We start from the raw sequence: 57,671 nt of genomic DNA, 5'->3' as shown, positions 1-57,671 counted from the left end.
CCCCCTGATGACTTCGACCAATTTCATCACCGGCACCGGGTTCATGAAATGCATGCCGATCACTTTTTCCGGCCGCTTGGTCTGGGCACCGATCCGGCCGATCGGGATAGACGAGGTATTGGTCGCCAGGATCACGTGGTCTGGACATACTGTATCGAGTTCGCGAAAGAGGCCGAATTTGAGCTCCTCCATCTCGACTGCCGCCTCGACCACAAAATCGACGCCGGCCAGGTCGGTCAAGCGGGTGGTAGTGCTGATCCGGCCGCGGATCGCCCGGCAGGTTTCCTGGTCCAGTTTACCCTTGTCGACGCTGCGCTGCAGATTCTTCTCGATGGACTGCACCCCCCTGGCCGTGCAGTCGTCGTTGATATCGCTCATTACCACGTCGAGCCCGCTTGCCGCAGCGACCTGAGCGATGCCACTGCCCATCTGGCCGGCACCGACGACGCCGAATGATCTGATTTCCATGAGCCCTCCTCGGCCGGCCGCGATCGACCGGACCTACGATTGACAATACCGTGATACCGTGTTCGGACAGCCGGGCCCCCATGCTGGCGGCCCGGCTGTCCGAACAACAACCTTCCCGGATCAGCGGTTGACGACCAGGGCGACGGCCTCGCCTCCGCCGAGACACAGCGAGGCAACACCCCGCCTGACGTCGCGCCGAATCATTTCGTGCAACAACGTGGTCAAAACCCGCGCACCGCTTGCCCCGATCGGATGGCCGAGGGCGACACTGCCGCCGTTGACGTTGACTTTCTGCGGATCAAGGGCCAGCACCCGGTTGATCGCGGTCGAGGCACCGCTGAAGGCCTCGTTGATCTCAAACAGGTCGACGTTTTCGATACCGACGCCTTCTTTTTTCAACACCTTCGGAATGGCGTGAATGGGCGCCATCAGGATATATTTCAGCTCAATCCCGTGTGACGCCTGGGCGCCGATCCGGGCCAGGACCTGACAGCCCAACTCCGTTGCCCGGGCTTCGCTCATCACTACCAGCGCCGCGGCGCCGTCGCTGATGATCGAGGCATTGCCGGCCGTGCCGACGCCGTCCTTGGTGAAGGCCGGCCGCATCTTGCTCAAGGTGGCAAAGCTCGTCTCGGTCGGGCACTCGTCAACGGAGAACCAAACCGGCTCCTTGGTTTTGCGCTGTGGTACCGGTACCGGTGCGATTTCATCGGAGAAGCGGCCGTCACCAAGGGCCTGCAGGGCGCGGGCATACGATTGTTCGGCAAAACGATCCTGATCTTCCCGGCTCACGTGCCAACGCTCGCTGATGAACTCGTTGGACATGCCCATGTGAAAATCGTTGACCATATCCCAGAGACCGTCATTGATCATGTGATCTTTCAGGGTCCCATGCCCCATCCGCTGTCCCCAGCGGGCTTTCTCCAGATAGTAGGGGGCCATGCTCATGTTCTCCATGCCACCGGCAACAACCACGTCGGCGTCACCGCATTGGATGGCCTGGGCCGCGAGCATCACCGACTTGAGCGACGACCCGCACACCTTGTTGATCGTCAGCGCCTCCATTTCCTCGGGCAACCCCGCCTTGATAGCCGCTTGTTTCGCCGGGTTCTGGCCATAGCCGCAGGGCAGAACCATTCCCATGATGCACTCGTCCACCACCTGCTGCTCGATGCCGGCACGCGCAATCGCTTCCCTGATAACATGTGCCCCAAGGTCGGTCGCCCCGACGGTGGACAATGTTCCACCGAAACTGCCCAACGGCGTGCGAACGGCACTGACAATTACCGCTGTGTTCATTGACTCACCCGATCTGCTGATATGGTAGTGTTCCGGCTTCCCGCACCGCAGCATGCCTGCCGGTCGCCGCCGGTCAAGCGGCGGCTCTGCCGAGAGGTCGTCCCTGGCTGCAGGAATGTCCCTTTCCGTCTCCGACCAAGCGCTCGGTCGTTAACCGTGATGTTTACCAGCTCTTCCCTTTTTGTCAATCATTTTCACCGCTCTGCAACGGGTGAGAAATAATCCTTGCACCACCGCACCAGATATGCTGTATGGGGGGGGAAACGGCGGTACGCGTACGAATCGTCTCCAGCGCCGAATCGTCCATAACCGGTATGGACAAGACCTTATGACCTCAACCAACACACCAGGGATTCATGAGCAGTCTCGTTCTATCGATTCGCGAGGTAGCCAAAGCCTTTGACGGCCACGATGTCCTCAGCGACTTCTCCCTTGATGTAGCTCATGGCGAGTTTATTACCCTGCTCGGCCCATCCGGTTGCGGGAAAACAACGCTGCTCCGGCTGATCGCCGGTTTCGAAGCGCCCGACCGCGGATCGATTCTGCTCGACGGCATTGATCTTCTGCCCCTGTCTCCGGAAAAGCGGCAGGTCAACACGGTCTTTCAGAGCTACGCGCTGTTTCCGCACATGACGGTATTCGATAATGTCGCCTTTGGCCTGCGCCTGAAAAAAATCAAAGGCCTTCCATTACGGGAGCGGGTCGAGGCGGTCCTCGCCGAAACCAAACTGTCCAGCTTCTCTTCCCGCTTTCCCGGCCAGCTCTCCGGCGGCCAGCAGCAGCGGGTGGCGATCGCCCGGGCAATTATCAACCGCCCGCGGGTCCTGCTGCTCGACGAGCCGCTGTCGGCACTGGACGCCCGGTTGCGACGGGATATGCAGATCGAATTGAAGCGGTTGCAACGCGAGCTGAACATCACCTTTATCCTGGTCACCCACGATCAGGAAGAAGCGCTGTCCATGTCCGACCGGGTCGTCGTCATGCGCGACGGTCGTATTGCCCAGACCGGCACGCCCCGGGAAGTCTACGAAGAGCCGAACAGCCTCTATGTCGCCCGGTTCATCGGTGACATCAACCTGTTGCCGGCCACGGTCGAGCAGCGACTCGACGGAAAATACCTCAGCGTCTCGCTGTTCGGCCACACTACGCCGGCCCGCTCCGGACGCGACCTCGCTCCCGGCAGCGGCGTGCAGATTCTGCTCCGGCCGGAAGACCTGCGGTTGACCGATGACGCCCGGCACGGTATGCCCCAGCTACCGGGCACTATCATCGAACGGAGTTACCGCGGCGCCACCTTGGATACGACCATTCAACTCGATGCCGGTCCTGTGGTCCGGGCCTGTGAGTTCTTCGACGAGGACGACCCCGATTTCGATTACCGTATCGGTGAAAAAGTTTCGGTATCATGGGTCCATGGCTGGGAGGTCGTGTTGCCTGATGAAGAGTAGGACGAGGACTCTGATAATCGCCCTGATCGGCTTCTGGCTTGTTGTTTTCGGGGTACTGCCGATCCTGCTGCTCCTCTTTGCCAGCTTCCTTGGCCAGGACCCGGAGGCCTTTTTCGAGCTGTCTTTCTCCCTGGACGCTTATCGGCAACTCGTCGATCCCGGCTATCTCAGAGTCCTGTTGCGCTCGATCTGGCTGGCCGTATTGACCACCGTCTTCTGCCTGATCATCGGCTATCCCTTCGCCTGGCTGACGGCCCGCCTCAACCGCCGCACGCGGATGCTGGTGCTGATCTTGCTAATGATCCCCTTCTGGACCAATTCATTGGTCCGGACCTATGCTATTCGGATGGTCCTCGGTACTCAGGGGCTGCTCAACACGCTGCTCCTCCACCTCGGCATCATCGACACCCCGATCAGGCTGCTCTATACCGATACCGCCGTTGTACTCGGCCTTTTCTACCTGATGCTGCCGTTCATGATCCTGCCGCTCTATGCCACCATGGAGAAATTCGATTTCCGCCTGGTCGAAGCGGCCCGCGATCTCGGGGCCGGATTCCCTGCCACCTTTCGCAGCATCGTCTGGCCGCTGACCCTGCCCGGCGTACTGGCCGGCTGCATCATGGTCTTCGTGCCGACCATGGGTCTGTTCTACGTTGCCTCCCTGCTCGGCGGCGCGCGCCAGTTACTCGTCGGCAACCTGATCCACCAACAATTCCTCAACGCCCGCAACTGGCCACTCGGTTCAGCGACCAGCGTCGCACTGATCATCATCATGGCGCTGATGCTCTGTGTCTATTGGCTGTTCATGAGAAACCTGGCCCTGCGGAGCCATCAGCCATGAATGCGGTGCGACTGATCTATTTCACGCTTATCTTCGGCTATCTCTACCTGCCGATCATCGTGTTGATCATCAACTCCTTCAATGCCAACCGCTACGGCCTTAGCTGGGATGGCTTCACCCTGCAATGGTTTCCGGCCATGCTGGCCAACGCCGGGCTGATGGAAGCGGCAAAAAACTCATTGGCCGTGGCCTTCTCGGCGGCGACGGCGGCAACGCTGCTCGGGGCACTGGCCGCCATCGGCTTTCGTCTCTACCGCTTTGCCGGCCGGCGCATCCTGCAGGGCACCTTGATGACACTGATGATGGCACCGGACATCATCCTAGCCATCGCCTTGCTGGTCCTGTTTGTGATGCTCGGCGTTTCACTCGGGTTCTGGTCTCTGCTGCTGGCCCACATCACCTTCTGCCTGCCGTTTACGACGATGACCATCGTCGCCCGGCTCCAGGGATTCAATCCGTTTCTGCTCGATGCCGCCCGCGACCTTGGCGCCTCGGAAAGCCAAGTCCTCGGCCGGATCGTGCTGCCATTGCTCAGTCCCGCTTTGATCGCCAGCTGGTTGCTGGCCTTTACGCTGTCTCTCGATGATGTTATTGTCAGTTCGTTCGTCACCGGCCCGTCTTTCGACGTGCTGCCGCTGAAAATCTTTTCGATGGTCAAGGTGGGCGTCAAGCCTGAGGTCAACGCGTTGTCGACCCTGATGGTCGCCTTGTCCCTGGTACTGGTGATTATCAGTCAGCTTTTATTGAAGGAGAAAGAACATGGCGCCTAAACGATTTTTGCAAACAATCTGCCTCTGCACCCTGCTCTGCGCCTTTCCGGCGTCAGCCGCAGAAAAAGTCTATATCTACAACTGGACCGAATATATCCCCGACACGGTCCTCCGGCAGTTCACAGCGGAAACCGGCATCGAAGTCATTTATACCACCTACGACAGCAACGAGACCATGTACGCCAAGCTGAAGCTCGTCGACGACGACGGCTACGACCTGGTGGTACCATCCACCTATTACGTCAACAAGATGGGCCGGGAAGACATGCTGGTGGCGCTCGATCATGAACTGCTCCCGCATCTCGGCGATCTCGACCCGAACCTGATGGATCGGCCCTTCGATCCGGGCAACGTCTATTCCATCCCTTATATGTGGGGATCGACCGGCATCGGGGTCAACAGCAACGAGATCCTGCCGGAAACCATCGATTCCTGGCAGGATCTCTGGAAGCCCGAATTCAAGGGCCGCCTGCTGCTGCAGGACGACATGCGCGAAGTCTTTCACATGGCCCTGAAGATCAAGGGATACTCGAGCAACAGCCGGGATCCCGAACAAATCGAGCAGGCCTACCAACTTCTCCGGGAGCTGATGCCCAATGTCCTGCTCTTCAACAGCGATTCGCCGCGACTTCCCTACCTGGCCGGCGAAGTGAGCATCGGCATGATCTGGAACGGGGAGGCCTGGATGGCCCAACAGGAAAATCCGGCCATCGTCTATATCTACCCACAGGAAGGCGCGGCCTTTTGGGTCGACAGTTTCGTGATTCCGAAGGGGGCGCGCAACATCGAGAACGCCCATGCCTTCATCGATTTCATGCTCCGGCCCGAAATCGCGAAAATCTGCGTCGAGGAAAACGGCTATGCCACACCGGTACTCGGCGCCATCGCGTTGCTCGACGAAGAAGTCCGCAGCAGTCCGGTCATCTTCCCGGCCGCCCGGATCGTCGAAAACGGCGAATTTCAGACCGATGTCGGCGAGGCCCTGCCAATTTACCAGCAGTATTGGGAAAAACTACGGACGGGCCAATAGCCCCGCAGCGGTCGAGCCTGAACAATGGCAGGACATGAGGCCCTGATCGTAATCGCCGGAGCGTTCCTGACGGCTGCCTGCTGCCAATGGCTGGCCTGGCGGGTTAATCTGCCGGCGATCCTGTTTCTGCTGCTGGCCGGCATACTGGCCGGACCGGTACTCGGCGCGCTCGATCCGGACCGGTTGCTTGGCGACCTGCTGCTGCCCTTCGTCTCGCTGAGCGTTGCGATCATCCTCTTTGAAGGCAGTATTACCCTGAAGTTCCATGAGTTGCGGGGCATCCAAGGGGTCGTCCGCAATATGCTGACCTTCGGTCTGGTAATCACCTGGCTGATCACCACCGTCGCGGCCCATTTCATTACCGGTCTCGGTTGGGAGATTGCCTTTCTCTTCGGGGCGCTGACGGTCGTCACCGGACCGACGGTAATCGCCCCCCTGCTGCGGGCGGTCAGGCCCACTCCGGCGGTTGCCGGGGTTTTGCGTTGGGAAGGGATCGTCATCGACCCGATCGGCGTGGCGCTTGCCGTCCTCGTCTTTGAATTCATCGTCGCCGACAGCACCCAGCAGGCCTGGAGCCGAACCGTTCTGGTCTTTGCCCAGATCGTCGGTGTCGGCGCCTTGATCGGGGTGACCGCCGGCTATCTGTTCGGCCTGGTGCTCAGAAACCGCGCCCTGCCCGACTTTTTGCAGAACGTGGCCACCCTGACGATGATCTTCGTCACCTTCGTGCTGGCCGACACCTTGCAACCGGAATCGGGACTGGTCACCGTTACCGTATTCGGCGTCTGGCTGGCCAATATGCCGGGCGTAACCCTCGATGAAATCCTGCGCTTCAAGGAGAACCTCAGCGTCCTGCTGATTTCGCTGCTCTTTCTGCTGCTCACCGCCCGCCTCGACCTGACCGCCCTGATCGGGCTCGGCTGGGGCGGGGGTATCGTCTTTCTGATCGTGCAATGCCTGGCCCGGCCGGTCAATGTCCTGCTCAGCTCACTTGGCTCGCGCCTGCGGCTGCAGGAGCGCCTTTTCCTGGCCTGGGTCGCCCCACGCGGTATCGTCGCCGCGGCCATTTCCTCGCTGTTCGCCCTCAAGCTCGAATCGGCCGGTTTTGCCGATGCCCACCTGCTTGTCCCGCTGACCTTTACCATCATTATCGGCACCGTTCTGCTGCAAAGCGCCACGGCACCACCGCTCGCCCGCTTGCTCGGCATTACCAAGCAGGAACCGCGCGGCTTTTTGATCATCGGCGCCAACCCCGTCGCCCGGACAATCGGGACCGCCCTGGCCCGACAAAACGTCAGGGTGCTGCTCGCCGATACCGACCGGAATCAGATCAAAATCGCTCAGCAGGAAGGCCTGGAAACCTACCAGGGCAACCCATTCCCCGATTATGCCGATCAGCGTCTCAATCTGGCCGGCATCGGCACCATGCTGGCCCTATCGCCGGACGACGACATCAATTATGCGGCTGCCCTCCGCTATCGCCAGGAGCTCGGTCGGAACAACCTGTTCATTATCAGCGGCGACCACAGCGAGACCGACGCCACCGCTCCCCGGTGGACGCCCTCGCATCGGCTCTTCAACCGATTCTGCAGGCCGGTCTCTTACCGAAAACTCCATGAACTGCTGACCAGCGGAGCGGAGATCCGGGGCGAGCCGCTGCCTCAGCAGCAGGCCATAGACGCGCCCGAACAATGCGACACCGAGGCGATCCCCCTTTTCTTTGCCGATCCCGACGAGCGGATCATCGTCTTCGGCAGTCATTTGCGCCGGCCGCCGCCGACCGGTTCAACCTTGTATTCGCTCTATCCCGCTGATATCCGAAACAACGACTGATAAGCAACGAGACTCGGAGCTGCCCTGGCGGCGTGAGAGCGACAACGTGAAAGTGAGCGGGGGACAGGTTAGAAACCTGTCCCGCCGTTGATCGAGCTTTATCTCGCCACCGCTTGAAATTTGTTCCCGAGAAAGCGCTCTTGAATCAAAATAATCTTTGACAAACATCACCGTTTATTATCATATAAGAACCGATCGAGCGCTCGGTAGTGACCGGTCGCGGGGCTGTCCATGTCTATGGCCGCACAACTCATAGAAAACCTATTCGCTGCGGAGGTATTATGGGTATGAAGACGCTGTATCAGGAAGTGATGGACCTGAACCAAATGGAGGACAGCGACCCAAAAGAGGCTGCTGCCAAGGCCTTTTTCGAAAAACTCAACGCGATGGAAATGCCCGAATACTTCAACTGGGCGCAGGAGATCTTCGAAGACTTGCACGTCAAAGAACGGGGTGACAAAACAGCCCTGATCTGGACGGACATTCACAGCAAAGAGATCAGGCAGTTCACCTATCAAGAATTTGGTGCCAATGGCAATCGCTGCCTGAATCGTCTGCGCAGCGCCGGGGTCGATAAAGGCGACAACCTCTATATGATGATACCCATCGCCCCGGAGACCTGGTTTTCCACCTATGCCTGCATCAAGGGCGGCATCGTCAACGTGCCGACGGCAACGACCATGACCCTGCGGGAAATGGAATTTCGCTTCCGCACCTATCCACCGGATTGCATTATCGCCGCAGAAACCTTTACCGAAATGATCGACGAGGCGCTCGATCTGACCGGCTCGAAACCAAAAATCAAGATCGTTCTGGGAAGCAAATCGGGATGGATCAGCTACGAGGAACTGGCCAAGGAGTCACCGGAAGCGATCAGCGCCAAAACAAAATCCAATGACCTGCTCTTTTGCTTTTTCACCTCCGGCACCACCGGCCTACCCAAGCGGGTCGGACATACGTCGGTATCTTATCCGGTCGGTCACCTGTCCACCTCGGTGATGGCCGGTCTCCGGACCGACGATATCCACCACAATCTCGGTGCTCCCGGCTGGGCCAAATGGGCCTGGAGCTCGTTTTTTGCGCCCCTCAATGTCGGCGCCACCGCCACCGCGTTCTCCTTTACCGCCCTTGACGGCATGGCCTACATGGAATGCCTGACCAAGCACAAAATATCGGTTTTCTGCGCTCCGCCGACGGCCTGGCGAGCGTTCATCAACCTCGACACCTCCGGGTTCGACTTCTCACACCTGCGCCAGTCCATCGGCGCCGGCGAACCGCTGAATCCCGAAGTCATCACCCGCTGGCATAAAATGACCGGCACCGAAATCCGGGACTTCTACGGCCAGACCGAATCGACGGCAATGATCGGCAATGCCCCCTGGATGAGCGGCAAAATGCGCAAAGGCTCGTTCGGCCGACCCTCGTTTATGTACGACGTCGCTCTGGTCGACGACGAGGGCAAGGAAATCACCACCCCCGACGAACCGGGTCATATCGTCGTCCGCCTCGACCGCTGGCGGGCTATCGGCCTGTTCACCGAATACATCGGTAACCCGGAAAAAATGGCCGGCGTCTTTATCGACAACTACTATTATACCGGTGACCGGGCCAGCATCGACCAGGACGGCTATTGGTGGTTTGTCGGTCGCAGCGACGACGTCATCAAATCATCGGATTTCCGGGTAGGCCCGTTCGAGGTGGAAAGCGCCCTGATGGAACATCCGGCCGTTGCCGAGACCGCCGTGGTCGGTGTCCCGGACGAGAAGCGGCACCAGTTGGTCAAGGCCTTCGTGATCCTCAAGCAGGGACAGCAGCCGTCCCGGGAACTGGCCCTGGACATATTCCGGCACACCATTGACATCCTCGCCAAATTCAAGATCCCGCGCATCATCGAGTTCGTCACCGAGGTCCCGAAGACGCTGAGCGGCAAAATCAGGCGCGTCGAATTGCGCGAGCGCGAGATCGAGCGGCAGCAGCAAAGCGGGCAGACGCCGGCGCAGGAGCACTATTATTGGGATTTCCCAGAACTGTCTTCCAAGAAAGGATAATACCGGCAGGTGCCGGGCGCCGACTGCATCCTCGCGCCCGGCACCTGCCGCCAGATTTCTCCGGAGCATGAACCATGATTTTTGAATTGAGTGAGGAGCAACGGCTGATTCGCGATACGGTACGGGATTTTGCCACGGCGGAAATCGCCCCGTCGGCCGGCGAACGTGACGAACAGGAGCGGTTTGATCGGTCGTTGATGTTCGACAAACTCGCCGAACTCGGGCTGACCGGCATCATTTTCCCCGAGCAGTACGATGGCGGCGCGGCCGATTACATCAGCTACGCCATTGCCGTCGAGGAACTCTCTCGGGTCTGCGCGTCCACCGGCGTTACCCTGTCGGCCCACATCTCGCTCTGCGCCAACCCGATTTTCCTGTTCGGCACCGAGGAACAGAAACAACGCTTTCTCGCTCCGCTGGCCCGAGGCGAGAAACTCGGCGCCTTCGGCCTGACCGAACCGGCTGCAGGCTCCGACGCCGGCAGTACTCGGACCACCGCGGTAAAAACCGACCGCGGCTGGCTGCTCAACGGCACCAAGATCTTTATCACCAACGCCGGCGATGCCGACACCTATGTGGTGCTGGCCCGGACCGATAGGGATGCGAAAAAGCACCACGGCATCAGCGCCTTTGTCGTGGAGAAAGGAACACCGGGGTTCAGCTTCGGCAAAAAGGAAAAGAAGATGGGCATTCGCTCGTCACCGACCATGGAGTTGGTCTTCACCGACTGCCTGGTGCCGGCGGACAACCTGCTCGGCGCCGAGGGAGAAGGATTCCGGGTGGCGATGAAGACCCTTGACGGCGGCCGTATCGGCATCGCCGCCCAGGCCCTCGGCATCGCCCAGGGAGCACTCGACCTGAGCATTGCCTACGCCCGAGAGCGCAGCCAGTTCGGCAATCCGATCGGCTCCTTCCAGGGCGTCCAGTTCCAGCTGGCCGACATGGCCACCCAGACCGAGGCAGCGCGGCTGCTCGTCTACCAGGCCGCCTATCGGGCCAGTGCCGGCCTGTCCTATTCACAGGCCTCGGCGATGGCCAAACTGATGGCCAGTGAAACGGCGATGAAGGTGACCACCCAGGCCGTCCAGATCTTCGGCGGTTATGGCTATACCCGGGATTTCCCGGTGGAGCGAATGATGCGCGATGCCAAGATTACCGAGATCTACGAGGGCACGAGCGAGATCCAGCGACTGGTCATCGGCTCCTCGCTGATTAGGGACTGATGACCGGCCGGTGTTGTGAGCATTGAGAGGCTGAAAAAGGGATCACTACAAGCGTGCTGCTGCAATTTCCCTTTTGTTCCGCCATCAATTTAGCTAGGGTTATCGATAGCGGGACCATAACGAATCGACAGAGTATCCGACACCACCCCTATTGAAGAGACACAACCAATGCTCACCACAGACACCAAAGAAGTCGCCACCCAGATCAAGAACAAAGAACTGGTCAAAGAACGCCGCCGCCAGATCGTCGACGCGGCGGTGCCGCTGTTTATCGAACGCGGCTATCACAAGACCACAACCAGGGCCCTGGCCCAAGCCACCGGCCTTTCCATCGGTTCCATGTACGAATACATCTCGACCAAGGACGATGTCCTCTACCTGGTCTGCAGCGCCATCCATGCCGAGGTGGAAAAGGCCGTCAAAGAGGCGCTCGGCCGGCCCCTTGTCGGCAAGGCCGCTCTGGCCGAGGTTATTCGTGAATATTTTCTGGTCTGCAATCGGATGAGCGATCACATCCTGCTGATGTACCAGGCCACCCACTTCCTGCCACCGAAGTGGCAGGCCAAGGTGCTGGAAGCGGAATTGCGGATCACCGATATTTTTATCAAGGCCATGCGGGAGCTGAAAAACAGAGGAATGCTTCCGGAACTGGACGACGATACCATCAACCTGATGGGCCATAATATCTCCGTGCTCGGTCATACCTGGGCCTTCAGAAGATGGTATTTCGCCAAAAACTTCACCATCGAGCAGTATATTGAGCAGCAGACCGATTTCATCATGAGGTTCCTGGTCGAGACCAAGGGCTGACTATCACCGTTTTCCCCTCCTCTGCTCGTTTCACTCCGGTTCGGGAAAATCGGTCCTTCAGCCCGTTCCATCTCACCGTTTTGAATCTCTCGGCTGCCAAACGCTAAGTCCGGATCAGCCCGCCTCGTGGCGGGCTGCACTCTCCGCCGCCAGAAAGGAAGCTGACATGAACGCACCGATCACCGTTTACAAGCCCCGTCACCACGTCCGGATCATCACCGCCACCTCACTGTTCGACGGTCATGACGCATCGACCAATATCATGCGCCGCATTCTCCAGGATTCCGGAGTCGAAGTCATCCACCTGGCCCACAACCGCTCGGTCCAGGAACTAGTCGACACGGCCATCGACGAAGACGCCCAGGGTATCGCCATGTCCAGCTACCAGGGCGGGCACATGGAATCGTTTACCTACATGATCGATCTGCTCCGGGAAAAAGGCGCTGCGCATATCAAGGTGTTCGGCGGCGGCGGCGGCGTCATCGTCGCCGACGAAATCAAACAGCTCGAGACCTACGGCGTCACCAAGATCTACTCGCCGGAGGACGGCGCCACCATGGGCCTGCAGGGTATGGCCAATCACATGGTCGAGCTGATGGATTTCTCGACACTTGATTTTCACCAGCTCCAGCCCGAACATCTCCACCACGACAACAAACGGCTGCTCGCCGCCTATATCACCGCCCTGCAGCTGGCCAAGACCGAAGACCCCGAGGCCCTGGCCCGCCTCCAAAAACAGATCAAACCGCTCGCCGATCGGCACAACCCGCCGGTCATCGGCATTACCGGCACCGGCGGTGCCGGCAAGTCATCGCTGACCGACGAGATTATCGTCCGCTTCCTCCACGACCTGAAAGATATCCGCATCGGCATCATCTGTTGCGACCCGTCGCGCCGCAAGACCGGCGGGGCACTGCTCGGCGACCGCATCCGGATGAACGCCATCGCCAACTCGGACCGTGTCTACATGCGCAGTCTGGCGACCAGGGACTCGGCCCATGAGGTTTCCGAAGCCCTGCCGGAAGCGATCATGGCCGTCAAGGCCGCCGGGTTCGACCTGGTTATCGCCGAGACCGCCGGCATCGGCCAGGGTGACTCGCGGATCATCGATCTGGCCGACCTGTCCATCTACGTGATGACCAGCGATTACGGGGCGCCGTCGCAGCTGGAAAAAATCGACATGCTCGATTACGCCGATATCATCGTCATCAACAAATTCGAGAAAAAGGGCAGCGACGACGCGATTCGCGACATCCGCAAGCAGGTGCAGCGTAATCGCAAGGCCTTTTCCACCAAGCCCGAGGAGTTCCCGGTATACGGAACAATCGCGTCCAAATTCAACGATGACGGGGTCACCGCTCTGTATCACGGGATCATTGAACAGGTGGCCGACAAGACCGGGCGCCGCTTTACTGTATCTCTGCCGAAACCAGCCGGCAAAGTATCCTCGTCGAAAGTTATCGTCATCCCGCCTGAGCGGATTCGCTACCTGGCGGAAATCGCCGATTGCGTGCGCGCCTACCACCGCCGCACCGGCGAGCAGGCCGAAGCGGTCCGCCGCCTCCACCACCTACGCCACAGCGCTGAACTGCTCGTCGCCGGCGACGACGATGCCACCGCAACGGCGCTCAACGTGCTGCAGCGCAAAATAGATGAACTCACCGGCGACGTCGACAAGCAAACCGAAGAACTGCTCGCCGCCTGGCAGCAGATCAGCGCCGACTATGCCGGCGACGAGCTGGTCTATACGGTCCGTGGCAAAAAAGTGCGGGTGCCGCTGTTCACCACGTCCCTGTGCCACTCGCGCATCCCGAAAATCTCCTTGCCCCGCTTTCAGGATCCGGGCGATATCTACCGCTGGCTGCGCACAGAGCACCTGCCGGGTTATTTTCCTTATACCGGCGGGGTCTTCCCACTCAAGCGGGTCGCCGAAGATCCGACCCGGATGTTCGCCGGCGAGGGCGGGCCGGCCCAGACCAACCGACGTTTCAAGTTATTGTCGGAAAACTACGAGGCCAAGCGACTGTCCACCGCCTTTGATTCGGTCACACTCTACGGCTGGGACCCGGCCGAACGGCCCGACATCTACGGCAAGATCGGCACGGCCGGGGTCAGTATCTGCACCCTGGACGACGTCAAACTGCTCTATGACGGATTCGACCTGTGTAGTCCGACCACGTCGGTGTCGATGACCATCAACGGCCCGGCACCGATCATCCTGGCGATGTTCATGAACACCGCCATCGACCAGCAGATCGAGGCCTTCCGCAGCGCTCAGGGGCGCGAACCCAATGAGTCTGAAAATGAGCGAATCCGTGCCGATGTCCTGGGAAATGTTCGGGGCACGGTACAGGCCGATATCTTGAAAGAGGACCAGGGGCAGAATACCTGCATCTTCTCGATCGAATTCGCGTTGAAGATGATGGGTGATATCCAGGAATTCTTTATCGAAAACAAGGTCAGAAATTTCTACTCGGTATCCGTGTCCGGCTACCATATCGCCGAGGCCGGCGCCAACCCGATCACTCAGCTGGCCCTGACCCTGTCCAACGGCTTCACCTATGTCGAGTATTATCTGGCCCGGGGCATGCACATCGATCAGATCGCCCCGAACCTTTCCTTTTTCTTCTCCAACGGTATGGATCCTGAGTACACGGTCATCGGCCGGGTGGCACGGCGCATCTGGGCGGTGGCCATGCGCGAAAAATATGGAGCGGTCGCCGGTTCACAGCGGCTTAAATACCATATCCAGACCTCGGGACGCTCCCTGCACAGCCAGGAGATCCAGTTCAACGACATCCGCACCACGCTGCAGGCACTCTGCGCCATCTACGACAATTGCAACAGCCTGCACACCAACGCCTTCGACGAAGCGATCACCACCCCGAGTCAGGAGTCGGTGCGCCGGGCACTGGCCATCCAATTGATTATCAATAGGGAGTGGGGCTTGGCCAAGAACGAAAACATGAACCAGGGCAGCTTCATCATTGAGGACCTGACCGACCTGGTCGAGGAGGCCGTACTTGCCGAATTCGACCGGATCACCGAACGGGGCGGCGTGCTCGGGGCCATGGAGACCGGCTACCAGCGTAGCCGGATCCAGGAAGAATCGATGTACTACGAGCGCCTCAAGCATGCCGGCGAGTATCCGATCATCGGCGTCAATACCTTCCGCAATCCCGACGCCGACTTCGACCAGCTCAACGCCACCCTCGAATTGTCCCGCGCCTCCGACGACGACAAAAAGGAACAACTGCGCCGGTTGGCCGCATTTCAGCAGCGCCACCGGGAGGAGACGCCGCAAGCCCTCGATCGCCTCAAACAGGTGGCCCTGAGCGGCGGCAATCTGTTCGCCGAACTGATGCACACCGTCAGGTATTGCAGTCTCGGCCAAATCACCGGTGCCCTCTACGATGTAGGCGGCCAATACCGCCGCAACATGTAAACACATCCCTGCGGCAACGACAGGTACCGGGTAATCTCGCGCGGTACCTGCACGCCTCTAGCCGCGGCCGCAGCACTTCTTGAACTTCAGCCCGCTGCCGCAGGGACAGGGCTCGTTACGGCCCACCTTGGGCCGGTCCCGTACCACCGGCCGGGCCGGCGGTGGCTGCCCGTCGTAGAAATACCATCCCCCCTCATGACGACGGAAACTGGCAATTTCGTGGTGCCGGACCGGGCGGTCCTTTTCGGTATAGGCGGCGATAAATTCCACGGTGCCGGTCTCGTCTTCGGGTCCACCCTGGTGCGTGGCGATGATTGTCAATCCCTGCCATTCGCTGTTACGGGACCATGCTTCGATCTCCTGCTCCGAATAGCCACTACGCTTGTCGGGATAAGTACTCTGGTAAATGAATTGCACCTGTCCCTGGACATAGGCGCTGTAACGCGCCCGCATTAAAGCTTCGGCGGTTTGGGCGGTCTGGCTGCCCGTAATGATGGGTTCACAGCAGTCGCTATAGGTCTGAGCCGACCCGCAGGGGCATTGATCCATCGATACTCTCCAATCGGTTGTTGTTTGTATCAGGGGGTGAGCTCCGGTATGCCGCTCAGGAATCCGTTTGGCGCGACTCCCGGGCCGCCTCCGCCGGGTCAATCCGCCAGGTGACCAGCGGCGAAACGACGTACAGACCCATAAAGGCCAGGCAGACCAGGCCGAACCAGGGTGTTACCACGGTCATCAGGGCGACCAGAGCGAGGCGGGTCAGCCACGGATTGCGGCTCATGTAGCGCCCCATATGCAGATAATGAATAAAATAGCAATTCATCAGCAGCGCCGTAAAAATCATCAAGCCAAACGAGAAATACCCCCATAACGACAGCCAGGGTGAGCTGTCGCCGGCGGCCTGGCTGAACACGATCAGCGGTGCCAGCACGAGCATGGCCCCGGCAGGCGTCGGCAGGCCTTTGAAAAATCCGGGAATCGGCTGTTTGTCGAGGGTAAAATAGACCAGCCGGCCAAGGCCCAGCAAGCTATACAAAATCGCGACCAGGCCGACCGGCAGCGTGGTGAAGCTGTCCGGCGCCAGATCGCGCAGACAGATATAAAAAATCCAGCCGGGCACGATGCAGAAACTCACCGCGTCGGCGAAATCGTCCATCAGCCCGCCCAGATTGACTCTGCGTTCCGCTACCTCTTCCGGGAGCGGCTCGGTAAGCCCCAGGCGCCGGGCAAGGGCGCCGTCGAGCTTGTCAAAAGTGGCGGCTCCGATGATCATCAGGTACGCCTCACGGATACGCCCCTGGTAGGCGAAAAAGACGGCAAGCAACCCCATCAGCGCATTCATCACGGTCAATGCGTTGGGAAAGACGGCAAGGATCCGACGGCGCAACAGCTGGTCGCCCAGGCACAGTTCGTCAAGGCAGAACGTTCCATATTTCCGGCAATAGCCGGCAATGGAGCCGAGATTGATAACGAGAAACAGGATCTCGACAAAGAAGAGCCCCTGCAGGGGAAAATTGGCCAACCAGGAAAATTGAGTATATAACCAGGACGAAGGTCCTTCCGGGACGTAGAAGGCGTAGGCGTAGAGCAGGGCGCTGACCGGCGCGGCAACCATGGTGCGCAACCGGTTGTATTCGCTGAGAGACGGCTCGATCCCCTGGCGGACGGCAAAACCGCGCATGAAGGCGGCGAAATTATCGCGGATCAGGACGACCACGCAGAGCAGTAGCACGAACATCGCGTGCAGCAATTGGCCTTTGCTGTAATCCGGCATCATCACCAGCAGGCGCCACATCATCCCAACCGCAATAACCGGAAAAATGATGGAGTAGACCAGCTTGTCCAGCAAGCGATCCGCCAGGTGGGCCAACGGCGCATCGGGACGGAAGCGGGCGGCGAACCAGCCGTCCACCAAATCGAACGTCATCGATAGCAGCAACAGACTGACTCCGATGGTATAGACCACCGGGTTCTGCTGCCACATGATCGACAGGGCACAGATCATGCCGCCGAAAACCAGTACCGGTCTGCTATAAACGAGAATCGCGGAAAACGTCCTGGGTAGATGCATGGTTCCGGGCGGTGCTGCTGGTTGTTTCGAGTCGCTCATCAGGCGTCAAAAAGCAGGGTGCGTCAGACTGAAACAGCGGTGACCGCCCTGCCGGTGAATCAACGAGTCACCAATCCTAGCCGATTGGGACAAGCAGGACAATAGTTTATAGTCTCCTCCCCATCCGGGCCTTGTCAATATAAAATCAGCTCCCCGGGCTGGCCGGTTCTGCCTGAGGCTGCATCACCATAGGCCCGGCGAGCCGGAGAATCAGCCGAACTCCTGGCGCATCATCCGCTTGTTCAGTTTGCCGACGCTGGTTTTGGGCAGCTCGGCTACGACCAGTATCTTATCCGGCACCGCATAACGGGGAATCAAGCCCTGTTTCGCCGCATCAGCCATAAACTCCTGCAACCCCTTACTGTCGACCGCTTCCTCCTGGCCAGGCTTGAGCGTGACGATCAATAGCGGCCGCTCACCCCATTTATCATCGGGGACACCAATCGCCGCCGCTTCCAGAACGGCCGGATGACGGCTGATGCAGTTCTCGAGATCCAGCGAGGAAATCCACTCGCCGCCGGTCTTGATAACATCTTTGATCCGATCGGTTACCTGAAGATAGCCGGCAGCGTCGATATGCCCGACATCACCGCTGTGCAGCCAACCGTCACGCCAGAGGTCCCGGGTCTTGGCCGGCGACTTGAAGTAGTCCCTGGTCAACCAGGGGGCCCGGAAGACAATCTCGCCGACCGTCTGACCATCGTGCGGCAGCGGTTGGCCATCAAGATCAACCACCTCGAACTCGACCAGGGGAATGGGCAGGCCGGTCTTGACCACCAGGTTGAGCAGCGCGTCGTCATCGAGGCTGCCGAGCATCGAGGTCTTCGGCGTCGACAGACTGATCACCGGACACGTCTCCGACATCCCGTAACCGGTATAAACGACAATACCGAGCTGTTGCGCGGCCGCCGCCAGCCCGGTGGACAGTTTGGCGCCACCGATAATGACCTTCCAGCGCGACAGGTCTACCTGGCGGGCGGCCGGACTGGATACCAGCATCTGCAGGATAGTCGGTACGCAGTGGGAAGCGGTAACCCCTTCCGTGACGATGAGCCTCAGCAGCATCTCCGGTTCATACTTGCCGGGGTAGACCTGCTTGGTAGCGAGCATCGTCGCAACGTAGGGGAGTCCCCAGGCATGAACATGAAACATCGGTGTGAGCGGCATATACACATCATCGGAGCGAAACCGCCCGATGGTCTCGTAGCTGCCCAGGGCCAGAGCGAGTGACAGGGTGTGCAGCACCAGTTGCCGATGACTGAAATGGACCCCTTTCGGGTCCCCGGTGGTTCCGGTGGTATAAAACGTCGTCGCCTTGGTATGCTCGTCGAGATCGGGAAAATTATAATGATCGGCACTGTCCGCGAGCAATTGTTCGTAGTCGCAGCAAATCTCGAGCGAGCTCTCCGCCACCTGCTCGTTTTCGATGATCACAACGATTTTCTCAACCCAGGTGAGTCGCTCGCGGATCTGCGCCAGCAATGGCAGAAAGTCGGAGTTGACGATGATCAGTCGGGCCTCGGCATGATTGATGGTGTATTCAAGCTGGTTGGCGGACAAGCGCCAGTTGACCATCTGCATCACCGCGCCCATCATCGGAATGGCGAAAAAACTCTCAAGGTAGCGATTGCTGTCATAGTCAAACACCGCCACCGTATCACCGGCCTGGATGCCGAGTCGCCCCAGTCCGCCGGCAAGCCGGTGGATCCGCTCATTGAGCTGTTGATAGCTGCACCTGAACCGATCCCGGTAAACGATTTCCTGGTCGGTGGCATAGGTGAGCGCCGTCGTCAGCAGTTTCTTGATAATCAACGGATACTCATAGCACTCTCCAACCTGCAGTGTTTCATGCCCCATACCCTCTCCTCCTCTTCTTGTTCATCTCTTTGACAAACCATACGACGCGTGATGCGAAGCCGAAGCGACGACAACCTTCCGCCCCGACAACGGTCGCACGCACACCCGATTTAATGAGGTAACGATCTCCCTGAGCTTAGCTGAGCGCATGCTCGATGGCAATACATTTTGCGTAAACGTCAACTAAACGGTGTTCACCCTCACTCTAACCGGTAGCCGACTCCTGTCCGGTCTACCGCGATAACGGCGGACGTCTGCGATTAATCACAAGCAGTCCCAGCGAGACGAAGATAATTGCGGCAACCAGATTCACCGTCAACGGCTCGCCAAGAAGCAGCACCCCTAAGGTAACCCCGGAAATCGGCATGACAAAGACAAACGCATGCAAGGCGGTCGCCCCGTACCGTTTGATCAGCGTGTTCCAGGCAACCATGCCGAAAGCGGCAGTGACAAAGGTCTGGTAGAAAAGGGCGGCGGCAATGGTTGTATCGAAATGCTTGATCATAACCGGATCGACGAACACGCCACACATCAAAAACAGCGGCGCCGCCATCAGCATCGGGTAAACGGTGAACTGCAGCGGCTGGAAAGCGGCAATAATCCGTTTGGAGTAAACGGCATTGCTGCCCCAGACAACAACAGCCAGCAACACCAGCAGATCCCCCTGCACAACTTCAGCGGTCAACCCGATGGAATCGATAAAGAGCAGCACCACACCGGTAAATCCCAGAACCAGACCGCCAACCTTGCGCCAGGAGATCCTGTCGTCAACAAGAAAGACGTGGGCCAGCACCATGACCACAAACGGCAGGGCGTTGGTGATCAGCGTGCCGTGCGATGCGGTGGTTCGGTCGATACCGAGATAAAAGAGGGAGAGTTGGACAAAAAAGATCAGCCCGAGCGGTGCCAACTGGAGCCGCTGCTTCCTGTTCAATGACAGCGGTTTGCCGGTCAGTCGAGCCCAGCACCAGATGGTCGCCGCGGCCAGACCGAAACGCAGTCCGGCCGAAGTAAAGACGCCGAGCCCGCCGAGGCTGATCTTGATCGCGACGGCATTGGCACCAAACAGGATACAGAGAAACAGACTGGAAAGAGCTGCCGTGGGCGGCAATCCCTGACCGGACGCAGAACTCGTCGTCTTTTCGATTTCGTTCACTGACGCTCCGCCCGCCATGGCCGTGTCCGACGGAGCGGCTCTTGCGCGGGTTCTACCGCTATTCGACCCGCGGTGCTAAAGATCGATTTCTTCCCCGTAGGCCATGACCCGGGCCTTCTTCCCGAGCGCTTCGACTTTCTGCACAAAGAGCTCCGGGTCCACAGCAATCACCGGGAAGGTGTTATAGTGCATCGGGATCGCCAGCTGTGGATTGATCAATTCCACCGCTTTGACCGCATCGTCAATGCCCATCGTAAAATTATCGCCGATCGGAAGTAACAGCGTGTCGACCGGGTTCATCTCGCCGATCAGCTTCATGTCGTAAAACAGGCCGGTATCACCGGTGTGGTAGAGGGTCTTGCCATCGATGGTCAGCAAGACGCCGGCGGCCAGGCCGCCGTAGGTGTTGTCCGGAGTCATCGAGCCGTGGTGGGCGATGGTGAATTTGAGCCGCCCGAATTCAAACTCGTACGCTCCGCCGATGTGCATGTTGTGGGCACGAAAGCCCTTGTCGCTGCAATAATTGGCCAGCTCATGGACGCAGATGAATAACGGATCGCACCGTTCTGCGATCTTGAAGGCATCGCCGACATGGTCGGCGTGGGCATGGGTCAGCACGATGAAATCGGCAGTTACCTCGTCGGATCCAACCGGCGAGGTCGGATTGTCATCGAGAAACGGATCGATGAGCAGGATCTGACCGGCAGCGGTGGTAATCTGAAATGATGAGTGGGAAAAATAGCGCAGCTTCATATCATCCTCCTCGATCTGTAGCGGCCCGGGAAAGCGACGCCCCGGCAAAGCCGGGGGGGCGACACGCCCGGGTCATGGTTGCTCACGCAGCCTCTGTTCGCAAGGCTAAACCGCTTACCGTATCGAGCTTAGCAGCAATATGGTGGCTTTTCAATTGCTTTGTCCGGTCGTTTCCGGTACAGCGAAAAGCAGGCACCCCGGCCAGGCGCACGATCGCTCAACGGGGATTCACGAGTGTCATCTAACCCCCATGAAGGAACGTCACAACAAGCGATGAAAATCGGCGCCTTGGTAGGATGGGCTGGTTGATCCTCCCTCCGGCTGCTGCGCTGCGGCCTGATCGGCCGGGCTCCGAGGCCGGCAGACAGGCCATCCATGGCCTGGCCGCCGGTGGCGGACGTCCTGCCCGCCACCCTTCGGGCCTGATTCTCCGCCCCGCCGGGCCTACGCGATGCAGCCTCCGGGAGAACCAACCAGCCCGGGAAGTTCAGCCTGTGGAACCGATTTTCGTATAAAAAAACCGTGTACGAATGGACACCTATCCCAACTTTTCACTGTTGCTCCAACACGAACACGACTTTGTCATCGAACAAGCCGACCGTGGAGCGACGACGACTATTGTGGCTCCGCACGGCGGCGCGGTCGAGCCGCACACCTCAGATATCGCCCGACTCATCGCCGGGGATGAATACAACTATTTCCTGTTCAATGGTGCCAAAGGCGCCGATAACGGCGTCCTGCACATTACCAGCCATCACTGGGACCATCCAGCGGGCCTGGCCCTAGTGACGCGCTCGCTCCGGGTGATCACCGTGCATGGCTGCCGGGCCGTTGAAGCGGTGGTAATCGTCGGCGGCCGTGACACCCGGCTGCGCGACCTGATTGTCGAGGAAATGGACCGTTGTGGCCAGCCGGCCGTCATCGCAGCTACCGGTCGCCACAGTGGCCGCCATCAACGCAACGTCTGCAACCGGGGACTGACCGGCAGCGGCGTACAGCTGGAAATCAGCCGCCCACTTCGCGACGATCCGTCCTGCTGGCCGGCACTCGCCGGTGCCGTGCGGACGGCTATTGGCCGCTGCCGAAAACACCGGGGGTGAGGGTTCAGAGAAAGATCTTACCCGGGTTCATCAACCCCTTCGGGTCAAGCAGCTGTTTGATCTGGGCCATCACATCATAACTGTCGCCGTGCTCCAACCGCATGAATCGACGCTTGCCGATGCCGACGCCGTGCTCGCCGGTACAGGTCCCGTCCAGCTCGATGGCCCGTTCGACCACCCGCCGGTTGATGTCCTCCAGTTTGTCCCACTCGACGTCGTCTTCGGGATCGCCGGCTAGTACCACGTGCAGATTGCCGTCGCCGGCGTGGCCGAAGACATAGCCGGCCACACCGTGTTCCCTGACGAGCTGCCGGGCAAAAACCACCATTTCCGGGTAGCTGCCAATCGGCACCGCGGCATCGACGATCAAAGTGCGTGTGCCGGGATGGGCTCGATGGATCGTTTCCCAAGCCTCATGCCGGGCCCGCCAGAGATCGGCCCGCTGCTGCGGGTCGATACCGTAACGAAAGTCAAGGGCGCCGCAATCTTCGCATAGCTCACGGGCCAACGCCACCGTTTCCTGCAGCATCGCCTCGCTGGCGCCGTGGAATTCGCAGAACAGCGACGGCTGTTCCGCCAGGCCGAGCCCCTTTTCCTCGTTCATCAGATGGATGATCTCCTCGGTAAGCAGTTCCAGGGCTGCCGGGTCCATACCCGAGCCGATCATCAGCGCGACGGTCTCAGAGGCCGCTTCCAGCGTGGGGAAGGTTACCGTTACCGCCAGGTGACAGTCGGGAACCCCGGCCAGGCGCACGGTAGCTTCGGTCACCACCCCGAGCGTACCCTCGGAACCGACAAACAGTCGCGTCAGATCGTAGCCCGACGACGACTTGCGCGCCCGGCAGCCGGTCCTGATAATCCTGCCGTCGGGGAGGACCACGGTCAGGCGCTGTACGTAATCCTTGGTTGCCCCGTACTTGACGGTCTGAACCCCGGAGGCGTTGTTGGCGATCATGCCGCCGATGGTCGCGTCTGCCCCCGGGTCCACCGGAAAAAATAATCCCTCGCTGCTCAACCGGGCGTTCAGCTCCTTGCGAAACACCCCCGGCTGCACATCGACCTGCAGATCCTCCGGTCGAACCGTGAGAATCCTGTTCATTCGAGTCATATCCATGACCAGCCCGCCGACGGTCGGCAGTGGGTTGCCCTCCGTACTCGTCCCGGCTCCCCAGGGGGTTACGGCAATTTCCTGGCCGTAGCTCCAGGCCAGGATCTTCGCCACCTCCTCGGTCGACTCCGGCCAGAGGACCGCCGCCGGCAGAACACCGCTGTGCGGGGAAATATCATGCATGTGCAACTCAAGATGGGACCGGCCGGTGGAAAAGCGCTCCGGTCCGAGCCACTGTTCTAATTGCTGTCGTTGCTCACTACTCAGTTCCTCTGTCATCCCATACTCCTCTTGTGTTGTCCTGCCGGTGGTCCTCTCTAGGGAACCTTGAAAAATTGTCATTCCGCCCAATCTCGTTGTTGCTCAATCACATTTTATCCTCGAAATATCATGTATATGCCTGCGGTAAAATTTTCTTGCGCGCCTCGATCTTGAACGAAATTCCGAATTTTTCAAGCTCCCCTTTACCCGGATGATATGGCCGCCGCCGCTGTCCGTCAATAACCGATATTGTGTTCAAACTCCCGAAGACGCTTATGGATCGAACGCAGCTCGGTGATGGTTGTCCAATTGGCGATAAAAATTGAAAATGATTCACGGACCTTGCTGAAGGCATTGGAGACCTGGACCAGCACGCCCAGCGTGATCAGTCCGGTAAACAGACCGGGCCCCATAATCAGATAGGGGACGATGATCATCAGCTGCTCGAAGAAATTGACCCAGATATCAAAATAGCCATAGTGGAGGAAGAGTCGGTGATAGTTGATCTTCAGACCGGTAAAAAGCTCCACCAGCGTCTCCGTCTTGCCGAAATTGACCTTGTCGTCTTCGGCATAGACCAATTCCTTGCGAAAGGCCGCCTCCACCTTCTGGTTGTTGTATTCCAATCCCGGCAGTTTGATCCCGACGAACCAGGAAATAAGCAGGCCACCAAGCGATACCAGCAGGGCCACCCAGACCAGGCTGCCCGGGATTTCCCTGACCAGCGGCAGATCGACCCCGCTGCTCAGGGCCCAGAGGATCGGCAGGAAGGCGATCAGGGTCAGCATAGCCCTCACCACCTGGAGTCCGAGGCTTTCGAAAATACGGGCAAAACGATAGATATCCTCCTGGATCCGCTGACTGGAGCCCTCCACTTCCTGCTCGACGGTCTGCCACTTACTCACATAGGAAAAGGTCATCGCCTCGCGCCAGCGAAAGGCGTAAACCCTGGTCACGTAAGCAGTCGCCGTAGCGATCAGGACATAGGGAAAAGCGATCCAGGCGAACTTGACCATCTCACCCCAGAACTCGGCAACCTGGTGCTCAGTAGCTCGCTGCAGCATATTGTAAAAGCCGCCGTACCATTCGTTGATCCTGACCGTCAGCCGTACCTGGATGTAAAGGGAAACCAGCAATCCCAGACCGCCGCCATAGGCCCACCAGAACCATTTTCTGGTCCTGAAAAAGGAACGAAACATGAATACCTCAACACTCTGTCAGAAATGGGGATTTTCGGCGGCGACCGGTGCCGGTGCTCCCGCCCGAACTGCAGCTCGGTAAGCAGTCAGCACTCCATACCACGTCTCGGCCGGCGCGCCAAGCACCAGCTGACGTGCCGGCGCGCTGGGGCGACCCGTCGCCGGATATCGGATTACCGCCGGGCGGACCGGGCCACAGGCCCCGGGTCAGTGGTGTTCGCCCGGAAATAGGTGCGCAAGGCGTTGATTGATAACCGTAATATCGCAGGCCGTCACGGAAAAGTCAGGAACGCCGGGCAGGGACAGACGAACGGTATTCCGATCAAGTTGATCCTGGTCCAATTCGGCAAGCAGGCACTGATAACGATGGATATCACCGATCGACTCGGGCGGACACCCCCGGTCTCCGGTCAGGGCGACCGGACAGCCACCGGAGATCGGCGGTCTGACCACCTCCTCCAAAGTCAACTCGATTTCCCAGCCCTGACCGCCATCATAGAGATAGGTAAAGATGAACTGCATCCCCTCTTCCAGCTGGTGCAGGGAAGCGGCCGCCTCGTCATAGCCGATTGCTCCGTCCTGCCCGGCGGCAAGAGGGCGCGGTTGGTAAAAGATCTTGCCGACGAGAAACCGATGTGCGTCACTGTCGCACCAGCCCAGACTGATCTGGATGATCCGGTGCAGATCGGCCAGGGTCAGTGTGCCGGGCACCAGAAGCCGTCGCCAGATCAGCGGATCGGAAAAACAGACGGAAAGCAGCAGCCGGTAATCGGGGACCGTCTCACCATCGCTGCCGGTCTGCCGGGGCGCCGTTTTACCTTTCGAAAAATCACCACGTAATACGTGCGCCATGTCTGTCATCCCGAAGTATCATCATTCGTGCCGCCACCCGGTGCGTCCTCTGTTCCGTACGCGCCCGGAGAACATTAGGTGAGCCGGTCTTACACAGAATCGCCCGAGAAGAAGCGAGTAAACGATTCGACGGGTTCGCGCGAGGTGCGATACTGATTGATCGGGGCCGCCGTATCCTCATAGCCGATTGCCAGACCGCCGAGCAACAGCAGGTCTTCACGATAGCCGAGAGTGCGCTTGACAAGCTGCGGGTATTCACCGAGCGCCGCCTGCGGGCAGGTTGCCAGACCTTCCTCGACGGCCATCAGCATTACGGCCATCAGGAACATACCGTAATCCATGTAGGAACCGGTTTCCAGAGACGGCTCGATGAAAAAGAACAGGGCCGCCGGTGCGTCAAAGGCTCGATAGTTGGCAGCCCACTGCTCCTGCCGCCGCTCCTTGTCCTGGCGTGTAATGCCGAGACTGGAATAGAGCTGCAGACCGCATTCGATCCGTCGTGATTTATAGGGTTCCTGCCACTGCAGCGGGTAATACTGGTAATCCATCCGCCGTTCCTCGCCGCGGCGAAACGCTTCCTCGAGCTGCTGCTGGAGCTGCTGTTTGGCCGTGCCGGTCACCACCGCCACCTGCCACGGCTGGATATTGACACCCGACGGGGCGTGTCGCGCCGCGTCGAGAATGCGCCGCAGTTTCTCCGGCTCGATATCCTGTTGCAAAAAAGCCCGGGTTGACTTGCGCCTGGACAACGCCTCGCTAACTCTCATGTCTCCTCCCTGATCTCGTGTTTCCCCTCCGCCACCGTCCGATCTCGAGCTACCCACGGCCGGTTCGGAGACGAGGGGAGCTTGAAGAATTCGAAATGCCAATTTTTCAAGGTTCCCACTAGAAATAGATCTCGCTCTGACCAACCTGGCTCAACTGTTTGCGCAACTGGTTGATCTGGCCGAAGATCTTTTCCAACAGCTCCTTTTCCATCGGCGAGATCTCGTCGATATGCACATGGTTGTCCGGTTCCTCTCCCTCGTCTATCCGCTTCAGCTGATGCCTGAGTCGTAATTGCATCAGATAGTTATATGCCTCCCTGAGTTCCGCATGCCGCTCTTTGCCGAGTACCCCTTTTTCCAGCAAACTGTCCAGGCGATGCAGGGTCGAGGTACTTTCCAGGCCATGGAAAATTGCATAAATCCTGGCAAAAACAATAACCTGGGCCATTACGTGCTTGATATTGAAGGTGTCGGGATGCTCCCCTCCGGACTCGACGGCGAGTTTGCCGAAAAAATCTATCGGCACCTTGAACAGCAAGGTATTCTGGGCCATCTGATAAAGAAAGGCCTTCTGCTTCATTCCTTTTGTAAAAACGTGGGTGCGAAGCTGCTCGGTCAGGGAAGCGGTACCATAAAGACAGCGGAAATCGAAAAAGATGCTCACTTCCATCAACTCTTCCGGGCCGGATTCGCCGATCCATTTGGAAAAATAGTTTTTCCAGACGGCAAGCGGCTGGCACCAGGAGGGGTTCATCGCCATCACGTTGCCGGCACAGAAACGGTAGCCGACCTGATCGAGCCAGGTGCAGACCATCGACCCGAGACGCTGGAAGTACTCATGCACCCCGGGCGACCGAACCTCGGCGACATCGGCGAAAATGATGGCATTGTCCTGGTCGGTAACCAGGGTCTGCTCGCCGCGTCCCTCGCTGCCGACGCTGACAAAGGCAAACTGAACCGGCGGCTCGCCGAGTTCGGCGATGGCCAGATCGAGCAGCCGGGTGAGCACCGTATCGGAGATCGTGGTAACGACCCGGGTGATATTTTCGGCATGGGCACCGCTGTCGATGAGGGCCTTGATGATGCGCGGCAGTCGTCTCAGGCTGACCCCGATGGTACCGACCGAAGCTGCACTGCGGATCTGTTCCAGCACAAAAGCCGACGAGTAGCGATGCACATCGAGCAGCTCCTCGTTGCTGATCACACTGGCTACCGCCCCGCCGGCATCCCTGACCACCAGGTGCTTGATGCCCCGCTCCTGCAGTAGCAGAACGGCTTCGAAAATCAGTGCCGAATCGTCGATGTAAATGAGCGGGGCACTCATCACCTGGTAGACCGGAGCATCGATGGCCACCGTACCGCCCACCACCCGCTCGCGCAGAACGAGATCGGTGACGATACCAATCATCGCCCCGGACTCACTGGTCACCAGGATCGCACTGCGCCCGGCCTCGCTCATCATGGCAGCCGCCGTGCGAATCGGCGTATTGAGGTTGCAGGAAATATAGCCGCTCAGTGAACTGCGCACCGGCTGGTTTAAAAACATCAGGGATGTCTGCAACTCGACGATCAAGTTTTCCCGCTCCTCTTCGCTCTGCTGACGGCGGCTGATGTCCTCCAGCAGGCCGTCACAATAGAGGGGTGTGCCGTCCTCGTCCCTGACCAGGACCATGGAAATCGATATCGTTCGCGATCCGCCCTGCGAATCCTTGAGACTGAGGGATTTCTCTTTGACGAGTCCATCCTGCTGCAGGTTCGCAACGAGTTCCTGTCGTTCCTGCGAATCGGGAAAAAAATCAAGCAGGTTGGCTTCGAGCAACGGTCTACCGCCTTGCTGCTGCAGCAACTCCTTCGTCACATCGTTGGCCTCGAGAAACCTGAAGCCACCGCCGGCACCAGTCCGGAACATGCCAATACGCAGGCGGTCGGCCAGTTGCCGGAACCGTTCTCGGCTTTGCTCCAGCTCTTCCTCGAGCCGCCTGCTGTTGCGGATATCGCGGGCAGTCAATACGACGACTTTCTGAGAACCCAGGTCTTTCCGGGCCAAACTGACGACGGTTGTCAACGGACGGCCGTCTTTGCGTTTGAGCACGATCTCGTGTTGTCCGACCGTCACGTAGCCGTGCAGAGCGTTTTCCCAGATCTCCCGGCTCTGTTCATGCGCGGCGCCTTCTCCGGCAACCAGGGTGGCCACATTCATCTCTTCCAGCTCGGCACCGCTGTAGCCGAGTAATTCTTCCATTCCCTTGTTGGCATAGAGACAAAAACCGTTGTGGAGCATCATGATCGGATCTACGGCGGCCTCGACGAGCGTCTTGTATTTCACCCGGGACAGCCGCAACGACGCTTCGGCACTCCGCCGCCGCCGCTCGATGATCAGGCTGCGTATCACGGTCACCGTCAACAGCAGGGCAATGACCACCATGCCGAAATAAATCATCCGGGTCAATCGCCTGGTGATCTCGTCGGTTTTCTGCTCAACGTCATCAAGGTACACACCGGTGCCGACGACCCAGCCCCACGGCTCGAATTTTCTGACGTAGGATAACTTGGGAACGTCCATCGATTCTTCATACTTCTTGTTCCAGATATAACCGATAAAGCCGCTTTGGGCCGAGGACAGGGCCTCCTTGATTTCCATGAACAATCGCTTGCCGCCGGCATCCTCAAAAGAGCTGAGATCACTACCGATCAACTCTTTTGAGTAGGGATGCATCACCAGTCGGGGGTGCATATCGCTGATCCAGAAATAATCACGGCCCTCCCGGCCGTAGCGCAGGTGTTCGATCTCCTCCACCGCTTTTTCCTGGGCCTCGGAACGGCTCAACAGGCCGGCTTGCTCCTGCTCCTCATAGAGCACCATGACACTCCAGGCAACATTGACCAACTCGCGAATCATTTCTCGTTTGCTATCGAGAAAGGTCTCTTTGAAAACCGGGATAATCACCACATAGATCGAACCGACAGCGATCATGATGACGAGCGCCGTCGGCAGGATAATGCCGAGGACAAACTTCAACCAGGAGCCCGATTGCTCATCGACCAGATGCTGTTGCATTGTTGGTTGCTCCGGTGTTGGTTGACTGGAAATGTTTAAATGAAAATCGAGTTCCCGGATTGGTTGGCTATCCCTCCGGCTGCTGCGCTGCGGCCTGATCGGCCGGGCTCCGCGGCCGGCAGACAGGCCATCCATGGCCTGGCGAGAAGCCTTCGGGCCTGCTTCTCCGCTCCGCCGGGCCTTCGCGATACAGCCTTCGGGACAGCCAACCAGCCCTGCCGGTCGTGGTAATAATTTTCATACTGCGTTGTAACTCCCGGTCATGGGGCTAGATAAACAGCTGTGCGGCCATTGGTCGACCGGCCGCCAATTTTTGCCGGTAACGCTGCAAGCAGGCCAGATCGGAGCCGCAAATCCCATCGGCCACGAGGTCCGGGTGTTCCGTCAGGGCGGCAAACAGCGCGGCGACAACGGCCGGATCGAATTGTCGGCCGGCTCCCTGTTGCAGGTTGACCACGGCATCTGCCAGTTTCATCCGGGCGAAATGGGTGCGGCCGGCCAACATCGTCTCGAAGGCATCGCAAACCGTCAGAATCCGGGCACCCAATGGAATAGCTTGGCCCTGCAAACCATCGGGGTAACCGCTGCCGTCGTAACGCTCATGGTGATGACGGATCAAGGGCACCACGTCGTCAAGAAAGCGCAAGGGACTGACAATCCTGGCCCCGATCACCGGATGCTGGCGAACGATATCCATTTCCCGTCGGGACAGGATACCGAGCCGTTCCAAGATATCATCATTCATGCCGATTTTACCGATATCGTGGAGCAGACCACCATGGTGGATGGCCTCGACCTCGGCTTCCGGCAGACCGAGGTGTTCGGCCGTCATTTTCGCAAACCGGGCCACCCGTACCGAATGACCGTGAGTCGATTCATCTTTCGCTTCGATGGCCAGGGCCAGGACCTCCACGACCTGCCTGAGGTTCTGCAGCATCTTCTCATCATAACTGAGGGCCTTGTGCAGCGCGATGGCGCCCTGCTCACCGAGGGCGGTGATGATTTCCCGGTCCCGTTCGCTCATTTCGCGAAAGGCATAGAAATAGACGGCCAGAATACCGGCGTGATTGCCGATGATAGCAAACGGCATGCCGATGATCGAGCCGACGCTTTTCTTACCGATGGTGTCGACCTCCGGAATCCGACGATCGGTCCGGGCATCGGCAATGTAAACGAAGGGCCCATCGGTCGGATCGAAAATCCTGCTGAGTTCCCGATAGTTGACATCGGCAAGATTGCGGTACGGAAAGCCGTCGGAAACCATGGTCTCGATCTTCTGCCGACCATGATCGACAATCCAGAAAATGCAGCCTTTCGCCCCCAATAACGATCTGATGTTCTTGACGATATGCTCGAGGATCTCGGTGGTATTCTCGCCGGAATGAATGGCCTTGCTGACCTGGGCAAACACCTTGAAAAAATCGGAATAATCAACGTTCATAAAACCTTCTCCTGAAGTCGGCCCCGACAGCGCGGACCGCAGGTGCACCGCCGACCGGCCATACCGTCAGATAACCCCCCGGCGCCGCAGATCGGCCACCTGTTCAGCCGAATAGCCAAGATCCGCCATGATCTGCTCCGAACTGCCGCCGAATCGGTCCGGCGGTCGGCGGATCGAACCAGGCGTTTCGCTCATTTTAATCGGAATGCCGAGCGCTTGCTGCGTACCGCCGGCGTCATCGTCGATGGACACGATCATATGGCGTTCTACAAAGAGCGGGTGCGAAAAAATGTCGGCAAAGCTGCTGATCGTCGTACAGCAGACATCATGGTCAGCCAACAGTTCTTCCCACTGCACCGCGGTGCGGCGGCCTATTGCCTCTTGCAGCACGTCGATCAGCTCTTGCCGGCACGATTCATCGTATTGTCGATCCGCAAAGTCGGGAATATCGAGCAGGGTGCAGAGCTGTTTCCAGAACCGGTGCTCCAGGGCGCCGACCGCAAGATAGCGCTGATCGGCCGTCTGATAGACATTATAGCAGGCATAGCGGTGGGAGAGAAGGCCATCGGCCCGGCGTGGCTCGGATCCGCATCTTCTGCACAACTCCTGCGGCAGGGCCAACAGGCCGAGCAAGCCGTCTGTCATTGAAATATCGATGTGCTGGCCTCTGCCGGTCCGCGCTCTGGCTAGCAGCGCCAGCAGAATTCCAGTCACCGCCTGCTGACCACCGCCGGCAATATCGGCAATCTGAACCCCGGGGATGGTCGGTGGGCCGTCATTCGGGCCGATCAGATCGAGAATGCCGGCAACGGCGAGATAATTGACATCGTGACCGGCACGATACCGATACGGGCCAGTCTGTCCGAAGCCGGTGATCGAGCAATAGATGAGTCCCGGGTGAATGCGACTGAGGCTATCGTAATCGATGCCGAGCCGCTCGGTGACTCCCGGCCTGAACCCCTCGATGACGACGTCGGCCGCTTCGGTCAGACGCAGAAAGATTTCTTTGCCTTCAGGATCCTTCAGATTCAGGCACAGATGCCTCTTGTTGCGGTAGAGACCGGGGAAGAACAGGTTGTCGGCGGCAAAGCGACGATCTTCGACGGCGATCACATCCGCCCCATGGTCGGCAAGGATCATCGAACAATAAGGCCCGGGCAACATCCGCGACAGGTCGAGCACTTTCAGGCCGGTAATACTTCCTGCGGCTGGCAGCATGTGCACCCCCCCTTCAGAATTCGATACCCTTTTGGGCCTTTATCCCACTGGCAAAAGCGTGCTTGACGGATTGCATATCGGTCACCGTATCGGCAATAGCCACCAACTCCGGCGGCGCGTTGCGGCCGGTGATGACAATGGTCAGCCGCGGCGGCTTCTGGGAGATGACCTCAATAATATCGGCAACGTCGAGAAAACCGAACTGCGGCAGGTAGGTGAGTTCGTCGAGAATGATCAGGTCGTAGGCGTCAGAGGCAATTTTCTGGCGCGCGAGTTCGAAGCCCGCGCGCGCCACTGACCGATCTTCTTCGATCCGTTCCTTCTTGAAGACAAAGCCCTTGCCGCAGATAAACCAGTCGAGTCCCGCCTGAGATTCGGCAAAACGTCTCTCCCCGTATTCCCCCTGCCCTTTGATAAACTGGATCACACATACCCGCCGGCCGTGGCCGAGCGCCCGAAAGGCAAGCCCCAGAGCAGCCGTCGTCTTACCTTTGCCATCGCCGGTATTGATAATAATCCGCCCGTCTCCGGTCATGTCGTTCACCCATTGTTTTTTCCAGACCAGTCAAACCCAACTTCCGTCGGCTCGTCCCTCAGCGACCGGCCCGCCCCATCACTCCTTCTTTGTCGCACTGCATAGGCTGTCTAACCCACTAAAAAAACGATACATAAAAATCGTTGACATTTTCCATGCAGTGAATTTATATTCAGGCGTATTCAGAGTGAGCGCTCGCTCAGGATGATCACAAGTGTAATCGTTATCCGGTAAATGCGCTCATGATTTTTCCTACTCCGGGAGGACCTCCACTCACCAAGGACGAGCAGATACCCCTTCCAGCTCCTCACGATCGCCCCTGACCGATCCCTCCGGACCCTGTAGCTCAGAGCGCGGAAGGAATCAACGCCACCGGCGACGAACGAGCGCTCGCTCTTTGCTGATTGACTCTCTCGCACTGACCAATGGTCGATCTGTTTCGGACCTGAACCGGGACGGCGCTATAACACTGTTTCGCCGGGCTGTTTTAACATATATGACGAGGCTGTGACGACGATCATGCCGCCCGTCAGCCCGGGACGACCACCGCTCCTTACTTGCTGATACCGGCAGGGCATCGGCCCTGTCGCAGATAAAACGCCCCTCCGCAGGCTCCTGGCCGAGATCGATCGGACTCCCGGGAAAACGACGGCGAGGGAAAACCAAAAGGCAGTTTTTCAAAAGGAGGAGAGCATGAATAGCGCGTACAAGAAGGAAATTCGATACACCCTCATTTTCAGTGTGTTATTGCTGATTTGCGGGCATCTCGGATTATTTTTCGTGGCTTTTCCGAGCCTGCAGAACCACATGGTCTTTGGTTTCCCGTCACAATATATCATCCCGGTGCTGATGGGCTGGCTCGGTCTGATGGTAGTCGTCTGGTTCCAGGCCAAGCTGTCCAACGATCTCGATGACGAGATTGAAGAGTACAGCGGTTCAACCGAGAACGTCGGGTAAGGAGGCGCGATTATCATGGAACAGCAACAATGGGTATTATCTAGCCCGACGCTCGGTATCGTTTTCGTCGGCGCTTCGTTCGTCATTTTCTACCTGATCGGCTGGTATTCCCAGAAACGGGCCAAGATCGCGACCGACTACTGGACGGCCGGCCGCAGTATCGGGGCAGTCACCAACGGCCTCGGCATGGCGTCGAGCTACATGAGCCTGGCCACCTTCATGGGCGTTACGGCACTGATTCTGAACCTCAAGGTACCGTTTGTCTATATGTGGATCCAGTTTTCCTTGTCGATACCGCTCATCACCCTCTGGTACGGAGCACCATTGCGGCGCCTGGGTGCATTTACACCGGCACAGTTTGTTCGTGAGCGCTACGGTCTGTCGACATCCTACATCACCGTTCTATTCATGATTCTCGTCATGGTCATGTACGCCCTTGGCCAGATGATCGGTGTCGCCAAGGTCTTTGAAATGCTGTTCGGCTTCAATTACAGTATCTCACTGATCTGCGGCGGTGCTCTGATTGTCGGCTACGTCACCATCGGCGGCATGTACGGTACCAGCTACAACGCCGCTTTCCAGATGATCTTGATGGGCATTGCCTTTGTCATTCCGCTTGGCGCGATCATGAAGGCCATGGGCGGCACCGGCTGGTATTTCCCACCACTGCTCTACAGCGATATGGTCCCGGCCATGCTCGAGGCGGTGCCGGATTTCTTCGACATGAAATACGGTTTTAAATGGTACCTGGCCCTGATCCCCTGCTTTACCATCGGCGCCATGGGCCTGCCCCATCTCGGCATGAGGGTCTACACCGCATCGAACCTGAAAAGCGCGCGAAATGCGATGTTCTGGTTCACCTTTTTCTGCGGCATCGTTTTCAGCGCCACCTATACCATGGGGTTTTCCGGCGTCTTCTTCCAGGCAACATCCGGTCAGGCCATTGCCCCGACCGACTTTGACAAGATCACCCTGATTCTCAACAGCGTCTACAACCCGGCCTGGGTGCTGGCCTTCGTTATTGCCGGCGCCATTGCCGCCGGCCTGTCGACGATCAGTGCCAACCTGATGGCCATTGGCGCGATGATCGCCCAGGATATCATTGCCACGATCAAGCCGAACCTGCCGGACAAGACCATGAAAATCATCGGCTATGCGGCCATTGCCGGCGGCGGTGCCGCCAGTATCCTGATTGCGCTGGATCCGCCCACCTTCCTGGTGGTCAGTATTCTCTGGGCCTTCGGCCTGGCCGGCGTTACCGTTGCCCCGGCGGCTATTCTCGGTGTCTGGTGGAAACCGGCCAATCGCTATGGAGCGTTTACCTCCATTCTTGTCTCCGGTCTCGTCTACATTCTCGTGTCACCGTATATTTTCCCCGACATCGTCATATCCACCGGCCTGCAGGCCAAGGTCGGCATGTCCGGCTCGCTGTTCTGCGTGCCGCTCAGCTTCTTCCTGCTGACTACGGTATCGATGATTACCGAGCGCATCCCGTCTCTGATGATGCGCATTCCGGTCGAACAGGATAAAATGCTCGTCGACAAAGTCCACGGCTGGTCCGAATACAGCGACGAGCGTTATAACAGCACCACCGCCGGCATCATCATTGCCGCAGTCAGTCTGTTCTTCTGCATCTACGCAGTGCTGCCGGGCGGCTGGGCGTAACCGACAACCACGAACCGATCCGGGGGCGGCAACGGGGCCCCCGGATCGATCCCGATTATTTGCTCTATAGGAAGAGAGAACGAGACGTGCCGCGCTACCTGGATCTACTTCCCGCCCTCGCCACCGGCAAAGAAGAGGTGTTTCGCTTGGCCCTGGAGGGAAAGGCCCGCCCGGTCATGCTGATCAATATTGCCATTCTCGGCACATTGTTCGGGCTGTCCAATCTGATCGGCGTCATCGGTCAGGCCGGGAGCGAAGCGTTGACAGGGCGGATGCTGCTGCTTCTGTCTCTTCTGCTCATTCTCTACGGCATCTTCACCATGTTCGCGGTCCTCTTCGGCCTGACGCTTATTTACTGGGCCGCCGCGAAGGCGTTCGGCGGTCCGGGCGGCCTGGTCCTGGTTCTCGAGTTGATCGGCCTGGCAACGCTGCCGTTCTGGCTGTTCGCTCCGCTACTGAACTATGCCATCCGCTTCCGGCCGGACGATGGAGCGGTGATGTCCATCTTCCTGGTGCCCCTGCTCCTGTCTTTTGTCTGGTCGTTTGTGCTGATCAAGAAAAGTATGGTGGTGGGACAGGGTCTGAGCGAGGGCAAGGCAACGCTGGCCGTTGCCTGCATGTGGATTTTCAGTGTCAGTGCGATCTACGTGTTTTCTCCCTGATCACGATCCTGGAGCACCCGAAACACCTCGATCTTGTCTCTGACGTTTTTATATTCGAATCGGCCCATTGCTTCGCAACGGTAGAGCCCGCCCAGCAATTCCATGGTTTTCTTGGAAACGCAGATTTCGCCACCCGGGCAGCCCCGCTCGATCCGGGAGGCGATATTGACGCCATAGCCAAGAACCGTATAGTCGCAATACTCCTCGGAACCGATAGTGCCGACCACCACCTGATCGGTATTGATACCGATACCCAAATCAATCTTCACGCCCATGCGGGTCTGCCACCGATGACGCAGGTTGCGCATCATCGCCTGCATCTCCAGCGCCGCTTCCACTGCTCGTTCGGCATGATCCGGCCGCTCCACCGGGTTCCCCCAAACCACCATCAGGGAGTCTCCGATCAGTTTATCGATAACGCCATCATTGGCCCGGGCAATCGAAATCAATTTGCCGAAACATTCACGCATCATCTTGATCACCTGCTCGGGCTCGATATCCCGGCAGAGTTTTGTAAATCCACGGAGATCGGCAAACATCACGGTGACCGTCTTGAGGACGCCGTCCTCCTTGAGCAAGCCGGGATTCTCGATGGCCAATGTGGCAATGCTCGGTTCGACAAAATGCCCGAACGTGTTTCTGATATCGTTCTTCTCTTCTTCAAGAACCGTCGACCCCCAGGCCAGGACTCTGATGATAGCAGCCAGTGTGCCGATCAGCGGGGCCGATACCGGCATAAACAGGTGAAAAGCTGTGGAATAGGAGTGGATCAGCACGGCATAAAAAAACCAGGCAATGACCGTATAGATCATGCCCTTGACCACCCCTTCTTCAAGAATGATGATACCGGGAAACAAGGTGTGAAACATGATGATCAGCACGGTGACACTGAGCGGTATCGGCTGATACCCCTCAAGCGAATCCATCCTGAACAGCGCCATGTCGAACGGCGTGAATATGTGAGCGGACTGGACCACACAGAGGGTGGCGCCGACGAGAAAAGAAACAATCAGGAAAATTTTCAGCTGAGAGTATTTGGTGTATTTCAGACGCATCGTCATCATGGCTGTCTGGTGATCTCCTCTCGGGTCATCCACTCACCTGATCGTGGTGCCGTGTCAATCGATCTGCTCCGGCGGCACCAGGCAACATCCCAGAAAAACAAATCTTTGTCCACAAAATACAAAACCGGACTATAGCCGTCTTTCTATTTTTGAACAAGAAAATAGCTGATTCCCCCCTCATCGTAGTGCCGACCGGTCGACGCAGCATCGCCTGTGGCGACGGCGGCACACCGTCGCCACAGGAACTCCTCAATCGGCCGGGTTTCCGGCACCCTAAATGGCCTTCGCAGAACCCCTTGCCATCATGCTTCAGCTGTGATTATAATCGGTGCCGCAGCGGTAACAACTGTACATGCCACAGATAATCTTCGTTCTTCGTCCGGATCACCGGTCCACAAATGGGAAATCGTCACCTCCAACAGCACCTCGACCTCCGGGCCGGATTCACCGCCAGCCTCGTCGTTGCCGCCAGTGTCGGCGCCTACGGCAGCGTTCTCGGCCTGCTCGCTGCCCAGAAAGGACTGACCTGGTATCAGTTGCTGGTCATGAACCTGAGCGTTTTTGCCGGTTCAGCGCAATTCGTCATAGTCGATATGTGGCTGCCACCGCTGCCGATCGTCGAGATTACGCTGGCCGTGCTGGTGATCAACATGCGCTACCTGCTGATCGGCGCCTCGCTCAGTCCGCTCTTCCAGGGAACATCCCTGCGCCATCGCTTTTTGTTCATGCATCTGGTTGCTGACGAAAACTGGGCCATTACCATGGCTCGTTTTCACAAGCAGAGGGTTTCCACCTGGTTTTTGCTCGGCGGCGGTCTCTGCGTTCAACTCGCCTGGTGTAGCGGCACCATGCTCGGCCATCGCCTCGGCGCGGTGATCACCAATCCGGAGCGATACGGACTCGATTTTTCCTTTGTAGCGGTCTTTACCGCGCTGGTTTTCAGTTTCTGGAGGGGACGTCGCGACTTGCTGCCCTGGCTGATCGCAGCAATGTTCGCCTTGGCCAGTGAGGCCCTGCTACCGGGGAAATGGTATATCGTCTGCGGCGGCGTTGCCGGGGCACTGGCAGCTGCAGTGCGCGAGACCGAGCCGGGCAGGGGGCACGGCAATGGCTGACACACTGCTGGTTTGGCTCGTTATCGGTGCAGCGGCGCTGGTAACCTACGGCCTGCGGATCTCCGGACTGCTGCTTGCCGGTCGTTTACCGAAATCAGGCCGGTTTAAAACGTTCATGGATGCGCTGCCCGGCACCATTCTCCTCTCCCTGATTATCCCGGCCGCAGTGGCCGCCGGGCCGATCGGCTGGCTGGCCACGCTGGCGACCGGCCTGTGTAGCTGCAAGACGGGCAATGTCTTCCTGTCAATGGTGGTCGGTGTGGCAATCGTCGCTCTTGGCCGCTGGTGGGGCATATAACCCCCATGGCTAATGGTCACAACGAAACATGATCGGCATCGTGGTCGGAAGAGCTGGCCGATCCTGCCGGAGGCTGCATCGTGAAGGACCGGCGGGCCGGAGAATCAGGCCCGTAGGGCTGTGGACAGGACGTCAGCAGCCGGAGGCAGGACCGGCCAGCGGCCATCCCCCGGAGCGATTGATTTTCATGTAAAACCATCGGTGAGCCGATAATTGACCGGGCGTGAAAACACGAAGGGCGGATCGGCTGATGCCGGTCCGCCCTTCGTGTCCAATTCTACACCTGTAGAACAATCAGCAGCCTCTAATCCCTCACGACCCTGAGGACTTGGCCTTCTTCTCCTTGCCGCCCGCCTCCGATTTGGCGTCTTCTTTTACCTGCGGGCCGGCGATGGCGTCACGGGCCACCTTGATCCGCACGTTATCGGCAATCTCCAGGGTCAGCACACCATCGGTCAGGCCGGTGATTTCACCGTAGACGCCACCCTTGGTGACCACCCGGTCTCCCTTTTTCAACTCGCTCAAATAGGCCTGATGCTGTTTTGCCTGCTTTTGCTGAGGCCGAATCAACAGAAAATAAAAAACCACGAAAATCAGGATCAACGGGATGAATGACGCAAATCCCCCGGCTGCTCCTCCGCCCGCTGCCCCTTCGGCCGCGTAGGCTATACTTGTCATCTGAGTACCTCCCTTTGAGAATCGATTTGTCCGAATAGACGAAAAAACTTGGGCCTAACCATAATCACTCGGCCGCAAGGCCGCTATAAAAATCGTTGCGAAACGACGCCAGACAATCTCCGGCAATCGCCTCCCTGATTTGACGCATCAGGTTGATATAATAATGGATATTATGGATCGTATTGAGCTGATACGAAAGAATTTCCCGACTGACGAAAAGATGACGGAGATAGGCCCGGGAATAGTTGCGGCAGGTGTAGCAATCGCAGGATTCGTCGATCGGCAACTGATCATCCCGATACCGGGAATTTTTCAGTACCACCCGACCGGTCGACGTGAACAGGGTGCCGTTGCGGGCATTTCTCGTCGGCATCACGCAATCGAACATATCAATGCCGCGCCAGACCCCTTCGACCAGATCCTCCGGGGTTCCGACTCCCATCAGGTAGCGCGGGTAATCATCGGGCAAACAGTCCGCAGTTACTTCTGTCATATCGTACATCTGCTCCTTCTCTTCGCCAACGGAGAGGCCGCCGACGGCATAGCCGTCAAAGCCGATGTCTATCATGGTCCGGGCCGATTCGCGGCGCAGATCCGGATACATACCGCCCTGGACGATGCCGAACAGCAAGTGATCATGCTTGGTCCGAGCCTCCCGGCAACGCCAGGCCCACCGACCGGTCAACGCGGTGGCACCACTGGTCTCGGTACGATCAGCCGGATACGGGATACAGGTATCGAGGCACATCATGATATCCGAGCCGAGCGCCTCCTGGACCTCGATCGCATCTTCCGGGCTGAGAAACAACCGGGAACCGTCGAGATGCGAGCGAAATGCGGCGCCCTCCTCGGTAATTCTGGACAATTTCTTCAGACTGAAGATCTGAAATCCGCCCGAATCGGTAAGAATTGCCCGATCCCAGTTCATGAAGCGATGCAGGCCGCCGCATCGTTCGATCAACCGATGCCCCGGCCGCACAAACAGATGGTAGGTATTACCGAGGATGATCTGGGCCCCGATCTCCTGCAAGTTTTCCGGGGTAATCGCCTTAACGGTCGCCTGAGTTCCCACCGGCATGAACACCGGCGTCTGGATGACGCCGTGTCGCGTCGCCAGTTCGGCGGTACGCGCCCGGCACTGGCTCGAACGATGGCCGATTGTCAGTGGTGAAGGGGGGCGCTCCATTGTCTTTTGCATATCCTTTCCTTCTTTTTCCTTAGGGGAGCTTGAAAAATTCGGAATTTCGATCGAGATCGAGGCGCGCAAGAAAATTTTACCGCAGGCATATACATGATATTCCGATGATAAAATTCGATTGCGTAACGATGAGATTGGGCGAAATAACAATTTTTCAAGGTTCCCCTTAGTGAAAGCAGCTGTCGTGCCGGAAGCGTCACCCCGGCCAGCTCAAGGCCAGATATCGGCAACCAGTGCCTCAATACCTGCCTGTTGATGCTCAATCTGTGCCAACAGATCGAATTGGACCCTGGCCCGGTCGAGATTATCTTCCGGCTCTTCAACCTTGAAGTAACGGTCACCGGCCAGGTAATCGGTCAGAAAACGGACCCCGAGTTCAAAGGTGAGCAGGCGTAGCCCTTGAAAAAGCAGCGACCTCTCAGCTGCACTCAGGTCGGCACCGCCGGCACGGTAGCCGGTCAGGACGGCACGGCAAAGATCGAGATGAAACTTCCCCGGTCGCCGATCAGGCGGTCGTTCTCCAGCCGGGTTGCAGACCGAGCGCAAGCAATCGCCGAGATCCCAGAGCACCAGGCCGGGCGAAACGGTATCCAGATCGATCAGGGCGACCGCCCGAAGAGTGCTCCGATCGAACAAAACATTGTCGCATTTCGGGTCGCCATGAATCAGGCGTTGGACCAACTCACCACGCTGGTGTGCCCGAACGAGCGCGTCGGCATCGACCAGCCGCTGCTCCACCTGGAGGCAGCAGTCGCGCGCGGCTCCGCTCGCAGAGCGCCGAGGCTCCGCCAAAGTCTGCTCCAAGCCCCGGCAATAAGCGGGCAGATCGTGAAAGCCGGGCAACGGCGGCCGGAGCACGCCGGAATCGAAATCATCGAGCAACAGATGGAAGCGGCCGAGCATTCGCCCCACCTCAAAGGCCTGGTCCGCTGACGTGACCAAGGGGTAACTGACCGCTCCGGAGACGTACTCGATCACCCGCCATACTGCGCCGTCGTGGTCGATCGCACAACTCTTCCCATCCCGTGCCGGCACAAGACGCGGAAACCGCTCATCGCCCCCGCTCTGCTGCCGGCGGCCGGCAAGATGGGCCGTAACCGCGGCGACGTTTTCCGCAATGCAGACCGGATCGGGAAAGACATCACCATTGATGCGCTGCAGAACGAGCGGGACATGGCCGGAACTGGAGACCAGAAAGGTGTCGTTGATCCTGCCGGCTCCGAGGGGTTCAATCTCTGGAGGCCGGGCAGTTGGCGACAGAAAAGAGGCGCACACGACACGACGGCCACGATCAATGAGAGACGGGGTCATGGCACCAAGCAGCGGGCGGCAGCAGATCGCATCATTCCGGCCGTCACGCCTCCAGCAGGGTGATATCGGTTGCCTCGGTGCGGTTGTTGTTTTCCGGGTTCTGGACGATGGAAAACTCGAAAATATTGGCGGCGTCGAGAAAAACCGCATCGTTTGCCACCGTCGATTTCGAACAATGAAAAAACACCGTCTCCGCTCGCAGTCCACCACCACTCAATTTGTAGTAGCGCAGGAACCCGAACCCGCGATCGGCATTGTAGTTGACCGGCATGCCCCGAAGTCGGCCGGCGCCATCGGGCGGCATCGGCAGCAGACCGGGAACCAGGAAGCCGGAGAGGTAACTGTCGGCCGTTTCCTTGAGTTCACTGCTGACGTTGTTAAAGCCGATCACCTCGACCCGGCAGCCCATGTTCTGCAAGGCGAGCACCAGACGGATAAAATCGCCGTCACCGGTGAGCAGGATGATCCGGTCCAGGTTCCGGGCCTGCAGCAATGCGTCGATGGCCAGATCCATATCGGCATTGGCCTTGGTCGTCAGGATCCCCTCATCATCGACAAAGTGCTTGACGTATTTCTTGATGACCTTGAAACCGCACTGCCGGATGATATTGTGGTAGCGATAGAGTTTCTGGCGATACTCGTCGTCCTCCTTGGTTCGGCTCCGATCTTCGGCCAGGTAGGAATTGGCCCGGAGCAGCACGGAATTGCCGCTGTTGGCCAACTCCACCAGCACGTCATAGCGCATGCCGTAGCCACCGCTGAGCCTGATGTTTTCGGCATCGACATAGATTCCGGTCTTCAGCATGCTATTCCCACTCAATGGTCGACGGCGGCTTCGAGGAGATATCATAAACCACCCGGTTGACGCCGCGGACCTCGTTGATGATCCTGGTGGACATGGTGCCGAGCAGATCGTACGGCAGCCTCGACCAGTCGGCCGTCATCGCATCTCGGGAATCGACGCAGCGAATGGCCACCACGTGCTCGTAGGTCCGTCCGTCACCCATGACCCCGACCGTCTGGATCGGCAGCAGTACCGCAAACGATTGCCAGACCTGCCGATACCAGCCCTGTTTTTTCATCTCATCAAGCACGATGACATCGGCCTGACGCAGGATGTCGAGCCGTTCACGGGTAATCTCGCCCATGATCCGGATACCGAGTCCCGGTCCGGGAAATGGCTGCCGGTAGATGGCTTCTTCTGGCAGACCGAGTTCGAGTCCAAGCAACCGGACCTCGTCCTTGAACAATTCCCGCAACGGTTCGATCAGATCGAGCTTCATAATCTCCGGCAGCCCGCCGACATTGTGATGGGACTTGATCGGCGCCGCACCACGAAAGGATACCGACTCGATCACGTCGGGGTAAAGGGTACCCTGGGCAAGGTAAGAGACATTACCGATCTTGCCGGCCTCCTCCTCGAAGATCTTGATGAATCCGAGGCCGATCTTCTTGCGTTTCAATTCCGGATCGACCACGCCGTGCAATTCGTCGAGGAAGAAGTCGGTGGCATCGACGTCGATCACATTGAGCTTGCTCGTTTCCTTGAAGAACCGCAGAATCGCCTCCGATTCGCCAGAACGCATCAGACCGTTGTTGACATAGATACAGGTCAGCTGGTCGCCGATGGCCCGGTGGACCATCGCCGCCGTGACCGAGGAATCGACCCCGCCGCTCAGCGCACAGATGACCCGGGCCGTGCCCACTTTCTCCCTGAGTGCCGCCACGGTGGTCTCGATGAAGGACTGCATGGTCCAGTCCGGCCGGCAGCCGCAGAAACCGAAAATGAAATTGCGCAACACGTCGTTACCAATCAGGGTGTGTGCCACTTCCGGATGGAATTGTACGGCGACAAAAGGTTTGTCACGATGCCGCAGCGCCGCAAACGGCGAGTGGGCGCTGACTGCGGTGGCCTCGAACCCGTCCGGGACCACCTCGACCCGGTCGCCATGGCTCATCCAGACCTGGTGATGATGGACTCCCTCTCCGGTTTCCAGTCCGGCAAAGAGGCCGTCGGTCCGCAGTACCTGTAATTCGGCCTTGCCAAACTCCCGTTTTTCGGCTCGTTCGACCCGGCCGCCGCACTGCAGGATCATCAACTGGGCGCCATAGCAGATGCCGAGAATCGGGATACCGAGAGCCAGGACCGCCGGGTCGGAGTGGGGGGCATCGTTGTCATAGACCGAACAGGGTCCGCCGGACATGACGATGCCGGCGGGTCGCAGCTCCTTGATCCGCTCGACGGAAATCGAATAAGGGTGAATTTCGCAATAGACCTTCTGCTCCCTGATTCTTCGGGCGATCAACTGGGTCGTCTGTGACCCGAAATCAAGAATCAAGATCATCTCGGTATGGCTGCTCATCTCCGGCGAGACCTCTCTGCTCTGGTGATTAACCGAGCCATTTGCAAAACAATCTTTTCGCCCAAACTCTGCGTTTTGCTCAAAATTTTATCCTCGGAATATCATATATATGCCTGCGGAAAAATTTTTCGCATGCCTTGATTTTGAACGAAAATCTAAGTTTTGCAAAAGGCTCAACCGTTTAATTGCCTGCGGCGGCAGGTCGTCATGCCATCCGATAATTAGGCGCTTCCTTGGTAATAATGACATCATGGACATGGGATTCGCGCAATCCCGCCGACGAGATGCGGACGAAACGGGCCTTGGTCTGCAACTCGGCAATGGTCGCCGCACCGACATAGCCCATGCCCGAGCGCAGACCGCCGAGTAATTGATAGAGCACACTGGCAAGCGGTCCACGATACGGTACTTTACCCTCGATACCTTCCGGGACCAGTTTCGCCGCAGCTTCTACTTCGGCCTGAAAATAGCGGTCCGAGGAACCGCGGGCCATGGCCCCGAGCGAGCCCATCCCCCGATACCCCTTATAGGTGCGCCCCTGGTAGAGAAACGTTTCACCCGGTGTCTCGTCGGTTCCGGCGAACAGGCTGCCGATCATCACCGCCGACGCCCCGGCGCCGATCGCTTTGGCCAGATCGCCGGAGTGCTTGATGCCGCCGTCGGCAATCACCGGGATATCGTGAGCGGCAGCCACCTTGACGCAATGCCTCAGGGCCGTAAACTGCGGAACCCCGACGCCGGCAACGATTCTGGTGGTACAGATCGAACCGGGCCCGACGCCGACTTTGACGGCGCTGGCGCCGGCCTTTATCAGGTCTTCAACCGCCTCGGCAGTGGCGATGTTGCCGGCAACGATCTCAAGATCGGGAAAGGCCCCGCGAATCGCCTGCAGCGTCCGCACCACTCCGCTGGAATGGCCGTGGGCCGAATCAAGGACTACCACGTCGACGCCGGCCTTTATCAGCCTCTCGACATCGGCCTCGCAGTTCGGTCCGACGCCGATGGCGGCCCCGACGATCAGCCGGCCGAACTCGTCCTTGGCCGAGTTGGGATATTTCTTTATTTTTTCCAAATCCTTGATAGTGATTAACCCTTTGAGATTGCCATCGTCATCGACGACCAGCAATTTCTCGATGCGATGCTCATGGAGCAGGGCTTTGGAATGCTCCAGGGTGATACCGGCTTTGGCGGTCACCAGGTTCTTGCTGGTCATCACGTCGGAAACTCTGAGGTCGGCATCGGAGACGAAGCGCAGATCGCGGTTGGTGACGATACCGACCAGCTTGCCTTCATGGAGGACCGGCAGGCCGGAAATCTTGTAGCGGCTCATGATGTCCTGGACCTCGGCCACCGACTGGTCCTGGTGGACGACGATCGGATCGGTAATCATCCCCGATTCCGACTTCTTGACCCGTTCTACCTCCTGCGCCTGACTTTCGATCCCCATATTCTTGTGAATGATACCAAGCCCGCCCTCGCGGGCCATGGTGATCGCCGTCGCTGACTCGGTGACCGTATCCATCGCCGCGCTGATCAGTGGACAGTTAAGCCTGATCTTTCGAGTCAAGCGGGTCGCCAGGGATACTTCGTTGGGCAGTACAGCGGATGCTGCCGGCACGAGCAAAAGATCATCGAAAGTTAGTGCCATTTCATAACTATCTGGTAACATAGGTCACTCCTTTGCCGGCAAATCCTGCCAACCATCTGAAAAGTTAAGAATTATTGCGCAGCGAACAACCGATACTTATATTCTGCCCATGACTGTCACCATCCGGGGTCAGCACCCCGTTCGAGCATCAGTCCATTAGAGATAACGCTCTGAAAATATCCAGAACCCGGGCGACGCTTGCTATCGACACCATATCATGATCATCGAAATCAACCCGCACAACCCGCAGCCCCGCATGATCAAACAAGTCGTCGAATCGATCAGGCATGGGGCCGTTATCTGCTATCCCACCGACACCGGTTATGGCATCGGCTGTGACATCTTCAATCCGAAAGCAATCCGCCGAATCGAATTGCTCAAGCGGAGACCGCACCACAAGCCGTTCTCCTTTATGTGTTCCGATCTGAAAAACATCAGCGAATATGCTCACGTATCAAATACAGCCTATCGCCTGCTGAGGAAAAACCTGCCGGGTCCGTTCACTTTCGTCCTGCCGGGCACGAAACTCGTTCCCAAGGTCATGACCACCCGCCAGAAAACCGTCGGTATCCGGGTTCCGGAGAATGCAATTTGCCGGTCACTCATCGAAGAACTCGGTTCGCCGATCATCACCACCAGCATCCCGGTCAGCGACGATGTGCCGGTGCCCGCCGAGGCCTATGAAATCGAGGAGTTGATCGGCAATCGGGTCGACCTGATCATCGACGGCGGCCCGGTGTACCCGGACCCCTCATCGATCATCGCGCTGACCGGCGACGTTCCGGAAATTCTCAGGGTGGGCAAGGGCGACGTTACTCCCTTCCGCTGATCAGCGCGTCTTTCAGTGACTTACTCATGGTGAAGTGGATGGTCTTCCGCTCACCGATATCCATGATCTTACCGGTTCGTGGATTCTTGGTCTGCCGGGCCTTCCGGCTCCGCGTGGAAAAGCTGCCGAACCCGCGCAACTCCACCCGTCGACCGCCAGTGAGCGCGGTGGCCATGGTATCCAAAATGGTATCGACCGCCACAAGAACATCCTGTTTCTGGATCGAAAGATCACTGCTGATCTGATCGACAATCTCTTTTTTCAACATGTTCATCTATCGTCTCAACTCCTCGCACCTTCATGCCGGAGACAACGGTGAGGCCGCCCCCGGAGCGCATTGACCTATATAAAAAAAGGTTGCTCTGCCGATCGTTACGGCAAAACAACCTTTCCCTTCAAACACGGCCGGCAGAAAGGTTATTCTTCCGACTTGTTGCCCCCTTCCGCTGCGGCCTTCAACAGGTCGCCGAACGTGGCAGGCGCCGCCTCGGCGATTTCCGCCTCGGCCTTCTTGATCTTCTGCACGGCCTCCGCCTCCCCCTCGTCCTCGAGGGTCTTCACCGACAGACCGATCTTGCGATCCTTGGCCGATACGTTGATCACGATAGCCTTGAGGACATCGCCGATCTTATAGAATTCAGCCGGGCTCTTGACCTTGTCTTTGGGAATTTCGGACACGTGAACGAGCCCTTCGATACCCTCTTCCAGCTTAACGAAAACTCCAAAATCGGTGACGTTGGTGATCTCACCCTCGACAACGGTGCCGGACGGATAGTTATTGTACGCGGTCTGCCACGGATCAGGCGTCAACTGCTTGACGCCGAGTGAAAATCGTTCGTTTTCCTTATCGATCTTCAAAACGACCGCCTGGATGGTATCGCCCTTGGCATACTTCTCGGCCGGGTGTTTAATCCGCTCGGTCCAGGACAGATCGGATACATGAATGAGCCCGTCGATCCCTTCCTCGATACCGATGAACACACCAAAATCTGTGATATTCTTGATTTTCCCTTCGATAATCGCGCCGACCGGATAACTCTCGATAACCATATCCCACGGATTGGGCTGCAATTGCTTCATGCCCAGCGAGATCCGTTTGGTCTCCGGTTCGATATTGAGCACCATGACCTCGATCGGATCACCGACAGTCACCATTTTGGAAGGATGCCGCGGTTTCTTTGACCACGTCATCTCGGATACATGAATCAGGCCTTCGACACCTTCTTCGAGTTCAACGAAGACACCGTAATCGGTAATCGACACAACCTTGCCGGCCGCTTTTTCGCCAACCGGATAGCGATCGGTCACCGTCTCCCACGGATCTTCGCGCAACTGCTTGATGCCCAGGGACACCCGATCGTTTGTCCGATCGTATTTGAGGACCTTGACATCGACTTCCTGACCGACCTTGTAAAGTTTGGCCGGATGCGATACACGCCCCCAGCTCAGGTCGGTGATATGGCAGAGACCGTCCATGCCGCCCATATCGATAAACAGGCCGTAATCGGTGATGTTAGTGATCGAGCCGGTGATGATTTGGCCCTCTTCCAGACGGGAACGCATTTCCTCGCGCAGTTTGTTGCGTTCTTCCTCGAGGATTGCCCGCCGGGAAATAACGACGTTATTGCGTTTGCGATTGAATTTGAGGATCTTGAAATCAAACGACTGACCGATCAGTGCATCGAGATCCTTAACCGGTCGCAGGTCGATCTGCGAATAAGGAAGAAAAGCGGGAACACCGATGTCGACGGACATACCGCCCTTGACCCGGCTGTCGATCCGACCCTGAATGGTACCGTCTGCCTCCTGGATCTTGGCGATATCCTCCCAGACTTTGATGGCAATCGCCTTTTCCCGAGACAGGAGCAGGCCTCCTTCGTCCTTGCGGCGTTCGACAAAGACCTCGACCGTGTCGCCGACCTTGAGTTCGCCGACATCGTCGTGGCGGAACTCGGATTTCGGGATGTAGCTCTCCGCCTTGTCTCCGACATCGACGAGGTAGCATTCATCATCTTCGCCGATAATCATTCCCTCGGTAACGTTGCCGACTTCAACAACCGTATTGTTCTCTTCCATCTCGAAGAGCTCGGCAAAACTCAGCTCTTCACTTCCCGCCTGATTTTCCTGGTTAAATTCGTCTGTCATGGGTTCAACTCGCGGTACAGTCGAAACTGTACTGGTTTTCGGGTTAACACTTTGCCTGCCGGGGCAGACGCCTCAAAAAACGAGAAGGGGCTCACCCATGCAACGGTCAGCCCGATCAAGTGAATTTCACTTTATAGCACAAAAACAGCGGAGCGACAAGCCCTTGTTCCGGACACTGAGCACAAATCACCGTTGATTCCCCTCACCCGTCCGGTCGGTCGATTTCCGGCGCGGCTTCCGGCGTCTCTTGGCCGGTCGCTGGCGTGCCGCCGTTCGCGGTGGCACCGGGGTCAGCAGGTCCTCCTCCGGTTCGAGGCAGGGCAGCGGCCGCCCGGTAAATTCCTCGATATCGGGAATGACGAACGAGCCTTTTTCACAAGCAAAGCTGACGGCCACCCCCTTGGCCCCGGCCCGGCCGGTACGACCTATCCGGTGAACATAGTTCTCCGGTTCCTCGGGCAGGGTGTAATTGACGACGTAGATGATGTCATCGACGTGTATCCCCCGACCGGCCACATCCGTTGCCACCATCACCCGGGTACTACCTGAACGGAATGCCTCCAGCCGACTGAGTCGCTTCGGCTGCGGTACGTCGCCGGTAAGCAGCAGACTGTCGATGCCGTGATCGCCGAGGCGATCGGCAAGCCGGGCGGCGTCGCTCTTCATGTTTTCGAATATGAGGATCCGTCCGTTCGGACAGCTCTTGATCAGGTTATACAGCAGTCCAAACTTCTCTTCGGCAGTGGTCAGATAGACCCGTTGAGCGATCTTGTCCACGGACACGCTTTGTTCTCCGGCCTCATGGGAGACCGGGTTGCGGCACCAGCGGTCGGCCAGGCGCCTGACGTCATCGGAAATGGTCGCGGAAAACAGCATGGTCTGCCGCTTGTCCCGATCCGGCAATTGCGACAGGATACGCCTGACGTCGGGCAGGAACCCCATGTCGAGCATCCGGTCTGCTTCATCGATGACCAGCGTCGTACAGCGGTCGAAAACCAATACCCGGCGTCGCAGGAAATCGAGTAATCGTCCCGGGGTGGCAACAACCATGTCCGTGCGTCGGGAGCGCAATTCCTCTTCCTGGGCCCTGAGATTCGAGCCGCCGTAAACGGCGGCGAGTTGTAGCGGTGCGTGGGCGCCGAGGGCCTGGCCTTCTTTAACGATCTGGATCACCAGCTCTCTCGTCGGGGCGATGACCAGGGCCCGGGGGTGCCCCGGCGGTGGCAGCCGCTGCTGATCCTGAAGCAGACGACAGAATACCCCGATCAGGAAGACCGCCGTTTTACCGGTGCCGGTCTGGGCCCTGGCGATCAGATCCCTGCCGGTCAGTACAGTTGGCAGGCCCTGCTGTTGGATCGGGGTGCAATAGCGAAAATTCTGTTCGGCAATGCCGCGCATGACCCGCTGGTCAATGGCAAAATCGTGAAACCGGCTCTTACCGGGCAGCGGATCGACGACAAAATCATCGATACTCCACTCCGGCTCTGACGTCTCCTGTCCGCGGCGCCGCTTCCGGCCTGTGGCCCCAGCCGGTTCGGCCGGCCGCGGCGCAGGATCGATTGCCTCTTCCCGCCCGGCCGCGGCGGGTGACACCTCCGGCGACGGAGCTGCCTCCGGAGCGATCGGGGCCGGGCTCTTTTCTTGCTTTTTCCCGCCGGAACGCGAGAGGCGGTGATAGACGGTCGTCGAGGAGTTGGCCAGGCGATTGAGCCGTTTCGCCGCAGAGCCGAGCAGACGATGGACGCGTTTCAGCATGCCGGACGGTTCCCGTTCCGTCTCATCGGCCGGCGGTCAAGGCGGTACGCATAGTTTATTGCTTCAGGAGCGAGCCGCAGCACCGTCCGGGCGGACGGGAAGCCGATCTCACATCGTTTACTGCTGATTGCATCAAATGATTGGTAGCCCAGCATGATCGTTATTTTCTCTGTACCTTCAGTTCTTCCATATACGGCCCGAACAACTCTTCATAGTCGGGTATGGATTTGCGGAGAATGACCCCAAAATAGGGGGTGTCCTTCTCGTTGACCACCAGGTTGGCCGATTCCGCCAAGGCCTGGATGTTGTAGAACGTCTTGAACTCGGAACCGATGAGCACATAAAAAATGTATCGACGACGGGCCATGTTCATCGCACACATGAAGCGGTGAAACTCGTTATCGGCCAGGCGGTCCCCGGTGAAGCCCGAATGCAGGACGATACTCGAATAGTTGAAAAATTGCATCCGCTCAAGTGCATGGTTCGTATCCATCGCCGTTTCCGCCCGGTAGCCGAGTCCGGTCAAGGCCTTGACCACCTGCTCGCGACCGGGGCCCTCCGGCATCAGAACCATCGACTGCGGGATATCTGAGACGATCTCGTCTTCCTCGAAGATACCGTCTTCGAGCCAAGACGTATCGGGCGGCTCCGGCGGTTTGATCCGTTTGGCGACGAACGGCTGTGCCGTCTGCTGCCCGGACGATGAAGCTGCCTTGCCGAGCAATTCCCTGCCGAGCACTATCTGTTCCCCGCATTGCAGGCATTTCATGCGCAAACTGGAACCGGGCTGCAGGCTCTTCAAGCTCGTTTCCAGTTTGGCATTTGTTTTGTGCGCTTTGCCGCAGGCTGTGCAAACAATCTTCATGGCGCTCACCTGGTCACTGGTTTATGGAAATCTTGAAAAATTGTCACTCCACCCAATCTCATCGTTGCGCAATCAAATTTTATCCTCGGAATATCATCGATGCCTGCGGTAAAATTTTCTCGCGCGCCTCGATCTTGAGCGAAATTGCGATTTTTTCAAGCTCCACTGATGTCGTTGGCGCCGGCCACCGCACATCGATACGCGGGCCGGTCAAAAGCCGAATTTTTTCTCCTCTTCCTGCTCTTCCATGGCCAGCCCGGTCAGACTCGACGTCGCCTCGCCGCGGGTCGCCTTGATCCGGTCGATACCGCGATAGATCTCGTTGCGATACGAGCAATAGGTAATCGCCGTTTCCTCGGTGACCAGCCCGTCGGCGAACAATTCGAGGATATGCTGGTCAAACGTGCGCATCTGCAGCGCCGAGCCGGATTTAATGACGTTGTAATAGGTCTTTTCTTCGCTTTCGCCGTTGAGAATCAGGTCCTTGACCCGCAGACTGGTGCAGAGAATCTCCATGGCCGCAATCCGCCCGCCGCCGATGCGCGGCAGCAGTCGCTGACTGACGACCCAGCGGATGGTATCGGCGAGACGGTTCCGGATCTGCGGCTGCTCCTCCTGCTCGAACATACCGAGCGCACGGTTGATCGCCTGGCCGGCATCGATGGTATGCAGTGTCGACAGGACGAGATGTCCGGTCTCAGCAGCGGTCAGGCCGATCTCCATGGTTTCCCGATCGCGCATCTCGCCAACAAGAATGACTTTTGGCGCCTGCCGCAAAGCTGCCCGCATACCCATCGCAAAGTTACTGAAATCGTTACCGAGTTCCCGTTGATTGAAGGTTGCCTTCCGATGCTCGTGGACATATTCGATGGGATCTTCCAAGGTCACTATGTGGACCGATCGCTCTTCGTTGATCCTGTTGAGCAGCGCAGCCAACGATGTTGTTTTACCGGTCCCGGTGGCGCCGGTAAAAATGATCAGCCCGTTGAGTTCCCGGGCCATTTTGGCAAAAGCCGGCGGGAAATTCATACCTTCGATGCTCGGCACTTTGGTCTCGAGCCTCCTGAGCACTGTCGTGATATAGCCTTTCTGGGTAAAAATGTTCACCCTGAAACGGGCAGTGTCGCTGAGTGCATAGGAAAGGTCACAAGAGCCGTTGGTCACCAGATCGGCAAGCAAACGCTTGTTCTTGCCGATCAGGTTCAGCGCAAACACCTCAGTCTGAAACGGGGTCAACTCTTTAATCGGCGGCTCTACCTCGACCGGAACAAGCACACCGGCCGACTCGACCTGCAGGGTTTTACCGACGGTGATATTGAGGTCTGAAACATTGGGGTGGGCCTCCAACAAGGCGGTGATCCAATAATCGATCTCAGTCTTCTTCATGACAATCTCCTGGAAATAGATCCGCAACCATCAGGTATCGTTGTATACTGCTACAAATTGCAGAAAAAGTACAATCATTTTCACCCGATCCTCCCCTGCCGGAGCGGACCTGCGGTACTCCGGCAACCGGTAGCGGCGCGCATGCCTGCCGCACCTGTTCCGGATTGTCGCATATCATGCGGAAAACTGTTGCCTTCTCAGGAGCAATCGTTACCTTATGGTCGGTCGATAATGATTATCAACGGGTATCGTCGGCAGCGGTAATAGCCGAGCCGTTTTACCGCGCTTGGCTTTTATCCCGCTTCTTGCTACTATCTATTGTTATCCATGAGAGCCATTTGCAAAACAATCTTTTCGCCCAAACTCTGCGTTATGCTCAAAATTTTATCCTCGGAATATCATGTATATGCCTGCGGTAAAATTTTTCGCATGCCTTGATTTTGAACGAAAATCCAAGTTTTGCAAAAGGCTCATGACCGTGACGATACCGTTTTTGAACCGACCGGCCGGCGCCCCAGGCCGATCATCGCCACCAACCGCGAGCAGCTCACCGTGAAGCCGACGAATATCAAGAACCCCGAGTATTTCCACAAAGTAATCGACTGCCAATTCGCCTGTCCCGCACATACGGCGGTACCCGAATATATTCGCCTGATCCTCCACGAGCAGTATACCGACGCCTACCTGCTCAACTGGCACTCCAATGTCTTCCCCGGTATTCTCGGCCGGGTCTGCGACCGTCCCTGTGAGCCGGCCTGCCGGCGCGGACGCGTCGAGGAGGACCCGGTGGCCATCTGTCGTCTGAAACGGGTGGCGGCCGATCATCGCGATGACGTCCTGCCGCTGCTCCCGCCGGTCCCCCGGGGAAAAAACGGTAAACGCGTGGCCCTGGTCGGTGCCGGCCCGGCCTCATTGACGGTGGCCCGCGATCTCGCCCTGCTCGGCTATGAACTCGATCTCTACGACGATCAGTCCAAGGCCGGCGGCTTCATCCGCAGCCAGATCCCCTCGTTTCGCCTGCCCGAAGAAGTGATCGACACGGAAATGGGCTATATCCTCGACCGGGGCGGCATCACCACCCGTTTCAACACCTACGTCGCCGACCTGCAGGATCTCATCGAGCAGGGCTACGACGCTATCTTCGTCGGTACCGGCGCCCCTCGCGGCCGGGATCTGCCCGACCTACCCGGCCGCAGCGAGGCTGATAAGTTCGTGCACATCGGTATCGACTGGCTGGCCGGTGTCGTCTTTCGTCATGTCGAATCCATTTCCCGGCGGGTGCTGGTACTCGGCGGCGGCAATACCGCCATGGACTGCTGCCGCACCGCCCGACGACTCGGTGGAGAGGACGTCACGGTGGTGGTGCGCAGCCCGCAATCGGAAATGAAAGCTTCCGAGTGGGAGATCGAGGACGCCATGGCCGAGGATATACCGATCATCGACAATCATGTCCCGCTCGAATTCGTGGTCGACGACGGCATCCTGGTCGGCATGCGTTTTGACCGGGTCGAACCCCAATACGACAAAAACGGACGGCGTCGGCTCGTCTCCACCGGGGAAGAACCGGTGTTTTTGCCCTGCGACGAGGTTCTGCTGGCCATCGGCCAGCAAAACGCCTTCCCGTTCATCGCCCCGGACAGCGCCATTGAGTTCAACGACAAAGGACTGCCGGTGCTCGACCCGAACACACTGCAATCGAGCGTTCCTTCGGTTTTTTTCGGCGGCGATGCGGCGTTCGGGCCGGGCAATATTATCATCGCCGTCGAGCACGGTCACCAGGCGGCGATCTCCATCGACCTGTTCTGCCGTGGCGAAGACCTGCATCGGCGACCGGCGCCGGCTGTCTCTCTGGCCGATCAGAAGCTCGGTTTCCATGACTGGATCTATGACAGCCAGGTCATCGAAGACGGTCGTCAGGTGGTGCCCACCGTCGACAAGGCCAAGTCGCTGCACGACCGGCTCATCGAGGTGGAACTCGGCTTTCCTTCGACTGTCGGCAAGACAGAGGCGAAACGCTGCCTCAATTGCGACGTGCAGACCGTTTTTGACTATTCCCTCTGTATCGAATGCGATGCCTGCGTGGACATCTGCCCGACGACCTGCATCAATTTCACCGACAACGGCGAAGAGGACGAGCTGCGAGAGCGGCTCCTGGTGCCGGCCCGCAACAAAACCCAAGATCTCTACGTTTCGGAAACCCTGCCGACCGGCAGGGTCATGGTCAAGGACGAGGATGTCTGCCTGCACTGCGGGATGTGCGCCGAACGCTGCCCGACCGCGGCCTGGACAATGGTCAAATTCGTCTATCAATCCGCACTCGCCGGAGACTCATGAAGAAAATCTCCCGTATCAACGATTTCGTCATCCGCTTCGCCAACGTCAACGGCTCCGGATCGGCCAGCGCCAACAATCTCTTTGCCAAGGTCGTCTATCGGCTCGGCGTGCCGGTCAGCCCGAAAAACGTCTTTCCTTCGAACATCCAGGGATTGCCCACCTGGTACGAGGTGCGCGTCAATCAACGGGGCTATCTCGGGCGCCGGGGCGGCGCCGATTTTGTCGTAGCGGTCAACGGCCAGACCATGGAGGAAGATTACCGGATGGTCGAGCCGGGCGGCTATTTCCTCTACGATTCAACCAGACCGCTACCCGACAGTTTCCGACGCGACGACCTGACGATCATCGACATCCCACTGACCCGGCTGTGCAACGAAGCCTTCAGCGACAACCGGGTCCGTCAGTTGATGAAGAACATCATCTATATCGGCGCGCTCGCCCACCTGCTCGATATCGGCCTCGAACCGGTCGTCGAGGCGGTGCAGCGACAATTCGCGAAAAAACCGAAACTGGCTGAACCAAACGTTACCGCCATCGAGATCGGGTTCCAGTATGCCCGTGAGCATCACCGCAATAGCTGCGCACTGTCCATCCGGCCCTCGGCTGTGGTCGGAGACCGAGTCCTGCTCGACGGCAACAGCGCCACGGCACTCGGCGCGCTTTACGCCGGGGCGACGGTTGCCGGCTGGTACCCGATCACCCCGTCGACGTCGGTGATCGAAGCCTTTGAGCGGTTCGCCGGCCGCTACCGAATCGATCCCGATACCGGTCAGCGGCGCTATGCGGTGGTCCAGGCGGAAGACGAGCTGGCGGCGATCGGTATCGCCATCGGCGGCGGCTGGAACGGCGCCCGTTCTTTTACCGCCACGTCGGGCCCCGGCATCTCGCTGATGGCGGAATTTCTCGGCCTGGCCTACTTTGCCGAAATCCCGGTGGTGCTGATCGATGTCCAGCGCAGTGGCCCGAGCACCGGTATGCCCACCCGGACGCAGCAGTCTGACCTGCTGGCGTGTGCTTACGCCTCCCACGGCGATACCCGCAACGTATTGCTGGTGCCCGCCGACCCTAACGAATGTTTTACGATGACCGCCGATGCCTTCGATCTGGCCGATCGGTTGCAGACCCCGGTCATCGTCATGAGCGACCTGGATCTCGGCATGAACGATCATCTCAGCGCACCGCTCAGCTGGCCGGACGAGCGGCGCTATGACCGCGGCAAGGTGCTTGGCGCCGACGAGCTCGATCGGCTGGAAAAGAAATGGGGGCGTTATCTCGACATCGACCGTGACGGCATCTGCTACCGCACACTGCCCGGCACTCACCCTGAAAAAGGTGCCTATGTCACCCGCGGCACCTCGCACACCGAATACGCCGCCTACACCGAGGAGAGCGCCGCTTATGAGCGGGGCATGAAACGGTTGCTCAACAAGTGGGAAACGGCCCGCTGCCTGGTGCCGCTGCCGGAATGCACCATTCGCAACGACCGGGGGGACTGCGCCGTGATCTATTACGGCTCGACGACAGCGGCCGCCCTCGAAGCCCTTGATCGCCTGAAGGAAAGCGACATCATCCTGAACAGCATGCGCATCAAGGCCTTTCCCTTCCAAAAGGAGGTCTTTGAGTTCATCGACCGCCACGATACGGTCTTCATCATCGAACAGAACCGCGACGCCCAGATGCGCATCCTGCTCGCCGGCGAATGCCAGTTAGCACCGGGCAAACTGAAGCCGGTAATCAATTTCAACGGTCTGCCGATTACCGCCCGGATGATCACCAACCAGATCCACTCCGCCCTGCTTGGCACCAGACAGGCCATCCCTGCCAGCAATCGGGCGGCAGCCCCGGAGGGACTGTCATGAGCTACACACGTCCAACCTTCCGTCACCCCGAGGCCCACAAGAATCAGCTCGGCTACACGCGCACGGCCTACGAAGGGTCGATCTCGACCCTGTGCGCCGGCTGCGGCCACGACTCCATCGTCAACAGCATCATTACCGCATTTTTCGAAATGTCGATCGAGCCCCACCGAATCGTCAAACTGTCCGGCATCGGCTGTTCATCGAAAACACCGGCCTATTTCCTGAACCGCTCACACGGATTCAACTCGGTACACGGCCGGATGCCGTCGGTGGCCACCGGAGCCAACATGGCAAACCGTGAGTTGATCTACCTGGGTGTCTCCGGGGACGGTGATACCGCTTCCATCGGCATGGGCCAATTTACCCACGTCGTCCGCCGCAACCTGGACATGGTCTACATCGTCATGAACAACGGCTGCTACGGCCTGACCAAAGGGCAGGATTCGGCGACTGCCGACAAGGGCTCGAAAAGCCGGAAAGGCGCCCCGGTGGCACTGGAATCCATCGATCTCTGCGAGCTGGCCCTCGGTCTCGGAGCCGGCTTTGTTGCCCGTGGCTTCTCCGGGGACAAGAAACAACTGGTACCGATGCTCAAGGCAGCGATCGCCCATAAAGGGCTGGCGTTCGTCGACGTCGTCTCCCCCTGCGTCACCTTCAACAATGCGCCGACATCGACGAAGAGCTATTCCTGGGTCCGGGAGCACATGGAAATCACCAACACCTTCGACTTCATCCCGCTCCGCCAGGAAATCACCACCGACTACCCGCACGGTTCGAGTATCCCGGTGACCCTGCACGACGGCTCGATGATCAGCCTCTACAAGCGGGAAGACAAGGAAATCATTACCAACAGGCAAGAGGCGATCAATGCGCTCGAGCAGGCCAGGAGCGCATCCCAGGTACTAACCG

The 57,671-nt window shown here is 58.4% G+C and carries 46 protein-coding genes (2 of these 46 cut by a window edge); 19 read left to right on the top strand and 27 right to left on the bottom strand.

The features are described 5' to 3' along the window. Positions 1-468: the 5' portion of a 3-hydroxybutyryl-CoA dehydrogenase gene (locus BUC26_RS11380; RefSeq protein ID WP_073376087.1), read on the bottom strand. It extends 381 nt beyond the left edge of the window; the window shows 468 of its 849 coding nt (coding positions 1-468); its start codon is at positions 466-468; the stop codon falls past the left edge of the window. A gap of 120 nt (positions 469-588) precedes the next feature. Then, on the bottom strand, positions 589-1,767 hold the full coding sequence (locus BUC26_RS11375; RefSeq protein ID WP_073376085.1) for an acetyl-CoA C-acetyltransferase: 1,179 nt from the start codon (positions 1,765-1,767) through the stop codon (positions 589-591). A gap of 356 nt (positions 1,768-2,123) precedes the next feature. On the opposite strand from BUC26_RS11375, the gene potA reads away from it, so the two are divergent. The 9 genes from potA to icmF all read left to right on the top strand — a co-directional run bounded on the left by potA (position 2,124) and on the right by icmF (position 15,215). After that, positions 2,124-3,215 carry a spermidine/putrescine ABC transporter ATP-binding protein PotA gene (gene potA, locus BUC26_RS11370; protein ID WP_073376083.1) on the top strand — a complete coding sequence of 364 codons (1,092 nt, stop codon included), beginning with the start codon at positions 2,124-2,126 and terminating at the stop codon, positions 3,213-3,215. Further along, positions 3,205-4,056: a spermidine/putrescine ABC transporter permease PotB gene (gene potB / locus BUC26_RS11365; RefSeq protein WP_073376081.1), complete on the top strand. Its 852-nt coding sequence runs from the start codon at positions 3,205-3,207 to the stop codon at positions 4,054-4,056. Before potA ends, potB begins: the two co-directional genes overlap by 11 nt. Beyond that, on the top strand, positions 4,053-4,826 hold the full coding sequence (gene potC / locus BUC26_RS11360) for a spermidine/putrescine ABC transporter permease PotC (protein WP_073376079.1): 774 nt from the start codon (positions 4,053-4,055) through the stop codon (positions 4,824-4,826). The genes potB and potC overlap by 4 nt, the downstream gene beginning before the upstream one ends. After that, a complete protein-coding gene (locus BUC26_RS11355) occupies positions 4,816-5,856 on the top strand; it encodes an extracellular solute-binding protein (RefSeq protein WP_073376077.1) in 1,041 nt (346 codons plus the stop codon). The genes potC and BUC26_RS11355 overlap by 11 nt, the downstream gene beginning before the upstream one ends. 24 nt (positions 5,857-5,880) lie before the next feature. Next, entirely contained in the window at positions 5,881-7,689 is a 1,809-nt protein-coding gene (locus BUC26_RS11350) for a cation:proton antiporter (protein WP_073376075.1), read from the top strand. Between the two features lie 281 nt (positions 7,690-7,970). Next, positions 7,971-9,737 (top strand): acetate--CoA ligase, encoded by a 1,767-nt coding sequence (locus tag BUC26_RS11345; RefSeq protein WP_073376073.1) that lies wholly within the window; start codon positions 7,971-7,973, stop codon positions 9,735-9,737. Positions 9,738-9,811: 74 nt separating this feature from the next. Beyond that, the gene (locus BUC26_RS11340) at positions 9,812-10,960 is read left to right on the top strand and encodes an acyl-CoA dehydrogenase (RefSeq protein ID WP_073376071.1); all 1,149 of its coding nucleotides are present in this window, start codon (positions 9,812-9,814) and stop codon (positions 10,958-10,960) included. Between the two features lie 168 nt (positions 10,961-11,128). Beyond that, positions 11,129-11,770, top strand: a complete 642-nt coding sequence (locus BUC26_RS11335; RefSeq protein ID WP_073376070.1) for a TetR/AcrR family transcriptional regulator — start codon at positions 11,129-11,131, stop codon at positions 11,768-11,770. Positions 11,771-11,936: 166 nt separating this feature from the next. Next, positions 11,937-15,215, top strand: coding sequence for a fused isobutyryl-CoA mutase/GTPase IcmF (gene icmF / locus BUC26_RS11330; RefSeq protein WP_073376068.1), 3,279 nt, complete (start codon positions 11,937-11,939; stop codon positions 15,213-15,215). 57 nt (positions 15,216-15,272) lie between these two features. On the opposite strand, the gene BUC26_RS11325 is transcribed toward icmF, so the two are convergent. From BUC26_RS11325 to BUC26_RS11305, 5 genes are all read right to left on the bottom strand, one after another. After that, positions 15,273-15,764, bottom strand: a complete 492-nt coding sequence (locus tag BUC26_RS11325) for a YchJ family protein (protein ID WP_073376066.1) — start codon at positions 15,762-15,764, stop codon at positions 15,273-15,275. Positions 15,765-15,819: 55 nt separating this feature from the next. Continuing rightward, complete coding sequence (locus tag BUC26_RS11320; RefSeq protein WP_208609773.1) at positions 15,820-17,325, bottom strand: CDP-alcohol phosphatidyltransferase family protein; 1,506 nt, start codon at positions 17,323-17,325, stop codon at positions 15,820-15,822. A 210-nt stretch (positions 17,326-17,535) separates the two neighbouring features. Next, positions 17,536-19,182, bottom strand: coding sequence for a fatty acid--CoA ligase (locus BUC26_RS11315; protein ID WP_073376063.1), 1,647 nt, complete (start codon positions 19,180-19,182; stop codon positions 17,536-17,538). A 232-nt stretch (positions 19,183-19,414) separates the two neighbouring features. Further along, the gene (locus BUC26_RS11310) at positions 19,415-20,338 is read right to left on the bottom strand and encodes a DMT family transporter (protein WP_073376061.1); all 924 of its coding nucleotides are present in this window, start codon (positions 20,336-20,338) and stop codon (positions 19,415-19,417) included. A 75-nt stretch (positions 20,339-20,413) separates the two neighbouring features. Then, positions 20,414-21,091, bottom strand: coding sequence for a metal-dependent hydrolase (locus BUC26_RS11305; protein WP_073376060.1), 678 nt, complete (start codon positions 21,089-21,091; stop codon positions 20,414-20,416). Between the two features lie 530 nt (positions 21,092-21,621). Here BUC26_RS11305 and BUC26_RS11300 point away from each other — a divergent pair. Further along, a complete protein-coding gene (locus tag BUC26_RS11300; RefSeq protein ID WP_073376058.1) occupies positions 21,622-22,191 on the top strand; it encodes a poly-gamma-glutamate hydrolase family protein in 570 nt (189 codons plus the stop codon). Between the two features lie 4 nt (positions 22,192-22,195). On the opposite strand, the gene BUC26_RS11295 is transcribed toward BUC26_RS11300, so the two are convergent. The 8 genes from BUC26_RS11295 to cobO form a co-directional block, all read right to left on the bottom strand. After that, positions 22,196-23,578, bottom strand: a complete 1,383-nt coding sequence (locus BUC26_RS11295) for an FAD-binding oxidoreductase (protein ID WP_073376056.1) — start codon at positions 23,576-23,578, stop codon at positions 22,196-22,198. Between the two features lie 218 nt (positions 23,579-23,796). Continuing rightward, a complete protein-coding gene (locus BUC26_RS11290; protein ID WP_073376055.1) occupies positions 23,797-24,759 on the bottom strand; it encodes a putative transporter in 963 nt (320 codons plus the stop codon). Positions 24,760-24,966: 207 nt separating this feature from the next. After that, on the bottom strand, positions 24,967-25,611 hold the full coding sequence (locus tag BUC26_RS11285; protein ID WP_073376053.1) for a plasmid pRiA4b ORF-3 family protein: 645 nt from the start codon (positions 25,609-25,611) through the stop codon (positions 24,967-24,969). A gap of 89 nt (positions 25,612-25,700) precedes the next feature. Further along, positions 25,701-26,378, bottom strand: a complete 678-nt coding sequence (locus BUC26_RS11280) for a nitroreductase (RefSeq protein ID WP_073376052.1) — start codon at positions 26,376-26,378, stop codon at positions 25,701-25,703. Positions 26,379-26,496: 118 nt separating this feature from the next. Then, positions 26,497-29,436, bottom strand: a complete 2,940-nt coding sequence (locus BUC26_RS22715) for a DUF294 nucleotidyltransferase-like domain-containing protein (protein WP_161949841.1) — start codon at positions 29,434-29,436, stop codon at positions 26,497-26,499. Between the two features lie 268 nt (positions 29,437-29,704). Next, complete coding sequence (locus tag BUC26_RS11260; RefSeq protein WP_073376051.1) at positions 29,705-30,877, bottom strand: HD-GYP domain-containing protein; 1,173 nt, start codon at positions 30,875-30,877, stop codon at positions 29,705-29,707. A 66-nt stretch (positions 30,878-30,943) separates the two neighbouring features. Continuing rightward, a complete protein-coding gene (locus BUC26_RS11255) occupies positions 30,944-32,095 on the bottom strand; it encodes a CaiB/BaiF CoA transferase family protein (RefSeq protein ID WP_073376049.1) in 1,152 nt (383 codons plus the stop codon). A gap of 13 nt (positions 32,096-32,108) precedes the next feature. After that, positions 32,109-32,630: a cob(I)yrinic acid a,c-diamide adenosyltransferase gene (cobO, locus tag BUC26_RS11250; RefSeq protein ID WP_073376047.1), complete on the bottom strand. Its 522-nt coding sequence runs from the start codon at positions 32,628-32,630 to the stop codon at positions 32,109-32,111. 693 nt (positions 32,631-33,323) lie between these two features. On the opposite strand from cobO, the gene BUC26_RS11245 reads away from it, so the two are divergent. From BUC26_RS11245 to BUC26_RS11235, 3 genes are all read left to right on the top strand, one after another. Further along, positions 33,324-33,587 carry a DUF997 family protein gene (locus BUC26_RS11245; RefSeq protein ID WP_073376046.1) on the top strand — a complete coding sequence of 88 codons (264 nt, stop codon included), beginning with the start codon at positions 33,324-33,326 and terminating at the stop codon, positions 33,585-33,587. A 15-nt stretch (positions 33,588-33,602) separates the two neighbouring features. Continuing rightward, positions 33,603-35,252 (top strand): sodium:solute symporter family transporter, encoded by a 1,650-nt coding sequence (locus BUC26_RS11240; RefSeq protein ID WP_073376044.1) that lies wholly within the window; start codon positions 33,603-33,605, stop codon positions 35,250-35,252. Positions 35,253-35,338: 86 nt separating this feature from the next. Further along, positions 35,339-35,914 (top strand): YIP1 family protein, encoded by a 576-nt coding sequence (locus BUC26_RS11235; RefSeq protein WP_073376042.1) that lies wholly within the window; start codon positions 35,339-35,341, stop codon positions 35,912-35,914. On the opposite strand, the gene BUC26_RS11230 is transcribed toward BUC26_RS11235, so the two are convergent. Then, on the bottom strand, positions 35,896-36,978 hold the full coding sequence (locus BUC26_RS11230; protein WP_073376041.1) for an adenylate/guanylate cyclase domain-containing protein: 1,083 nt from the start codon (positions 36,976-36,978) through the stop codon (positions 35,896-35,898). The genes BUC26_RS11235 and BUC26_RS11230 overlap by 19 nt on opposite strands. Positions 36,979-37,376: 398 nt before the next feature. Here BUC26_RS11230 and BUC26_RS11225 point away from each other — a divergent pair, with 398 nt between their 5' ends. Then, a complete protein-coding gene (locus BUC26_RS11225; protein WP_073376039.1) occupies positions 37,377-38,093 on the top strand; it encodes an AzlC family ABC transporter permease in 717 nt (238 codons plus the stop codon). After that, a complete protein-coding gene (locus tag BUC26_RS11220; protein WP_073376038.1) occupies positions 38,086-38,391 on the top strand; it encodes an AzlD family protein in 306 nt (101 codons plus the stop codon). Before BUC26_RS11225 ends, BUC26_RS11220 begins: the two co-directional genes overlap by 8 nt. Positions 38,392-38,703: 312 nt before the next feature. Here BUC26_RS11220 and yajC read toward each other — a convergent pair whose 3' ends face one another. The 6 genes from yajC to guaB form a co-directional block, all read right to left on the bottom strand. Then, complete coding sequence (yajC, locus tag BUC26_RS11215; RefSeq protein WP_073376036.1) at positions 38,704-39,069, bottom strand: preprotein translocase subunit YajC; 366 nt, start codon at positions 39,067-39,069, stop codon at positions 38,704-38,706. Positions 39,070-39,133: 64 nt separating this feature from the next. Beyond that, positions 39,134-40,255 carry a tRNA guanosine(34) transglycosylase Tgt gene (tgt, locus tag BUC26_RS11210; RefSeq protein WP_073376136.1) on the bottom strand — a complete coding sequence of 374 codons (1,122 nt, stop codon included), beginning with the start codon at positions 40,253-40,255 and terminating at the stop codon, positions 39,134-39,136. Between the two features lie 222 nt (positions 40,256-40,477). Beyond that, on the bottom strand, positions 40,478-41,578 hold the full coding sequence (locus tag BUC26_RS11205) for a phosphotransferase enzyme family protein (RefSeq protein WP_073376034.1): 1,101 nt from the start codon (positions 41,576-41,578) through the stop codon (positions 40,478-40,480). Positions 41,579-41,621: 43 nt separating this feature from the next. Beyond that, entirely contained in the window at positions 41,622-42,383 is a 762-nt protein-coding gene (locus tag BUC26_RS11200; RefSeq protein ID WP_073376033.1) for an NYN domain-containing protein, read from the bottom strand. A 1-nt stretch (position 42,384) separates the two neighbouring features. Then, a complete protein-coding gene (gene guaA / locus BUC26_RS11195) occupies positions 42,385-43,941 on the bottom strand; it encodes a glutamine-hydrolyzing GMP synthase (protein ID WP_073376031.1) in 1,557 nt (518 codons plus the stop codon). Positions 43,942-44,146: 205 nt separating this feature from the next. Continuing rightward, positions 44,147-45,610, bottom strand: coding sequence for an IMP dehydrogenase (gene guaB / locus BUC26_RS11190; protein WP_073376030.1), 1,464 nt, complete (start codon positions 45,608-45,610; stop codon positions 44,147-44,149). Positions 45,611-45,806: 196 nt separating this feature from the next. Here guaB and BUC26_RS11185 point away from each other — a divergent pair, with 196 nt between their 5' ends. After that, positions 45,807-46,418 carry an L-threonylcarbamoyladenylate synthase gene (locus BUC26_RS11185; protein ID WP_073376028.1) on the top strand — a complete coding sequence of 204 codons (612 nt, stop codon included), beginning with the start codon at positions 45,807-45,809 and terminating at the stop codon, positions 46,416-46,418. Here the strand turns inward: BUC26_RS11185 and BUC26_RS11180 are convergent. The 5 genes from BUC26_RS11180 to BUC26_RS11160 all read right to left on the bottom strand — a co-directional run bounded on the left by BUC26_RS11180 (position 46,402) and on the right by BUC26_RS11160 (position 52,569). Further along, complete coding sequence (locus tag BUC26_RS11180; RefSeq protein WP_244155839.1) at positions 46,402-46,692, bottom strand: HU family DNA-binding protein; 291 nt, start codon at positions 46,690-46,692, stop codon at positions 46,402-46,404. The two genes, BUC26_RS11185 and BUC26_RS11180, sit on opposite strands and share 17 nt — an antisense overlap. Positions 46,693-46,835: 143 nt before the next feature. Continuing rightward, on the bottom strand, positions 46,836-48,563 hold the full coding sequence (locus BUC26_RS11175) for a 30S ribosomal protein S1 (protein WP_073376026.1): 1,728 nt from the start codon (positions 48,561-48,563) through the stop codon (positions 46,836-46,838). Positions 48,564-48,749: 186 nt separating this feature from the next. Then, on the bottom strand, positions 48,750-50,318 hold the full coding sequence (locus tag BUC26_RS11170; protein WP_073376025.1) for a DEAD/DEAH box helicase: 1,569 nt from the start codon (positions 50,316-50,318) through the stop codon (positions 48,750-48,752). A 160-nt stretch (positions 50,319-50,478) separates the two neighbouring features. Further along, positions 50,479-51,183, bottom strand: coding sequence for a hypothetical protein (locus BUC26_RS11165; protein ID WP_073376024.1), 705 nt, complete (start codon positions 51,181-51,183; stop codon positions 50,479-50,481). Positions 51,184-51,393: 210 nt separating this feature from the next. Next, positions 51,394-52,569, bottom strand: coding sequence for a type IV pilus twitching motility protein PilT (locus tag BUC26_RS11160; protein WP_073376022.1), 1,176 nt, complete (start codon positions 52,567-52,569; stop codon positions 51,394-51,396). Positions 52,570-53,121: 552 nt separating this feature from the next. Between BUC26_RS11160 and BUC26_RS11155 the strand changes: the two genes are divergently transcribed. The 3 genes in view from BUC26_RS11155 to BUC26_RS11145 are tightly spaced (each overlapping or abutting the next) and all read left to right on the top strand, a layout consistent with a single transcriptional unit that may run on beyond the window. Next, complete coding sequence (locus tag BUC26_RS11155) at positions 53,122-54,903, top strand: FAD-dependent oxidoreductase (RefSeq protein ID WP_073376134.1); 1,782 nt, start codon at positions 53,122-53,124, stop codon at positions 54,901-54,903. After that, positions 54,900-56,762 (top strand): 2-oxoacid:acceptor oxidoreductase subunit alpha, encoded by a 1,863-nt coding sequence (locus BUC26_RS11150; RefSeq protein WP_073376020.1) that lies wholly within the window; start codon positions 54,900-54,902, stop codon positions 56,760-56,762. The genes BUC26_RS11155 and BUC26_RS11150 overlap by 4 nt, the downstream gene beginning before the upstream one ends. Next, a protein-coding gene (locus BUC26_RS11145) for a 2-oxoacid:ferredoxin oxidoreductase subunit beta (protein WP_073376018.1) crosses the window boundary here: on the top strand, positions 56,759-57,671 show its 5' portion. It continues 140 nt past the right edge of the window; only the first 913 of its 1,053 coding nucleotides appear in the window; it begins with the start codon at positions 56,759-56,761; the stop codon falls past the right edge of the window. Before BUC26_RS11150 ends, BUC26_RS11145 begins: the two co-directional genes overlap by 4 nt.

It is taken from the genome of Desulfofustis glycolicus DSM 9705, assembly GCF_900130015.1.
Lineage (GTDB): Bacteria > Desulfobacterota > Desulfobulbia > Desulfobulbales > Desulfocapsaceae > Desulfofustis > Desulfofustis glycolicus.
Note: the sequence above shows the minus strand (reverse complement) of the source record. Positions and strands in the feature narration are given on the sequence as shown.

Bases quoted from the DNA above. Each gene is read 5' to 3' on its own strand.
- BUC26_RS11375 (WP_073376085.1), bottom strand. From the start codon at position 1,767: ATGAACACAGCGGTAATTGTCAGTGCCGTTCGCACGCCGTTGGGCAGT.
- potA (WP_073376083.1), top strand. From the start codon at position 2,124: ATGAGCAGTCTCGTTCTATCGATTCGCGAGGTAGCCAAAGCCTTTGAC.
- potB (WP_073376081.1), top strand. From the start codon at position 3,205: ATGAAGAGTAGGACGAGGACTCTGATAATCGCCCTGATCGGCTTCTGG.
- potC (WP_073376079.1), top strand. From the start codon at position 4,053: ATGAATGCGGTGCGACTGATCTATTTCACGCTTATCTTCGGCTATCTC.
- BUC26_RS11355 (WP_073376077.1), top strand. From the start codon at position 4,816: ATGGCGCCTAAACGATTTTTGCAAACAATCTGCCTCTGCACCCTGCTC.
- BUC26_RS11350 (WP_073376075.1), top strand. From the start codon at position 5,881: ATGGCAGGACATGAGGCCCTGATCGTAATCGCCGGAGCGTTCCTGACG.
- BUC26_RS11345 (WP_073376073.1), top strand. From the start codon at position 7,971: ATGGGTATGAAGACGCTGTATCAGGAAGTGATGGACCTGAACCAAATG.
- BUC26_RS11340 (WP_073376071.1), top strand. From the start codon at position 9,812: ATGATTTTTGAATTGAGTGAGGAGCAACGGCTGATTCGCGATACGGTA.
- BUC26_RS11335 (WP_073376070.1), top strand. From the start codon at position 11,129: ATGCTCACCACAGACACCAAAGAAGTCGCCACCCAGATCAAGAACAAA.
- icmF (WP_073376068.1), top strand. From the start codon at position 11,937: ATGAACGCACCGATCACCGTTTACAAGCCCCGTCACCACGTCCGGATC.
- BUC26_RS11325 (WP_073376066.1), bottom strand. From the start codon at position 15,764: ATGGATCAATGCCCCTGCGGGTCGGCTCAGACCTATAGCGACTGCTGT.
- BUC26_RS11320 (WP_208609773.1), bottom strand. From the start codon at position 17,325: ATGAGCGACTCGAAACAACCAGCAGCACCGCCCGGAACCATGCATCTA.
- BUC26_RS11315 (WP_073376063.1), bottom strand. From the start codon at position 19,182: ATGGGGCATGAAACACTGCAGGTTGGAGAGTGCTATGAGTATCCGTTG.
- BUC26_RS11305 (WP_073376060.1), bottom strand. From the start codon at position 21,091: ATGAAGCTGCGCTATTTTTCCCACTCATCATTTCAGATTACCACCGCT.
- BUC26_RS11300 (WP_073376058.1), top strand. From the start codon at position 21,622: ATGGACACCTATCCCAACTTTTCACTGTTGCTCCAACACGAACACGAC.
- BUC26_RS11295 (WP_073376056.1), bottom strand. From the start codon at position 23,578: ATGACAGAGGAACTGAGTAGTGAGCAACGACAGCAATTAGAACAGTGG.
- BUC26_RS11290 (WP_073376055.1), bottom strand. From the start codon at position 24,759: ATGTTTCGTTCCTTTTTCAGGACCAGAAAATGGTTCTGGTGGGCCTAT.
- BUC26_RS11285 (WP_073376053.1), bottom strand. From the start codon at position 25,611: ATGGCGCACGTATTACGTGGTGATTTTTCGAAAGGTAAAACGGCGCCC.
- BUC26_RS11280 (WP_073376052.1), bottom strand. From the start codon at position 26,378: ATGAGAGTTAGCGAGGCGTTGTCCAGGCGCAAGTCAACCCGGGCTTTT.
- BUC26_RS22715 (WP_161949841.1), bottom strand. From the start codon at position 29,436: ATGCAACAGCATCTGGTCGATGAGCAATCGGGCTCCTGGTTGAAGTTT.
- BUC26_RS11260 (WP_073376051.1), bottom strand. From the start codon at position 30,877: ATGAACGTTGATTATTCCGATTTTTTCAAGGTGTTTGCCCAGGTCAGC.
- BUC26_RS11255 (WP_073376049.1), bottom strand. From the start codon at position 32,095: ATGCTGCCAGCCGCAGGAAGTATTACCGGCCTGAAAGTGCTCGACCTG.
- cobO (WP_073376047.1), bottom strand. From the start codon at position 32,630: ATGACCGGAGACGGGCGGATTATTATCAATACCGGCGATGGCAAAGGT.
- BUC26_RS11245 (WP_073376046.1), top strand. From the start codon at position 33,324: ATGAATAGCGCGTACAAGAAGGAAATTCGATACACCCTCATTTTCAGT.
- BUC26_RS11240 (WP_073376044.1), top strand. From the start codon at position 33,603: ATGGAACAGCAACAATGGGTATTATCTAGCCCGACGCTCGGTATCGTT.
- BUC26_RS11230 (WP_073376041.1), bottom strand. From the start codon at position 36,978: ATGATGACGATGCGTCTGAAATACACCAAATACTCTCAGCTGAAAATT.
- BUC26_RS11225 (WP_073376039.1), top strand. From the start codon at position 37,377: ATGGGAAATCGTCACCTCCAACAGCACCTCGACCTCCGGGCCGGATTC.
- BUC26_RS11220 (WP_073376038.1), top strand. From the start codon at position 38,086: ATGGCTGACACACTGCTGGTTTGGCTCGTTATCGGTGCAGCGGCGCTG.
- yajC (WP_073376036.1), bottom strand. From the start codon at position 39,069: ATGACAAGTATAGCCTACGCGGCCGAAGGGGCAGCGGGCGGAGGAGCA.
- tgt (WP_073376136.1), bottom strand. From the start codon at position 40,255: ATGGAGCGCCCCCCTTCACCACTGACAATCGGCCATCGTTCGAGCCAG.
- BUC26_RS11205 (WP_073376034.1), bottom strand. From the start codon at position 41,578: ATGACCCCGTCTCTCATTGATCGTGGCCGTCGTGTCGTGTGCGCCTCT.
- BUC26_RS11200 (WP_073376033.1), bottom strand. From the start codon at position 42,383: ATGCTGAAGACCGGAATCTATGTCGATGCCGAAAACATCAGGCTCAGC.
- guaA (WP_073376031.1), bottom strand. From the start codon at position 43,941: ATGAGCAGCCATACCGAGATGATCTTGATTCTTGATTTCGGGTCACAG.
- guaB (WP_073376030.1), bottom strand. From the start codon at position 45,610: ATGTTACCAGATAGTTATGAAATGGCACTAACTTTCGATGATCTTTTG.
- BUC26_RS11185 (WP_073376028.1), top strand. From the start codon at position 45,807: ATGATCATCGAAATCAACCCGCACAACCCGCAGCCCCGCATGATCAAA.
- BUC26_RS11180 (WP_244155839.1), bottom strand. From the start codon at position 46,692: ATGAACATGTTGAAAAAAGAGATTGTCGATCAGATCAGCAGTGATCTT.
- BUC26_RS11175 (WP_073376026.1), bottom strand. From the start codon at position 48,563: ATGACAGACGAATTTAACCAGGAAAATCAGGCGGGAAGTGAAGAGCTG.
- BUC26_RS11170 (WP_073376025.1), bottom strand. From the start codon at position 50,318: ATGCTGAAACGCGTCCATCGTCTGCTCGGCTCTGCGGCGAAACGGCTC.
- BUC26_RS11165 (WP_073376024.1), bottom strand. From the start codon at position 51,183: ATGAAGATTGTTTGCACAGCCTGCGGCAAAGCGCACAAAACAAATGCC.
- BUC26_RS11160 (WP_073376022.1), bottom strand. From the start codon at position 52,569: ATGAAGAAGACTGAGATCGATTATTGGATCACCGCCTTGTTGGAGGCC.
- BUC26_RS11150 (WP_073376020.1), top strand. From the start codon at position 54,900: ATGAAGAAAATCTCCCGTATCAACGATTTCGTCATCCGCTTCGCCAAC.